Origin of the sequence: Lysinibacillus sp. NPDC056185 (assembly GCF_047737915.1) — a bacterium.
In the GTDB taxonomy this organism is placed as follows: Bacteria; Bacillota; Bacilli; order Bacillales_A; family Planococcaceae; genus Lysinibacillus.
In genome coordinates, this window is sequence record NZ_JBLLLQ010000020.1 from 1 (window position 1) to 50,401 (window position 50,401).

49 protein-coding genes and 1 riboswitch are annotated in these 50,401 nt (G+C 37.9%); of the genes, 39 read left to right on the plus strand and 10 right to left on the minus strand.

The genetic code is table 11. The features are described from left to right. The first annotated feature begins 255 nt into the window (after window positions 1-255). The 8 genes from ACMZ42_RS17880 (at window position 256) to ACMZ42_RS17915 (ending at window position 8,573) form a co-directional block, all read left to right on the plus strand. Complete coding sequence (locus ACMZ42_RS17880) at window positions 256-816, plus strand: thioredoxin family protein (RefSeq protein WP_415732255.1); 561 nt, start codon at window positions 256-258, stop codon at window positions 814-816. Between the two features lie 134 nt (window positions 817-950). Next, on the plus strand, window positions 951-1,865 hold the full coding sequence (locus ACMZ42_RS17885) for a diacylglycerol kinase (RefSeq protein WP_415732256.1): 915 nt from the start codon (window positions 951-953) through the stop codon (window positions 1,863-1,865). A gap of 373 nt (window positions 1,866-2,238) precedes the next feature. Further along, on the plus strand, window positions 2,239-3,585 hold the full coding sequence (locus ACMZ42_RS17890) for a cytochrome ubiquinol oxidase subunit I (protein ID WP_415732257.1): 1,347 nt from the start codon (window positions 2,239-2,241) through the stop codon (window positions 3,583-3,585). Beyond that, window positions 3,582-4,607 (plus strand): cytochrome d ubiquinol oxidase subunit II, encoded by a 1,026-nt coding sequence (locus ACMZ42_RS17895; RefSeq protein ID WP_415732258.1) that lies wholly within the window; start codon window positions 3,582-3,584, stop codon window positions 4,605-4,607. Before ACMZ42_RS17890 ends, ACMZ42_RS17895 begins: the two co-directional genes overlap by 4 nt. A gap of 13 nt (window positions 4,608-4,620) precedes the next feature. Further along, window positions 4,621-4,743: a cytochrome bd oxidase small subunit CydS gene (gene cydS, locus ACMZ42_RS17900; protein WP_255350000.1), complete on the plus strand. Its 123-nt coding sequence runs from the start codon at window positions 4,621-4,623 to the stop codon at window positions 4,741-4,743. A gap of 789 nt (window positions 4,744-5,532) precedes the next feature. Then, window positions 5,533-6,906, plus strand: a complete 1,374-nt coding sequence (rlmD, locus tag ACMZ42_RS17905) for a 23S rRNA (uracil(1939)-C(5))-methyltransferase RlmD (protein ID WP_415732259.1) — start codon at window positions 5,533-5,535, stop codon at window positions 6,904-6,906. Beyond that, window positions 6,906-7,094, plus strand: a complete 189-nt coding sequence (locus tag ACMZ42_RS17910) for a hypothetical protein (RefSeq protein ID WP_415732260.1) — start codon at window positions 6,906-6,908, stop codon at window positions 7,092-7,094. Before rlmD ends, ACMZ42_RS17910 begins: the two co-directional genes overlap by 1 nt. 495 nt (window positions 7,095-7,589) lie before the next feature. Next, the gene (locus ACMZ42_RS17915) at window positions 7,590-8,573 is read left to right on the plus strand and encodes a tRNA dihydrouridine synthase (protein ID WP_415732304.1); all 984 of its coding nucleotides are present in this window, start codon (window positions 7,590-7,592) and stop codon (window positions 8,571-8,573) included. Window positions 8,574-8,959: 386 nt separating this feature from the next. Here the strand turns inward: ACMZ42_RS17915 and ACMZ42_RS17920 are convergent, their stop codons facing one another. Then, on the minus strand, window positions 8,960-9,685 hold the full coding sequence (locus tag ACMZ42_RS17920) for a FadR/GntR family transcriptional regulator (protein WP_415732261.1): 726 nt from the start codon (window positions 9,683-9,685) through the stop codon (window positions 8,960-8,962). 241 nt (window positions 9,686-9,926) lie between these two features. Between ACMZ42_RS17920 and ACMZ42_RS17925 the strand changes: the two genes are divergently transcribed. The 4 genes from ACMZ42_RS17925 to ACMZ42_RS17940 all read left to right on the plus strand — a co-directional run bounded on the left by ACMZ42_RS17925 (window position 9,927) and on the right by ACMZ42_RS17940 (window position 14,311). Further along, window positions 9,927-11,327 (plus strand): FAD-binding oxidoreductase, encoded by a 1,401-nt coding sequence (locus ACMZ42_RS17925; protein WP_415732262.1) that lies wholly within the window; start codon window positions 9,927-9,929, stop codon window positions 11,325-11,327. Beyond that, window positions 11,324-12,307, plus strand: a complete 984-nt coding sequence (locus ACMZ42_RS17930) for a bile acid:sodium symporter family protein (RefSeq protein ID WP_415732263.1) — start codon at window positions 11,324-11,326, stop codon at window positions 12,305-12,307. The genes ACMZ42_RS17925 and ACMZ42_RS17930 overlap by 4 nt, the downstream gene beginning before the upstream one ends. Before the next feature lie 137 nt (window positions 12,308-12,444). After that, a complete protein-coding gene (locus ACMZ42_RS17935; RefSeq protein ID WP_415732264.1) occupies window positions 12,445-12,741 on the plus strand; it encodes a hypothetical protein in 297 nt (98 codons plus the stop codon). 358 nt (window positions 12,742-13,099) lie between these two features. Next, window positions 13,100-14,311, plus strand: a complete 1,212-nt coding sequence (locus ACMZ42_RS17940; RefSeq protein WP_415732265.1) for an MFS transporter — start codon at window positions 13,100-13,102, stop codon at window positions 14,309-14,311. Window positions 14,312-14,374: 63 nt separating this feature from the next. On the opposite strand, the gene ACMZ42_RS17945 is transcribed toward ACMZ42_RS17940, so the two are convergent. Then, a complete protein-coding gene (locus ACMZ42_RS17945; protein ID WP_053483023.1) occupies window positions 14,375-14,572 on the minus strand; it encodes an alpha/beta-type small acid-soluble spore protein in 198 nt (65 codons plus the stop codon). 206 nt (window positions 14,573-14,778) lie between these two features. Between ACMZ42_RS17945 and ACMZ42_RS17950 the strand changes: the two genes are divergently transcribed. The 7 genes from ACMZ42_RS17950 to ACMZ42_RS17980 all read left to right on the plus strand — a co-directional run bounded on the left by ACMZ42_RS17950 (window position 14,779) and on the right by ACMZ42_RS17980 (window position 21,673). Further along, window positions 14,779-15,273 carry a DUF1456 family protein gene (locus ACMZ42_RS17950; protein WP_370079226.1) on the plus strand — a complete coding sequence of 165 codons (495 nt, stop codon included), beginning with the start codon at window positions 14,779-14,781 and terminating at the stop codon, window positions 15,271-15,273. Between the two features lie 264 nt (window positions 15,274-15,537). Further along, on the plus strand, window positions 15,538-15,732 hold the full coding sequence (locus tag ACMZ42_RS17955; RefSeq protein ID WP_142510112.1) for a hypothetical protein: 195 nt from the start codon (window positions 15,538-15,540) through the stop codon (window positions 15,730-15,732). Window positions 15,733-15,962: 230 nt separating this feature from the next. Further along, a riboswitch (cyclic di-GMP riboswitch) is annotated at window positions 15,963-16,048 on the plus strand. 108 nt (window positions 16,049-16,156) lie between these two features. Further along, on the plus strand, window positions 16,157-17,899 hold the full coding sequence (locus ACMZ42_RS17960; RefSeq protein WP_415732266.1) for a methyl-accepting chemotaxis protein: 1,743 nt from the start codon (window positions 16,157-16,159) through the stop codon (window positions 17,897-17,899). Continuing rightward, entirely contained in the window at window positions 17,899-18,651 is a 753-nt protein-coding gene (locus ACMZ42_RS17965; protein WP_415732267.1) for an SDR family NAD(P)-dependent oxidoreductase, read from the plus strand. The genes ACMZ42_RS17960 and ACMZ42_RS17965 overlap by 1 nt, the downstream gene beginning before the upstream one ends. 24 nt (window positions 18,652-18,675) lie before the next feature. Beyond that, entirely contained in the window at window positions 18,676-20,172 is a 1,497-nt protein-coding gene (locus ACMZ42_RS17970) for a sodium:solute symporter family protein (RefSeq protein ID WP_415732268.1), read from the plus strand. Window positions 20,173-20,381: 209 nt separating this feature from the next. Next, a complete protein-coding gene (locus ACMZ42_RS17975) occupies window positions 20,382-20,900 on the plus strand; it encodes a methyl-accepting chemotaxis protein (protein ID WP_415732305.1) in 519 nt (172 codons plus the stop codon). A gap of 86 nt (window positions 20,901-20,986) precedes the next feature. Further along, window positions 20,987-21,673 (plus strand): hypothetical protein, encoded by a 687-nt coding sequence (locus tag ACMZ42_RS17980; RefSeq protein ID WP_402871379.1) that lies wholly within the window; start codon window positions 20,987-20,989, stop codon window positions 21,671-21,673. A gap of 258 nt (window positions 21,674-21,931) precedes the next feature. Here the strand turns inward: ACMZ42_RS17980 and ACMZ42_RS17985 are convergent, their stop codons facing one another. Continuing rightward, window positions 21,932-23,626 carry a methyl-accepting chemotaxis protein gene (locus tag ACMZ42_RS17985; RefSeq protein ID WP_415732269.1) on the minus strand — a complete coding sequence of 565 codons (1,695 nt, stop codon included), beginning with the start codon at window positions 23,624-23,626 and terminating at the stop codon, window positions 21,932-21,934. 316 nt (window positions 23,627-23,942) lie between these two features. On the opposite strand from ACMZ42_RS17985, the gene ACMZ42_RS17990 reads away from it, so the two are divergent. Next, entirely contained in the window at window positions 23,943-24,098 is a 156-nt protein-coding gene (locus tag ACMZ42_RS17990; RefSeq protein WP_415732270.1) for a hypothetical protein, read from the plus strand. Window positions 24,099-24,248: 150 nt separating this feature from the next. Here the strand turns inward: ACMZ42_RS17990 and ACMZ42_RS17995 are convergent, their stop codons facing one another. After that, window positions 24,249-25,253, minus strand: a complete 1,005-nt coding sequence (locus ACMZ42_RS17995; protein ID WP_415732271.1) for a M23 family metallopeptidase — start codon at window positions 25,251-25,253, stop codon at window positions 24,249-24,251. Between the two features lie 555 nt (window positions 25,254-25,808). Between ACMZ42_RS17995 and ACMZ42_RS18000 the strand changes: the two genes are divergently transcribed. The 3 genes from ACMZ42_RS18000 to ACMZ42_RS18010 all read left to right on the plus strand — a co-directional run bounded on the left by ACMZ42_RS18000 (window position 25,809) and on the right by ACMZ42_RS18010 (window position 30,451). Beyond that, complete coding sequence (locus ACMZ42_RS18000; protein WP_415732306.1) at window positions 25,809-27,704, plus strand: PrkA family serine protein kinase; 1,896 nt, start codon at window positions 25,809-25,811, stop codon at window positions 27,702-27,704. Window positions 27,705-27,862: 158 nt separating this feature from the next. Continuing rightward, complete coding sequence (yhbH, locus tag ACMZ42_RS18005) at window positions 27,863-29,020, plus strand: sporulation protein YhbH (RefSeq protein ID WP_415732272.1); 1,158 nt, start codon at window positions 27,863-27,865, stop codon at window positions 29,018-29,020. A 33-nt stretch (window positions 29,021-29,053) separates the two neighbouring features. Then, a complete protein-coding gene (locus ACMZ42_RS18010; RefSeq protein WP_370079371.1) occupies window positions 29,054-30,451 on the plus strand; it encodes a SpoVR family protein in 1,398 nt (465 codons plus the stop codon). A 272-nt stretch (window positions 30,452-30,723) separates the two neighbouring features. On the opposite strand, the gene ACMZ42_RS18015 is transcribed toward ACMZ42_RS18010, so the two are convergent. Then, the gene (locus ACMZ42_RS18015) at window positions 30,724-31,110 is read right to left on the minus strand and encodes a hypothetical protein (protein ID WP_415732273.1); all 387 of its coding nucleotides are present in this window, start codon (window positions 31,108-31,110) and stop codon (window positions 30,724-30,726) included. Window positions 31,111-31,297: 187 nt separating this feature from the next. On the opposite strand from ACMZ42_RS18015, the gene ACMZ42_RS18020 reads away from it, so the two are divergent. Continuing rightward, window positions 31,298-32,173 (plus strand): radical SAM/SPASM domain-containing protein, encoded by an 876-nt coding sequence (locus tag ACMZ42_RS18020; protein WP_415732274.1) that lies wholly within the window; start codon window positions 31,298-31,300, stop codon window positions 32,171-32,173. 148 nt (window positions 32,174-32,321) lie between these two features. Here the strand turns inward: ACMZ42_RS18020 and ACMZ42_RS18025 are convergent, their stop codons facing one another. Then, the gene (locus ACMZ42_RS18025) at window positions 32,322-32,711 is read right to left on the minus strand and encodes a helix-turn-helix domain-containing protein (RefSeq protein ID WP_142510121.1); all 390 of its coding nucleotides are present in this window, start codon (window positions 32,709-32,711) and stop codon (window positions 32,322-32,324) included. Window positions 32,712-32,922: 211 nt separating this feature from the next. Here ACMZ42_RS18025 and ACMZ42_RS18030 point away from each other — a divergent pair, with 211 nt between their 5' ends. Continuing rightward, complete coding sequence (locus ACMZ42_RS18030) at window positions 32,923-33,558, plus strand: restriction endonuclease subunit S (protein ID WP_415732275.1); 636 nt, start codon at window positions 32,923-32,925, stop codon at window positions 33,556-33,558. Window positions 33,559-33,775: 217 nt separating this feature from the next. Here the strand turns inward: ACMZ42_RS18030 and ACMZ42_RS18035 are convergent, their stop codons facing one another. Further along, window positions 33,776-35,449: a ribonuclease J gene (locus ACMZ42_RS18035; protein ID WP_415732276.1), complete on the minus strand. Its 1,674-nt coding sequence runs from the start codon at window positions 35,447-35,449 to the stop codon at window positions 33,776-33,778. 172 nt (window positions 35,450-35,621) lie between these two features. On the opposite strand from ACMZ42_RS18035, the gene ACMZ42_RS18040 reads away from it, so the two are divergent. Then, window positions 35,622-36,386, plus strand: a complete 765-nt coding sequence (locus tag ACMZ42_RS18040) for a DUF2935 domain-containing protein (RefSeq protein WP_370079256.1) — start codon at window positions 35,622-35,624, stop codon at window positions 36,384-36,386. 464 nt (window positions 36,387-36,850) lie between these two features. On the opposite strand, the gene ACMZ42_RS18045 is transcribed toward ACMZ42_RS18040, so the two are convergent. Then, the gene (locus ACMZ42_RS18045; protein WP_370079258.1) at window positions 36,851-37,345 is read right to left on the minus strand and encodes a L,D-transpeptidase family protein; all 495 of its coding nucleotides are present in this window, start codon (window positions 37,343-37,345) and stop codon (window positions 36,851-36,853) included. Between the two features lie 365 nt (window positions 37,346-37,710). On the opposite strand from ACMZ42_RS18045, the gene ACMZ42_RS18050 reads away from it, so the two are divergent. The 5 genes from ACMZ42_RS18050 (at window position 37,711) to ACMZ42_RS18070 (ending at window position 39,400) form a co-directional block, all read left to right on the plus strand. Beyond that, window positions 37,711-37,944, plus strand: a complete 234-nt coding sequence (locus tag ACMZ42_RS18050) for a hypothetical protein (protein WP_370079260.1) — start codon at window positions 37,711-37,713, stop codon at window positions 37,942-37,944. A 44-nt stretch (window positions 37,945-37,988) separates the two neighbouring features. Then, window positions 37,989-38,198: a hypothetical protein gene (locus ACMZ42_RS18055; protein ID WP_370079262.1), complete on the plus strand. Its 210-nt coding sequence runs from the start codon at window positions 37,989-37,991 to the stop codon at window positions 38,196-38,198. A 15-nt stretch (window positions 38,199-38,213) separates the two neighbouring features. Beyond that, window positions 38,214-38,411, plus strand: coding sequence for a gamma-type small acid-soluble spore protein (locus ACMZ42_RS18060; RefSeq protein WP_370079264.1), 198 nt, complete (start codon window positions 38,214-38,216; stop codon window positions 38,409-38,411). A 118-nt stretch (window positions 38,412-38,529) separates the two neighbouring features. Further along, window positions 38,530-38,700, plus strand: coding sequence for a cysteine-rich CWC family protein (locus ACMZ42_RS18065; protein WP_415732277.1), 171 nt, complete (start codon window positions 38,530-38,532; stop codon window positions 38,698-38,700). Between the two features lie 118 nt (window positions 38,701-38,818). Next, window positions 38,819-39,400: a DUF305 domain-containing protein gene (locus ACMZ42_RS18070; protein ID WP_370079268.1), complete on the plus strand. Its 582-nt coding sequence runs from the start codon at window positions 38,819-38,821 to the stop codon at window positions 39,398-39,400. Between the two features lie 110 nt (window positions 39,401-39,510). On the opposite strand, the gene ACMZ42_RS18075 is transcribed toward ACMZ42_RS18070, so the two are convergent. Beyond that, a complete protein-coding gene (locus ACMZ42_RS18075) occupies window positions 39,511-40,107 on the minus strand; it encodes a metallophosphoesterase family protein (RefSeq protein ID WP_415732307.1) in 597 nt (198 codons plus the stop codon). A gap of 669 nt (window positions 40,108-40,776) precedes the next feature. Here ACMZ42_RS18075 and ACMZ42_RS18080 point away from each other — a divergent pair. From ACMZ42_RS18080 to ACMZ42_RS18115, 8 genes are all read left to right on the plus strand, one after another. After that, window positions 40,777-42,279, plus strand: coding sequence for a class I adenylate-forming enzyme family protein (locus tag ACMZ42_RS18080; protein WP_415732278.1), 1,503 nt, complete (start codon window positions 40,777-40,779; stop codon window positions 42,277-42,279). 269 nt (window positions 42,280-42,548) lie between these two features. Next, window positions 42,549-43,535, plus strand: a complete 987-nt coding sequence (locus ACMZ42_RS18085; RefSeq protein ID WP_415732279.1) for a C39 family peptidase — start codon at window positions 42,549-42,551, stop codon at window positions 43,533-43,535. 123 nt (window positions 43,536-43,658) lie between these two features. Beyond that, entirely contained in the window at window positions 43,659-44,888 is a 1,230-nt protein-coding gene (locus ACMZ42_RS18090; protein WP_415732280.1) for an ATP-grasp domain-containing protein, read from the plus strand. Next, window positions 44,888-45,589: an aspartate/glutamate racemase family protein gene (locus ACMZ42_RS18095; protein WP_370079276.1), complete on the plus strand. Its 702-nt coding sequence runs from the start codon at window positions 44,888-44,890 to the stop codon at window positions 45,587-45,589. The genes ACMZ42_RS18090 and ACMZ42_RS18095 overlap by 1 nt, the downstream gene beginning before the upstream one ends. 267 nt (window positions 45,590-45,856) lie before the next feature. After that, window positions 45,857-47,005: a DEAD/DEAH box helicase gene (locus ACMZ42_RS18100; RefSeq protein WP_370079278.1), complete on the plus strand. Its 1,149-nt coding sequence runs from the start codon at window positions 45,857-45,859 to the stop codon at window positions 47,003-47,005. Window position 47,006: 1 nt separating this feature from the next. Beyond that, window positions 47,007-48,236, plus strand: coding sequence for an aminopeptidase (locus tag ACMZ42_RS18105; RefSeq protein WP_370079280.1), 1,230 nt, complete (start codon window positions 47,007-47,009; stop codon window positions 48,234-48,236). Between the two features lie 133 nt (window positions 48,237-48,369). Next, a complete protein-coding gene (locus ACMZ42_RS18110; RefSeq protein WP_415732281.1) occupies window positions 48,370-49,296 on the plus strand; it encodes an SGNH/GDSL hydrolase family protein in 927 nt (308 codons plus the stop codon). Between the two features lie 116 nt (window positions 49,297-49,412). Next, on the plus strand, window positions 49,413-49,979 hold the full coding sequence (locus tag ACMZ42_RS18115; RefSeq protein ID WP_415732282.1) for a hypothetical protein: 567 nt from the start codon (window positions 49,413-49,415) through the stop codon (window positions 49,977-49,979). Here the strand turns inward: ACMZ42_RS18115 and ACMZ42_RS18120 are convergent. Then, window positions 49,936-50,401: hypothetical protein (locus ACMZ42_RS18120; RefSeq protein ID WP_415732283.1), on the minus strand; the 466-nt coding region annotated here is incomplete at its 5' end. The genes ACMZ42_RS18115 and ACMZ42_RS18120 overlap by 44 nt on opposite strands.

Below are 50,401 nucleotides of genomic sequence, written 5' to 3' on the forward strand. Positions count from 1 at the left end.
AAGCGAAGCGACAGCAACAAATGTTTTATCTGTGCGAAAGCGAAGCGACAGCAACAAATGTTTTATCTGTGCGAAAGCGAAGCGACAGCAACAAAGCGCCCAGCTGGAACGGAAATCAACCGTACGTTATGGTGATGATCTAATTTTATCGTAATATGACTAAAAAATACCAAATTAGCACTTAATAGTTGTCTTCAAAGAGTATTCATAGCAAAATATAGAATAGAACATAATAAAAATTTAGGAGGTCAATCAATGAAAACTGAACAACAATATTTCAATGATGCGATTTCAATTCAACAATATATGGATAATATGACGACGTTAAAAGAGGAAAGCTTCCGTATTTATGATGGCTTCGATGCGCCACTAAACGATGGCTTTATCGAACTTCTGAAGGACAAGCAACCAAAAATTTTAACAATTACTGAGGATTGGTGCGGGGACGCAATGTTAAACAATCCAGTTATTCGTCGAGTTGCAGAGGCAGCAGGGTTAGAAATGCGCGCAGTATTACGTGATGCTGATACAGATTTAATTGATCGCCATTTAACAAACGGTGGCCGTGCAATTCCAATTTATATTTTATTAGATGAAGCTGGTCAGGTTGTTGGAAAATGGGGTCCACGTGCACCAGAATTACAGGAACTAGTAGTGAGTAAACGAGCTACTTTACCGGATAAAGAAGATCCTACATTTGAAGATGCACAAAAAGCGCTATATGCTGAAATTCGTGAAGAGAATATTACGAATAAATCATATTGGACATTTGTCTATGAAGATTTTAAAAAGCAAGTAACAGCTGCATTACAATAATTGTAAATCGTAAGGCTGCATGTCAGAGAATGAGGACATGCCTTGCTTTTGTTGACTATTGGAAGCTTAATGCAACATTTAAACGAATAATTCATTGAAAGAAATAGAATCTTATGAAGCAAAGAAGGTATGTTATGAAACGAGCAAGAATCATTTATAATCCTACATCTGGTCGTGAAGTGTTTAAAAAGCATCTACCAGAAGTATTGGCAAAATTAGAGGTAGCAGGCTATGAGACATCTTGTCACGCAACAACGTGTGAAGGCGATGCAACCATTGCAGCAAAAAATGCAGTTGAACGTGGCTTTGATATAATCATTGCAGTTGGTGGAGACGGCACATTAAATGAAGTTGTTTCAGGTGTCAGTCCATTTGAGAACCGACCGAAAGTGGGTCTAATTCCGATGGGCACAACAAATGACTTTGCTCGTGCTGTGCAGATTCCTCGAAATATTGAAGCTGCAGTTGACATTATTATTAAAGGTGAATCGTTGCCGGTCGATGTTGGTTTATTAAATGGGGAACGCTATTTCATCAATATTGCCGCTGGTGGGCGTATTACAGAGTTAACGTATGAAGTGCCAAGTAAAATGAAAACAATGCTAGGACAGCTTGCTTATTACTTAAAAGCAGTAGAAATGATTCCATCGATCAAAGCTTCCCACATGCGTATCGAATATGATGGTGAAGTGTTCGATGGGGATGCCATGATGTTTTTATGCGGCTTAACAAATTCAGTGGGTGGCTTTGAAAAGCTTGCGCCTGACGCGAGTATTAATGATGGCTACTTTACTTTATTAGTATTGAAAAAAGTAAGCCTGCCTGAATTTATTCAGCTTGCTGCAATGGCATTACGAGGCGAGCATTTGAATGATGATCGTGTAATTTATAAAAAGGCAAGTGTCGTAAAAGTATCTACTGAAGATGAAATACATTTAAACTTAGATGGTGAATATGGCGGGGATGCGCCTGCTACATTTGAAAACTTAAAGCGCCATATTGAGATTTTTGTTCCACTAGCAGATATTCGTGAAGAAGACCGTATTTAATGAAATATTAGAACAGGGCGCTCTCAATTTAGAAGGGAGCCTTGTTTTATGGGTGAAATCGGTAAAAAAACCTATATGCAGGGGTAATTTTCTCCTATAATTGGTATTGTGAATGAATTAAGAAAAATGTTTGGCAATTGTGCGTATATTACTTGAACAAAATTTGAAACCTTTATAATAGGCCGAAATTCCGGTCCATTATAAAGGTTTTTTTCGTTGCAATGGTGGAAAATGGGGTAGAGATAAGGGAAAGGAAGTGTTGCCTTTGTATAAGTCACAGGAAAGAAAGCTCATTTGGCTAAGCTTTGGTGTTGCAATTATCATGCTACTTTCCATACTTGGAAGAATATTTGGAGGTTAGGGGGGCAATGAAATGGTGAATGAATCAGCAGTCTTTTGGAGTAGAGCATTAACGGAACTAACTTTATCGTTCCACATTATTTATGCAACGATTGGTGTTGGAGTACCGTTAATGATCATGATCGCACAATGGACTGGGTATAAAAAGAATGATGAGCACTATATTTTAATGGCGAGACGTTGGGCACGAGGTTTTGTTATTACGGTTGCAGTCGGCGTTGTCACAGGGACAGCTATTGGCTTACAGTTATCTTTACTATGGCCGAATTTTATGCAGCTTGCCGGTCAGACAATTGCATTACCACTTTTCATGGAAACGTTCGCATTTTTCTTTGAAGCCATCTTTCTAGGCATCTACCTATATACTTGGGATCGCTTCGATAGTCAGAAGAAGCATATGCTACTGTTAATTCCGGTTGCAGTCGGTGCATCGATGTCAGCTGTGTTTATAACAATTGTCAATGCGTTTATGAATGCGCCACAAGGATTTGATATTGTGGACGGCCAGCTTGTGAATATTCAACCATTTTTAGCAATGTTTAATCCAGCAATGCCGACAAAGGTAGCGCATGTTCTCGTTACAGCCTATATGACATCCGCATTTGTGTTAGCAGCAATTGCAGGATACCGTCTGCTTAGAGGTTCTAAGCATATATATCATAAAAAATCTTTATTACTACTTATGAAGATTGGTCTGATTTTCTCCATTGCTTCAGCAATTATTGGAGACTTTTCAGGGAAGTATTTAGCGGAATATCAGCCAGAAAAACTAGCTGCAGCTGAGTGGCATTTTGAAACGGGAGACAAAGCTTCTCTTATACTATTTGGTGTATTAGATGGGGAAGAAGTAAAATATGCTATTAAAGTACCTTATGCTTTGAGCGTTTTAGCACATAATAATCCAAATGCAGAGGTAATTGGCTTAGATCAATTTGCTGAAGAAGATCGACCACCTCTATATATCCATTACCTTTTTGATCTCATGGTGTTTATCGGTATGTTCATGGCATTGGTTTCATTGGTTTATGTATGCGGGAAAGCACGTGATTGGCAGTTTATTCATTCACGTTGGTTTAGATGGATTGTTGTTGCAGGTGGACCACTTTCTATTATTGCGATTGAAGCAGGATGGTGGCTTGCTGAAGTTGGACGACAGCCTTGGATCTTATATGGATTAATGCGAACACCAGAAGGGGCCACAACGAGTGACCATGTAGATTTAATGATGCTGTTGTTTACAGGTGTGTATGCCGTATTAGCAGTAGGAAGTATGGTGGTTTTAATTCGTATGTTCAAAAAGAATCCAATTGAGCGAGAAATAGAAGATCGCCATGCTGAAAAAGGCGGTGACATCTTATGACATTAGAGATTTTAGGTATTTCAGTTTTATGGATTTTCCTATTTGGCTATGTCATTGTAGCTTCAATCGATTTTGGTGCAGGCTTTTTTAATGCCTATAGCCTACTCATCGGAAAAAATCATATTTTAACGAATATTATTAAGCGGTATTTATCACCTGTTTGGGAAGTAACCAATGTCTTTTTAGTATTCTTCTTTGTTGGGATTGTTGGATTTTTCCCACAAACAGCTTTCTATTATGGAACGATATTACTTGTCCCTGTTAGTATTTCGCTAGTGCTTCTTGCAATACGAGGCTCTTACTATGCATTTGAATCATATGGTGCACGTGGACATATCGGTTACACGCTGACATATGGGATAGCAGGCTTGCTCATTCCAGCCTCACTCTCTGTTGTATTCGCGATTGCTGCTGGTGGCTATGTTGATATTGTTGACGGGCAACCAGTCTTAAATTACTGGACATTGTATACGAGCCCATTTGCTTGGAGTATTGTCGTGTTGAGCATTGCAGCTGTACTTTATATTTCAGCCGTGTTTTTAACTTGGTACGCTCACAAAGCAAAAGATAAAGAAGCCACGGATTTAATGAGAAGATACGCACTTGCTTGGGCGATACCCTTGATGGTGAGTGCACTCGGCATTATGTACGAAATGAAATTCATCAATCCTGAAAGTTACGATCATATGGTTAATTTATGGTGGATGTTCGCCATTTCAGCCGTGTTATTTATTATTACTGTAGTGTTAATTTGGATGCGAAAAAGTTACGGTCTTGCGGTTGGATTATTGATTGCTCAATTTGCAGTGGCATTCTTCGCATATGGTATTGCACAATATCCATATTTACTGTATCCGTATTTAACAATTTACGATAGCTTTACAAGTACACAAATGGCGATTGCACTCGTCATTGCGTTTATTTTAGGACTGTGTCTGCTTATTCCATCACTGTTCTTGCTGTTGAAATTATTCCTCTTCAACAAAAATTATGTGACCGGAAAAGAAGACAATCACGTATAGGAGGGATAAAACTATGGCTAGTTTTTTAATTTTTTATGCGCCATTTATAGTCGTCATCCTCGGAGTAGTTGCTGCTTTCTGGTGGGCACCTCGAGATTACCACACAGTGAGGAAAGAGGGAAAGAGTCGCGAATAGCGGCTCTTTTTTCTACTCGTATAAAGGGGAAGATGTATTTGTTAGGGTACTCGGGTAAGCAGGGCAGATTACTTTTTTTTGATCAGCTTGGGGTGAGAGCGGATTACATTCTCGGCCTACCCTAGCAGTTTGGGAGCAAAGCGGATCACTTTTTGGGCTGACCCGAGCAGTTTGCGGGTAGAGCTGATCACATTTTCGGTCAACCCGAGCAGTTTGGAAGGAGAGCGGATCACTTTTGGGCCTACCCGAGCAGTTTGGGAAGAAAGCGGATCACATTCTCGGCCTACCCGAGCAGTTTGGAAGGAGAGCGGATCACATTCTCGGCCTACCCGAGCAGTTTGGGAGGAGAGCGGATCACATTCTCGGCCTACCCGAGCAGTTTGGGAGGAGAGCGGATCACATTCTCGTCCTACCCGAGCAGTTTGGGAGCAAAGCGGATCACTTTTTGGGCTGACCCGAGCAGTTTGCGGGTAGAACTGATCACATTTTCGGTCAACCCTAGCAGTTTGGGAGCAAAGCGGATCACTTTTTGGGCTGACCCGAGCAGTTTGCGGGTAGAGCTGATCACATTTTCGGTCAACCCGAGCAGTTTGGAAGGAGAGCGGATCACTTTTGGATCAACCCAAGCAGTTTGGGAAGAAAGCGGATCACATTCTTTGCCTACCTGATCAGTTCGAGCTCAGACCCGATCACTTCCTCAAAACACCCGAGCGGTTAATATTTAGCCTTGTTCTTTTTTCATCCGCCACAACATGCTACAATAAAGAGATTGAAATGGAGGATGTACGAATGTCAGCACCCGTGAAAAAGAATGACCGACTAACAGTTTATATAGAAGATTTAACACATGATGGCAATGGCGTCGCAAAGGTCGATGGCTATCCATTATTTATCCAAGGTGCACTTCCTAATGAAACGGCGGAAGTACATGTTTTAAAAACGTTAAAAAATTACGGCTTTGCGAAGGTGGCAGAAATTCTAAAACCATCACCAGACCGAGTAGATGCGCCTTGTGAATATTTCAAGCGATGTGGCGGCTGCCAATTACAGCATCTATCTTATGAAGGGCAGTTAAAATGGAAAGAAAACATGGTGCGTAATGTCATGCAGCGCATTGGTAAAATTGATGCACCTATTTTACCTGTGAAAGGCATGGAAGAGCCTTGGCATTACCGTAATAAAGCACAAATACCTTTCTCCTCAAATGAAGCAGGACAAGCAATTGCTGGCTTCTATAAAACGAAGTCTCATAGCATTGTGGATATGGAGCGTTGCTTAATTCAGACAGGAGAAGCGGACGCTATTCTTGCAGGTTTGAAAAAGGAATTAGCGGCAATCGGTATTCGACCATATAACGAGCAAACACATGAGGGAATGCTACGCCATGTAGTCATTCGTAAAGCACGAGCAACTGGTGAAGTTATGGTTGTTCTTGTAACTAAAAAGAAAAAATTCCCGCAAAAAGAAGCTGCTGTTGCGACAATTCAGAAACTTGTCTCGAATGTAACATCAATTATGCAAAACGTTAACAGCGACAAAACGAACGTTATTTTCGGTGATGAAACAGTAAATCTATGGGGCAAGGACGTTATTATTGATACAATTGGCGATGTTCGCTTTGAAATTTCAGCTCGTTCATTTTATCAAGTAAATCCTCAGCAAACGGAAGTTCTATACAAGCAAGCATTAGACTATGCTAACTTGCAGGGTGATGAACGAGTAATTGATGCTTACTGTGGTATCGGGACAATTTCATTATTCCTTGCACAAAAAGCAAAGGCTGTTATGGGTGTAGAAATTGTACCGCAAGCTATTGAAGATGCGAAGCGCAACGCAGAATTAAATGGTTTCACTAATACGTATTTTGAGGCAGGTCCAGCAGAGGAAGTAATTCCACGCTGGTATAAGGAAGGCAAAGAAGCGGATGTTTTAGTAGTAGACCCACCACGTAAAGGGTGCGATGAAGCGCTACTAAAGACAATTTTAGAGCAGCGTCCTAAGCGCGTTGTTTATGTGTCCTGTAATCCAGCTACACTAGCACGTGACCTTCGAATTTTGGAGGATGGTGGCTATCAAACGCAGGAAATTCAACCTGTAGATATGTTCCCGCATTCGACACATGTGGAGGTTGTTACGGAACTAACTCTAAAGGAGCGATCATAATGAACGCAGCAAAAAAATGGCTCTCTATCCCGAAAGATATCAGAGAAATGCTCGTAAAAAACGTATTTTGTGGCAATTGTGGTGTAACGGAAATTGTGAAGTACACGATACAAGAGGGAGAAAATGCCCCTGTATTGAAGGGGAAATGCAAGACTTGTGGTAGGAATGTTGCTCGGGTGATTGATTAGTAAATGATAGAACTCTGAAAGGATGGAGTGAATATTCCATCCTTTTTTGTGTAAGCATGGAAGGGTTTTTAGTTGAATCTTATGCTTGAATAGAAGAGGTTACTTTTGATCTATATGATGAAAATTATACACCTCATAATATTGGTATCAGAACATTATAATAAGTTCAAGAAGGTGGGTTTGATATCAAAGGGTTTATAATTCGATTGCTTTATGATAAATTAACCGTTATCTTGAATTGCTTTTTTATGTTTTTGGAATAAAGTGTCCACTATTCGGGGTTCAGTTCAAAAATCTATGCCATCTGCTTTTTGTTTATAAACATACCATTTAGAATCTATTTTCGTTAAAATTTTTATAAATGCCAAATGTACTTGTGTTTGATAATAAGTTATTGAACATGATATAAGTGTAAAAGAAGTGGAACATTGGGCTTTATATTTTATGACCAAGAGTTTGAAGTTGTATCCATATTGAGAGGATTTGAGTTTGAAAATGATAGATAATTTTTGGCGTGATTTACCACGACCATTTTTTGTACTTGCACCAATGGAAGATGTGACAGATGTTGTTTTTCGTCGCGTAGTAAGTGAAGCAGGTCGACCGGATGTATTTTTTACAGAGTTTACAAACTCGGATAGCTATTGTCATCCAGAGGGCATGAAAAGTGTGCGTGGCCGTTTGATTTTTACAGAAGATGAACAACCAATGGTGGCACATATTTGGGGAGATAATCCCGAATATTTCCGGCAAATGAGTATTGGCATGGCAGAGCTAGGATTTAAAGGCATTGATATTAATATGGGATGCCCTGTACCGAATGTGGCATCGAGAGGGAAGGGTAGTGGCCTTATTTTGCGTCCAGACGTTGCGGCAGAGCTTATTCAAGCAGCAAAAGCGGGCGGACTGCCTGTCAGCGTGAAAACACGACTTGGCTTTAACGATGTAAATGAGTGGGAAGAATGGCTAACGCATATTTTAAAACAGGATATTGCGAACCTTTCTATTCATTTACGTACAAGAAAGGAAATGAGTCAAGTAGATGCGCATTGGGAGCTAATTCCGGAAATCAAAAAATTACGTGACCGTATCGCACCAAACACACTAATAACAATTAATGGTGATATTCCTGACCGTCAAACTGGGCTACAGCTTGCTGAACAATATGGCATTGATGGCGTTATGATCGGGCGAGGTATTTTTAAAAATCCTTTTGCTTTTGAAAAGGAGCCAAGAGAGCATAGCAGTAAAGAGTACCTTGATCTTTTAAGACTGCAGCTTGATCTTCAAGATCAATATGCGGAAGAACTACCACGTTCCATCACAGGGCTTCATCGTTTTTTCAAAATTTATGTTAAGGGATTCCGTGGAGCTGGTGAATTAAGAAATCAATTGATGAATACGAAATCAACAGACGAAGTGCGTGCATTGCTTGATAACTTTGGAAAAGAATGGGACGGGGACAATGAGATGATGTAACTCACGTTAAAGGAAAAATAAATTACATCACCTCGTGTACTTACCCTTCTGTTACCACATACACTCTGCACATTGTGAAGCGGTGGTGTGGTTGGAGTTAGAATTGTAAAACAATTTTTCTTATTTTTAGTTCTTTATCAATAATATCCCGGATTTGATTTAATACGAATCCGGGTCTTTTTCTAGGTTAATTTAACTTCTCTCAGCAAATGTTTTAGTAGCGAAAGCGAAGCGTCAGCTACAAATGTTTTAGTAGCGAAAGCGAAGCGTCAGTTACAAATGTCTTTTGTAGCGTCAGGTACAGAAGTCTCCCACCTCTATAACAAGAGCAATTCAAAACACCTCATGATGAAATATATAGTAGTCTATTAAGAGCAGGTGTGGTTTTAGTCGTGTTGTTCTCTAATATGACTTAAAAGTGACTCTGACAATTCTCTTCTTATTTGCTTAATATGCTTTTCCATGAGTTGTTTGGCTTGATTCGCATCACCAGCTGCGATGGCCAAGTAAATTTCTTTATGTTCATCAATAGTCTCTTGCGTGCGTTCTGGATCTTTCAAGCGTTGTCTTCGGGTAGCTCGGATTGTATCTTGCATATGTTCGCTAAGGGTTTGAAATAATTGTAAAAATATCGAATTATGTGAAGCGAGAACAATATTGATATGGAAACTTAGATCAGCTTGAATTCCTAATTCTACATCATTTTTAGCTCGGTCCATCATTTCTAAGGCTTTACCAATTCGTTCTAAGTCTTCTGAAGTGGCTCGTTGTGAAGCTAAAAAGGCACATTCTACTTCAAGTATTTGGCGAAGCTCTAACATTTCATATATTAGTTTTTTTTCAGTTTTTATGATTGTAGATGAAAGTTCTTCTCCTAATGAATGGAAATCTGGTGCTTTGATAAAGCTGCCACTGCCTTGTTTAATTTCAATAATCCCTTTTATTTCAAGCTTCCGAAGTGCCTCTCTAACTGATGTTCGACTTACATTAAAACGACTCGCTAATTCTCTTTCCGTCGGGAGTTTTTCTCCAGGCTGTAATTCCCCATTTAAAAAATATTCCCTTATTTGATCAACAATTACTTGATATGCTTTTTTCTTTGGTTGTGGCATTACCTATGTCCCACCCCTCAAATACATAGTACTATAAACGCTTTAATCATACAGAAATACTTAATGATTATCAATTTAAGAAAAATAATAATTATTGATATTTTCAGAATATTTAGTATAATATTAAAAGGTTGGACCAATTTGAAGAATAGGAGAAATTGGTATGACATATATAATTCAAACTAGTAAATAACATTAACAAGTACTTTGGAAGAATGAGAGTAAAAAGGGGGAGCATATAATGATTGCAACAAATGAAGAATTGGTGATTGCTCTACGGAGTATTCTTACTGAAAGCCAAGTAACGATCAATCAAACGATTTTAGAACAACATAGCAGTGATGAATCGTATCATATTGCAAGTCTACCGGATATTGTTGTGTTTCCGACAACGACGGAAGAAGTGAGTTTTATTATAAACATAGCAAACCAATACAAAGTACCGATCGTACCATTTGGAAGAGGAACAAGCTTAGAAGGGCATGTTATTCCTTATGACCACGGGATAACGATAGATTTTTCCCTCATGAACAAAATAATAGAAGTTAGGGAGAAGGACTTTCTCGTAAAAGTTCAACCAGGGGTGACGCGTTCTCAGTTGAATAAAGAGTTGAAAAAATACGGATTGTTTTTCTCTGTGGATCCGGGAGCAGATGCAACACTTGGGGGTATGGCAGCAACAAATGCTAGTGGAACAACATCTGTTAAATATGGGGTTATGCGCGATCAAGTTCGGGATTTAGAGGTTGTTCTCTCTGATGGTACGGTGATTCATACGGGGAATTTAGCAGAAAAATCTTCATCTGGTTATCATTTAAACGGTCTATTTGTTGGGTCTGAGGGAACGCTCGGCTGCTTTACTGAATTGACGCTAAGAGTCTATGGGATTCCTGAATATGTTATGGCTGCTCGAGCATCCTTCAAAAAAGTCAATGATGCTGTCGAAGCAGTCATTAGTATTTTACAAGCGGGAATTCCAATTGCAAGGGTTGAACTGGTAGATGAACCTTCAATGAAACAAGTGAACTTGCATAGTAAAACAGCTTATGAGGAACAACCAACCTTATTTTTAGAGTTTCAGGGCAATGAAGCTGGCTTAAAGCAAGACGTTGAATTTATGAAGGAGATTGTAGCAACGCACGATTGTGAAAATATTGAATTCGAGGCCGATAATGCAGCTCGAAATCAGCTGTGGGAAGCTCGCCATAATTTAGCTTACGCCTATGTCCATGGACACCCAGGAAAAAAACTAATGGTGACTGATGTTTGTTTACCAATTTCCGAGTTAGCAGGTGCTATTGACCATGCGAGAGAAGCACTTAATTTATTAGCGCTTACAGGTGGGATTGTTGGCCACGTAGGTGATGGCAATTTCCATGTTCTTTTAATGATTGATATGAATGATTCTAATGAAATAAAAAAAGCTGATGAATTTAATGAGTTGATTGTGATGTATGCACTTGAACGAGGGGGAACTTGTACAGGAGAGCATGGCGTCGGCATCGGTAAACAGAAATACCAAGAGAAAGAACATGGAAAAGCACTGCTTGTGATGGAAAAGATTAAACAAGCGCTCGATCCTGACGGTCTCTTAAATCCAAATAAAATATTAAAAATAAAGAAAGAGGGAGTGGAAATATGAAAATTTTAGAAGCCATTAGTACGATAGCTGGAAAATACTTTGCCGTATGGGTCATCTGTATAGCAGTTATTGCCTTTATAGCTCCAGATCCATTTTTAATATTTGGGGGATATATCACGATTTTGCTAGGCATTGTTATGTTTGGTATGGGGCTGACGTTAAAAGCGATTGATTTCAAACTGATCATAACGAATCCAATGCCAGTCATCATTGGTGTATGTGCCCAATATATTATCATGCCACTTGCCGCTTTTTTAATTGCTTATATTATGAACTTACCAGCGGAATTAGCTGCAGGGCTAGTCCTTCTTGGCTCCGTTCCAGGGGGTACTGCTTCAAACGTCATGGTGTATCTAGCTAAAGGTAATGTACCATTATCAATCACAATGACATCTTTTTCGACGTTATTAGCTCCAATTGCAACACCATTAATACTACTATTACTTGCAGGTAAATGGATGCCGGTGGATCCAATGGCGATGTTTACTTCAATTATTCAAGTAATCATTTTCCCAATTATCCTAGGTATAGTTGTAAGAAGATTTGCTCCTCAAGTTGTAGAAAAAAGCATGAATGTCATTCCACTTATCTCAGTAGTTGCTATTATGATCATTGTCTCTGCTGTTGTTGCGGGTAATGTTAATAGTATCGCTTCGGCGGGAGCCATTATTTTTGCAGCAGTAGCGCTCCATAATGCATTCGGATTGCTGTTTGGCTATTTAACAGCACGTGTATTAGGGCTTGATGAAAGTAATCGAAGAGCTATTTCTATTGAAGTTGGCATGCAAAACTCTGGTCTAGGTGTAGCATTAGCCACTGCTCATTTTGGTCCATTAGCTGCACTACCTAGTGTTCTTGGCGCTGTTTGGCATAATATTTCCGGTCCGATTCTCGCCACTTATTGGTCTAAAAAACCGGAGAACGTAGAGAAACAACTTAATGAACAGATACAGGAAACCAACGGCAGAACCCAAATTTAAAAAATGAAATTAAGATAAAAATATTTGCTGCCTACGAACAGTGTTGTACTTTTATAAAATAATATTCTTTTAGGGAAAAATGAGTGTGGAAAAAATATATAATAAAAAAAGACTGAGTTTGGTGAAAAGAGGGGACAATGAACCCCTCTTTTTTGTTGCCTAATTCCCTTTATAATATAGGGATTACTGCGACAGAAGTAAAGCGAATGATATCAAGGGAGATGACAATCATATTCTTTATCCCAACACTAGCAGGCATGGGCTTAGCCTTTCTATATGTTATTTCTATGGCAAATGATGTTGGTGGTGTCATAAGGAATCCAGAAATACTATGGCAGTTCTTTAGCGTATCAGGAATTTACCTTATCATTCAAATAGGATTTTATCTATATGCAAGGAGGAAGATGTTTTCTCATTTATCACAGGGAAAATGAAGCATAAAAAAATCATTTCATCGTTACTTTCTAAGGGATAAGGTAATTTTTTCTACTATAAAACATTGCTTTTTCGATAATAATCTTATAGAATGTAGAACGATATAAATGAACGAAATAAATTTCCTTTAATACGGTCCAGAGAGGCTGAAAAGGGCTACATGATATTTTTAAGCTAACAATATCTTTGTTTTCGCATGCCTTTTTGTCCTCTGTGACAGAAGGGCTTTTTATTTTGCCAATTATACCTCTTTTAAAGGGAGTCCCGTGAGGCTTCAAAAGAGAATGGACAAGAATTGTGTAATCCATTCCCTCAAATAGGCTAAAAGAGATTTTAAAAAACTGGAGGATTGTAAGAATGGATTATCGTAAGAAAACAGTGGTAGCGTCAGTAGCTGGTTTAACGTTGGAAGGGATGGACATTATGTTTATTTCCTTTGCGATGACAATGATTATTTCGGAATTTAACATTGATTTTGCAACGGGTGGACTGATTTCTTCCGTAACGAATATTGGCATGCTGTTAGGCGGCATTATTTTTGGAGTTTTAGCTGATAAGTATGGGCGAGTAAAAGTATTTACTTATACCGTCTTGTTGTTTGCGCTTGGTACAGCTTTAACTGGATTAGCAACAAATATTGAACAAATTTATATGTATAGATTTATCGCTGGTCTTGGTGCAGGGGGTGAATACGGCATTGGTATGGCGCTTGTTGCCGAGGCTTGGCCGAAGAATAAGCAAGGAAGAGCTTCTTCATATGTTAGTGTAGGTGCTCAATACGGTGTTATTTTAGCAGCGTTACTAAGTGCCGTTATTCTACCGACTTTAGGATGGAGAGCTTTATTCTTTGTTGGTGTGTTACCTGTCATCTTCGCATTCATTGTGCGAAAAAATCTTGAGGAATCACCAGAGTGGGTGGCTTCTCAGAAAAATAAAAAAATCAACAAGCAACATGAAAAAGGGAAGTTGGTGCAGCTATTTGAAACGCCTCGAACTTCGATGACGACAATTTCATTAATCGTTATGGCAACTGTTCAAATTGCTGGCTACAATGGCTTAATGATTTGGTTGCCATCTATGTTGCAAAAATCTCAAGGTTTATCCGTTTCAAGCTCGGCACTTTGGACAATCAGTACAGCAGTTGGCATGATTATCGGGATGCTAACATTCGGACGATTTATGGACCGATTTGGAGCAAAGCGTGCTTTTGGTTTCTTTTTACTTGCTTCAGCATGTGCTGTGTTTTTATACTCCTATGCCACAGGAAGTGTCGCAATTTTAATCGGTGGTGCAATTGTTGGCTTTTTCTCAAACGGCATGTTCGCAGGGTATGGAGCTTTAATTAGTAGCTTCTATCCGGTGCAAATTCGAAGTACAGCAACAAACACGATTTTTAACTTCGGTAGAGCAATTGGAGGATTTTCACCGATCTTTGTCGGCTATATTCTTCAAAGTTATGATATGACGGTCGTAATGATCTATTTAGCAGCCTTATATTGCATTTCCTTTATCGTGATGTTAACTCTAAAAAAAGGGGCGAGCGAGGCTTTACAACCGGTTGAAATTTAATAATTAAAATTGAAAGAACGAATTCCAATTTTAAAAAAGGGATTCGTTCTTTTTGAATTATTATTATAATAAACCTTTTGAACGTTTTTCAGCCATTTCTACGAGGCGTTTTGTTATTTCTCCTCCGACTGAACCGTTTGCACGAGAAGAGGCTTCTGGCCCTAATTGTACATTAAATTCTTGTGCGATTTCATATTTCAATTGATTAACGGCTTCATGTACACCGGGAACTAGTAGCTTATTTGAACTACGATTAGCCATTTATCTCACCTCCTTGTGATTAGAATGGTCGAGAGTTAGCTAATCATACATGTTAAAAAATAAAATGCACATTCTAAATACTATAGTAAAGTAACTTTTGGAAAGCTAACTAAAATTGTGAATGTCTCTGCTATAATAAAGTAATGCTTCAATTTGGATAGGACTATTAGAAGCGCTTTTACAGTTAAAATGGAGGTTTTTTAAAAATGACGAACAATGATATTTTAATCCGTTTAAGATATGCATTAGATATCAAAAATACAGATATGGTTAAAATTTTTCAGCTAGGTGGCATGGACTATACGAAGGAAGAAGTATTGAACATGCTTATTAAAGTTTATGATGAGGAAGAAGCACCAGAAGAATACATTAAATGTAATAATAAAATGGTAGAGGCTTTTTTAAATGGATTTATTACATTTAAACGAGGTCCGCAAAAGTCTAAGTCTGGTCAACCAGAAGGCCCACTACCTGTTTCAGGAAAAGAAAGCCCTAATAATATGCTATTAAAGAAAGTGAAGATTGCGTTAGCCTTAACGAGTGAGGAGATGCTCGATATTTTATATGATGGGGGCGTTAGCGTTTCAAAAGGCGAATTAGGTGCCATTTTAAGAAATCCAAGTCATCGTAACTATAAAGAATGTGGCGATCGCTTTGTGAGAAATTTCTTAAGAGGGCTTACAGATAAATATAGAGATTAAAAACGTCTCTTGTGAATTGTCAAGTGTAAAATTTGATAAAGAATCAATGAATTAATGATTAAAAAAGCAACCGCAATTTTGCAGTTGCTTTTTTTGTGAAAGGTTTTACATAAAATCTCTATTACGATAAAAAAATTCTGCAAAAAGCACATTTTTCTTAGTTGAATGTAGTTGACAGTTTGTGACGAAATTGTGTACACTGAAATTGACATAAAGTTGTCACAAAGAGGAAAAATAAATGTTCACGAACAGAGGGGTGCTTTTATGTTTGGTTTAAACATTTTATTAGTTGCTTTCGCATGTGTTACGATCCCACTTGTTGTTGCTTCAGTGATGTTAGACATTTTTTATGCAGAAAAGAAACAAGTTCGTTTTTCATTACGCCGTACATCTATGTGGTATTCCTGTATGTTTGCTTTATCATTTATACCGTCAGTCTTATACATGACACTAAAATAGATATATCTTTAATTTGAATAATCATTTAGGGGTAATTGATTATTTAAAATTATAGTAGCAGCTACAATATTGCGTTGTAGCTGTTTTTAATTTCTCTGAAGAGAATTGCGGATGAGCCGAGAAAATTATGTAATATTGTTCATTTTATTGTAATAGTAAAATGGTAAATATTATGTGGTTTTTCAACTGGTAACATTGACTACTTTTACCCATTGTGTTAATTTGAGGAGGAAAAAGATGGGCAAATCTACTGAAAGGTAGAGACGCAAAGCTACAGATCTAAGGTAATAAATACTATGATGGCTGAGCTGCAAAGGAGTACTAGTTAAGTACATATATTGCTAGTCATATTCTTTGATGCCTGTTTCTTTTGAAATAGGTTCTTTTTTTTGCCAAAAATACGATAAAGGAGGAAGTAATAATCATGAAGTTGTTTAAAAATGTTTCATTAAAAAACAAACTTTTACTAACGGTTTCTATTATTGTTTTGCTTCTAATTGCTATTATTACTACGCAAAGTATTAGAGAATTAAACAATCGAATGTCTGTTGATTTAGAACAAGAGTTGAAAAGTGTTGGTTTATTGACAGCTATGAATCTTGATAGTAATGAGGTTAAAGATTTATTGACTGAAAAGGGAGAGACTAATGCTGAATTTAAGAAAATTCAAAAGCAACTCGATAAGATCCAAGAAGAACAAGGTATTATGAGTTGGAGCTATATTTGGGATGTGAAGGACGCAGGTGGCGTTAACCCGATTGGCTATACATCTAATTTGAATGATGTCTATGAAGCGGGTGAAATCTTTACTGATTTAGCAGATGAACATGTAAAAACAGCTAAATTGGCAATTAAAAATAATAGCACTGCTGTAACTGATATTTTCGAAGATCCTTATGGTTCATGGCGAACTGTGTTTACCCCTATTAAAGATGACAATGGCAAGCTAATTGCGTTATTAGGCATTGATTATTCTGCGGACTACATAAATACCATCATTAAAACAAGTGTCATAAAACAAATTGTTATAGCTGTTATTGGAATTTTACTTCTATTAGTTTTACTCTACATAATTATTGATCGTCTATTAAAACCACTTAAGAAAGTAGTGAACGCTGCAAATCAAGTAGCGAATGGGGAATTAGTAAATGTAGATTTAGAAATAACGAAGGACGAAATCGGAAATTTATCTAAATCTATTAATACGATGGTTTCGAATTTACAACATATCATTTTAAATATTAGAAATACATCTGACAACGTTTCTTCTGCTGCTAATCAGCTAACTGTTAATGCAGCAGAAACATATAACAGCTCAACAACTATTGCTCAAGACATGGGACAAATCACGCAAAACGCTGAGGCTTCAATGGTAATGACTGAGGAAACAGCTGCTGCTATGGAAGAAACAGCGACAGGAATCCAGCAAATTGCTGACTCTGCTAATACGGCCGCTGAATCATCTATTTCTGCTTCGCAAGCTTCAGAACGTGGAAATCATGTTGTTCAGCAAGTCATTGCACAAATGGAGTTGATTAATTATTCTGTTGAACAAATCGGTACAACAATAAACGGATTACATATCAATACGAAAAAAATTAGCGATATCGTAAATCTTATTACAGCCATAGCAGATCAAACAAATCTACTAGCATTGAATGCGGCAATCGAAGCTGCTAGAGCTGGAGAGCATGGGAAAGGCTTCGCGGTTGTCGCTGATGAGGTTAGACGATTAGCGGAACAATCATCTCAATCTGCAACGGAAATATACAATTTAATTAGTACTATTCAAGCTGATTCTAACGCCTCTATCACGGTTATGGAAAAAGGGAAAGAAGATGTAAAGGCTGGTATGGAGTTTACAAACGAAGTAGGAGAAATCTTTAAAGAAATTCTCACTTCATCAGAAGAAGTTGCAAGTCAGATACGTGAAATTTCAGCTGCATCTCAACAAATTTCAGCTTCTTCGGAGGAAGTAGCAGCATCTGTTAATAATATTAAGCAATCTGCGGGGCAGTCATCTGAATTCTCAGCGAATGTGTCAAATGCAACGCAAGAGCAATTGACGACCATGCAAGAGGTGAAAGAGGCATCTTCTTCATTAGGAAAAACAGCAGAAGAATTACAGGTACTTGTAGCAAAATTCAAATTGGAGAACGGTCAATAATGGAAATTAATTTTAAAGGAAAAAATGTACTAATTACGGGTTCAAGTAAAGGAATCGGCAAAGCCATTGCTTTAGGCTTTGCCGAGCAAGGAGCCAATGTATGTATCAATTATATTGGTGATGATAACGAGGCAGAAGAGGCTCGTGCACAAGCAGAAAAGTTTGGTGTACAGGCTATAAAATTTAATGCAGATGTATCGAATTCACAGCAAGTTCAAGCTATGTATCAATATTTGGACAAACAGTTAGGCGCTATCGATATTCTTGTCAATAACGCTGGTTTCGCACAGGCTTCAAGTATTACGGATTTAACAGATGAGCAGTGGGATAAAATGATTAAAGTTCATCTATATGGTTGCTTCTACAATTGTCGAGAAGCAGCAAAAAGAATGAAAGAACGAAACAACGGAAAAATTATTAATATTTCTTCTGATATTGGTAGTTTAGGTTGTGAGGAATTTACGCATTATTCTGCTGCAAAGGGTGGCATTAATGCATTTACGAAGGCTTTGGCACGAGAGTTAGCACCTTCGATACTAGTCAATGCAGTAGCTCCTAGTGGTACATTTACAGACATCCTAAAGGAATTCGGAGAGAATTATGTAGAGGAAGAGTCTGCTAAATATCCGTTAAAACGATTAGCTCAACCAGAGGAAATCGCAAAGACTGTGTTATTTTTAGCTTCAGAAAATGCGAATTTCTATACAGGTCAAGTGTTAACGCCTAATGGCGGAGTCGTTATGAACGGTTAATGTGAAAAACTAAGGAGCAATACAATGTTAAATATAATCATCTTTAGCTTATACTTAATTTTTATTTATTACATTGGATATAAAGGATACAAACGAGTTAATACTGCAGAGGATTTAATTGTTGCTGGGTGGAGCATGCCTTTATCTGTTGTCACAGGAAGTCTAGTGGCGGCCTTATTAGCAGCCCCATTCTTCTTTGCAGCAGTAGGCTCTGGCTACACAAGTGGCGGCTTTGAAGGTTCAGCGACAATGGGCGGTTTAGGGACTTGTATGATTCTTGGAGCACTCATTTGGACGAAGCCTTTACGTAGATTAAAAGGCTGGACATTAGCAGACTACTATGGATTAAGATATGGCAGTAAAAAGCTAGGTGCTTATACAGGCGTCGTCATGGCAATTGCCTTTGGTGTCTTTAATGCCGCTGCGTTAACAGTTGGTGGCACGTATATTATTCAGCAGCTGTTGCAAATTGATTTCATTCCAGCAGCATTACTTTTTGTATCATTAACTGCCTTATATTCTGTAATTGGGGGCCTATGGGCTGTAGCCTATACGGAAATTGTTCAGGGGGCACTGGCAGTAGCAGGTATAGTAGGGATCACAATTTTTATCTTATTCTATTACCCTGATGTAACATTTAACCCGGAGTGGTGGAATATTAGTGAACTCTTCAATAAGGCTGGAGCAGAGTTTTGGACGCTATATCTTGTGTTAGCACTTGGTGATATTCCGGCAGTGGACTTAGGACAAAGGGTAGCCGCGGCGAAAAGTCCAAAAGTAGCACAGCGCAGTATGATTATAGCTGGAACTATTATTATCGCGATCAGCTGGATTCCGGGTATGTTAGGAGAAGCGTTCAAAACGATTTATCCTAATAGTACAAACCCAGAGACGTTAATGCTTGCCTTTGCTCAAGGATATTTCCCTCCATTATTAGCAGCCATCTTTTTAACAGCAATGGCAGCGATGGGGATGTCTACTGTAGCCGCGTGTTATGTTGCGACTTCAGGAATTATCACAAAAAACATTTATTTAGACTTTATTAATCGTAACCCAGATCCTAAAAAACTATTAAGATTTTCAAGACTTATTATTATTTTAAGCGCTTTGCTAGGCTTAGTTTTAGCGGTCAGCTTCCAGAAAGTAATTGATTTAGCATATTTGGCATGGGATATTGTCTTCGTGACGATTTTCTGGCCAATCGTTTTAGGACCGTTTTGGAAGCGGGTAAGTACACCTGCAGTTTGGGCTAGTATAACTGTCGGGTTAGTTTATTACACTATTACATCTTTAACACATGTGCCTAGTCTTACAATCCAATCAAAAGGATTTTTAGGTTTGTTAAATGAGCTGTGGCAAGCACCTGTTTTCTCAGGCGTTGTGATCACAGGTATTACAATTGTTATTGTAAGTTTGCTTATTCCACCTTCGCAACATGTTCTTGAGATGCATAAGATTGAAAAAGATAAGACTTTAGATGATGTTGGTGGTAAAGAGGAATTAATGGATCATTCAAATTGATGATTATTTATAAATGAAAATTCGGGAACATGAGGGCATTGATTTTTAATGCCCTTGTGTTTTTTTATGCATAAAAAAACACTTGAAAATGGCAATTTTAGCTTGTTTTAGCAAAAAAATAAAGTACTTTGGAAATAGAGACATTTTACCAGGATAATGTTGTAAAATTTATTATTACCAAAATTTAAAAGTAAGTATTCGCATAGAAAATAAAGGAGTTCGACGATGAATCTGGAAAGGGCTTTGCCGTAGTAGCTGAAGAAGTTAGAAAGCTCGCGGAGCAATCAGAAAAATCGGCGAATAGTATATCAAATTTGATTTCCAAAATAAATGAGGATACGAGCTTAACGGTGCAAACGATGAATGTTGTAACAGGAAATGTAGAAGATGGTTTACAAGCTGTTGAAGAAGCTGGAAAATCATTTGAAAGTATTCTCCAATCTATTCAGGGCGTAGTATCTCATACCAAACAAGTTTCTGTAACCTCAGAAGAAATGTCTGCATTTTCTGAGGAGATTACAGCAGGCGTTATGGAAACAACGATGCTAGCTAATAAGGCTGCAAAGGCAACAGAAAGTGTTGTAGAGCGTACGATGGAGCAAGAAAGCTACAATCAAGATATCCTCCATTCTATTTTAAAACTGAACAAAATGGCAGAAGAACTGGAAAAATCCGTTTCAAAGTTTGATGTAGACGCTAAAAACACAGATATTTCCCACAGAAATTAAGAATGAAAAGATAATCGTTAGAATAAAATTTCTATTAACATGGATGAAATAAACCTATCGATTATCTTTTTGAGGGTGGGATATGGATGAAAACCTTTTTTCTTGTATTTCTAGGAATGATCTATTTATTACTAGCAAAGTTAGTCGAAACGGCTATCTTTAGCAACGTCTATTTTTTAATTGGTTTAGGAGTATTAATAGCAGGAATTATTCGATATGTTAAAGAACGATATATCTATAACAATAGATTAAATGAAATGAAAGAGGCAAGTGAGGAGGAGCTTATGGCTATCCCTCATACGCATTGCATTATCTCAAATGATTGTTTAAACGCTTTATTACTAAACGAACCTACAAATACACTTTTTCTCGTAAGTAGAGAAGATTTAGAAGAAGATTTGATTAAAAAAGAAATCTCATTCAATAAAATATATGAAGTTGCTATAGTAGAGGACGAAATGTATATTGCTAGGACTAGCAATAGTTTAATAAGTGGTTCATTACTTGGTGAAGATCTGGATATAGAAGAAGAGGAATCCGATGAAGAGGACCCTGAGGATAACACTGTGACTCAATTGACGTTGAAGATTGTAGCTGATAACTTATCTGATCCTATTCTAGAATATGTTTTTCTAGATAACGGTGAGCCTATTTCAAGAGAAGAGGATGAGTATCAAGAAGCGTTAGAGTTATGTGAGGAATGGTTTCAGAAGATCAGTGTTATTATCAAACGCTATGAGCTTGAAAGGGTACCAATTAGACAGTGGCAATAAACATAGTAAAGAAAGCTATCTCGAACGTAATGTCGAGATAGCTTTTTAGCTTTTAGGATAATCTAGAATGATGATCAGGTATCATCTTAAAGTGATTGGGTGAGCGAGAGAAGTGATCAGGTATCGTCTCAAAGTGCTCGGGTGAGCGAAAGAATTGATCAGGTATCACTCCAAAGTGCTCGGGGTACCAAAGAAATCTCCGTTAGAGACCCAAAACGTTCACGTTCTCCAAATTAAAGGGTATTATGAATCCGTACTTTAAATTTTAAATTGCTGTAATTGAATATTTAGCTCTTCAGCCATACTAGCGAGATGATTTGCACCCCTTGAAATTTCTTCCATAGTAGCAGCTGTTTCCTCTACAGTTGCTGTTGTTTGTTCTACACCAGCTGCAGACTCTTGAGAAATAGAAGCCATTTCATCGATGGAGACATTGATGGATTCGGAATTTTGAGCAACTTTATTTAAATTGCCTGAAATGGTATTTATGTTAAGAATCATGTCCTCAACGGCTTCCGAAATTTGTTCAAATGTTTCATTTGTTTGATCTAGTTGTATAGTTCCTCTTTTTACTTCCTCATAGCCAGATTGTAGAGCGGTTGTTACATTACCAGTTTCACCTTGTATACGGTTGACGATTGTAGAAATATCAGTGACAGAGAACTGTACTTGTTCTGCAAGCTTTCGAACTTCATCGGCTACAACTGCAAAACCTTTACCGTGCTCACCTGCCCGAGCTGCTTCGATGGCTGCGTTTAAGGCCAGTAAATTTGTTTGATTTGAAATATCGTCTATGACTGAAACAAGTTTGGAAATTTCAGCAGACTGTGCATTTAAGCCTTCCACTTTTTTCACTGAATCTAAAACAATTTCATTAATGGTTGCCATTTGTTGTGTTGATTGTGCCATTAAGCCTTTACCTGTAGTCGTTAGTTCTTGTACAAGATTTGAATGCGCTGTTAATTCAATGCCTTCCTGTGTTGTTTCGTGAATACTTCGTTGGAAAGAAGTCATTGTTTCGGCTAAATCACCTGCTGTAGATGCTTGTGTTTCAGTGCCAGAGGCTAGCTCCTGCATAGTTACGGTAATTTGTTCTGTACCTGATTGTACTTCATTAGAAGATTGGGCCAGCTCTTCGCTACTAGCTGCTACTGTTTCGGAAACAGCATGAATTGAGCTTATCATTTGCTTTAATTTTTCACTCATATTATTTGCGGAAAGCTTTAATTGACCAACCTCATCACGGTGAATTATTGGAAGTGGTTCATGTTGCAAGTTACCATCCGCTAATTCGCTCATACGCTTTGAGACAATCGTAATAGGTTTTGAAATTTTGTTAGACGTGACTATAGCAATAATAATTCCTGCAATTGCTAATCCAATACTAAAAATAAGTCCAAGCGTTTTATTGTGTTGGCTTGTAGATACTACTGTATCTCCTATTTTAATAATTTCATCTGCGCGTTTATTTGCTAAATTTTCATAACCAGTACGAACTTCCGTTACCACATTATTCATAGCCATTAAATTTTTTAATGCTAATTCTTTATCGCCTTTTTTATAGACATCGAATACCTCGGTATTGACACGATTGCTCCACTCGGTTCCCTTTGCTGCTAGCTTTTCACGCTTAGGATTTTTTTCGTGTTTATTCAAGAGGTCAATGCTTTCCTCAGCAATTTGACGATATTTATTAAATGTTTCTATGTATTTTTCATTTCCTGTCGTTACATAGATTAAAGCTGCATTGAGACGAACACTCATAGACATTGCTAATTTTTCACTTGCATTTAAGTCAACTAAATCTAAATTCACTAAACTTTCAGCTTGTTTTTCCATCTTATTATTGGAAATGTAAGTATAGGCATTAAAACAAGCAACTAGTACTAATAAAAGAAGAAATGCACTTAATATTCGGGCTTTAAGTGTTTTAAATTGAAAAATTCCGTTCATCTTTTTCCATCCTTTGCTAATTTGATTACTATAAATTGCTATAGTGCAATTATTATTCAATACCTTAATTTAAATATAAATAAACCTCTTTTAGTGAAAAAATAATAATATTTTTTAGTACAATAACAAATGGTTATTATATTATAGGTAGTTAAATGTATATGTCTAAATAGAAATTCTAATTTTTAAAAAAGACTTTATGTATTTATACCTAACTTAATGAAAGAGTACTTGTTGTAAAATTAATTCCCATAAAGTTTGTGTTACATAAAAACTTTTCTGTCATTAAACGGCATAAGGGTAATGTAAGGGTAATGTGGCTGAACGAGAATGGGAAGCGAAACCAATCTTTAGAAGCTATGTTTATTTCTTGGACGAGTTTAAAGGTGGCTTATTCACTTATGGTATTGTAGACGCTCAAGGCAAAGATACAGAGCTGGGAAAATCAGTACGGAAGATTGCAACAATCTAGTCAAAAAGATTGAAGGGGAGAAACGTACGGATCAGAGGTAGAAAGTTTCTGGTAGATTAGCGACGACAATATTTTTGAAATTACCGATATATAGAAAAAGAAGGATGGATAAAGTCAATTTTATCTATCCTTCTTTTTTGTGTGTAACATTTAATTACTGTTTTGCTTTGCTTTTTTAGCTAGTCGTTCCCATTGTAGTAGTGATGGATATGGATCAAATGCCCATTCTGTACGTCCATTGAACTTATAAATGCCATAGTGAAGATGGGGCGGGAATTTTCCGGACGTTCCTTCTTTACCGTAGCCAGAACTACCAACATAACCGAGAACAGTTCCAGGCTCGACAAAGTCGCCTACTTTAATCTTCTTATTATAACTACCGAGATGGGCATAATAATGATATGAGTTATGATTATCACGAATTCCTATGCGCCAACCACCAAATTGGTTCCATCCTTTTATTTCCACTACCCCATAAGAGGTAGAAAGTACGGGAGTACCATAGCTAGCGAAAATATCTGTTCCTTCATGAATACGGCGTCCACCCCAGCCCCTATTGTCTCCCCATGTACTCCGATAACTGTAATCGTAATTAGTGGGGATTGGGAATGTGTGGGCATCGAGCTCAGTTGTTTTGAAATGACTATACATTTTGGAAATGGCGAAGATTTGATTTACGGCTTGTTCACTTCCGTAATATTCCCATAAAGCTAATTTAAAGTCCTCATCAGTTGTTCCAAATTTACTTAAAAATGTAGCCATGGAGAAAATTATATCGGTATCATCCTTTGGGCTGGCAACTCCGTCACTATTGCCATCTAGGCCCATCCCTCCAAAGAAACTAATTGTTTCTGGGCGAGTATCATCTCGTACAGGATTTAAAGCACCTGACCAATATTCATCAGAAAATTGAATGGCAATGATACCATCCCGTTTCGGAATATCTTTGCGAACGGATTGTAAATTTCGTTCATATTGGTCAATGGCTGCTAAGAAATGCCATGGGATAAGTAATTCATCAAATTGTACGTAATAGGCCATACGTTGTTGCACAATTTCTTCTTGGGAGGGTTCTTCTTTTGCTAAAGCAACAGAGGGGAGAGTAAAACTCCATAATAACATCCATGATAAAAGGGATATAAAATGGCGATTCAATAGTGGACCTCCTTTCTAACGTTAGAATAACCGAATTTTTTATCTTCATTCAGCACTTTTTGTGGGAAAATGAAGCGGTAGAAATGAGCAATTTTTTGTGATAAAAACGGGCACATAGCGTAGGTTGATTTCCGTTCCGACTGGGCGCTTTCCTGGGGGCGTCCGATGAGCCGCTTCACTCGCGTTGCTCGCTCCAGGGTCTCGGGCCAACAGGATGTTGGTCACGAAGGCGTTATCACAGGACGTGATGGTTTTAGCCTTCGTTCCTCTAATCGCTAATCCCCAAGGAGTCGCCCAGTCTCCACTTCAATCAACTTAATCTCAAGTAGTATCTTTTAACAAATGTCACCCTAACTTTGGTGATGAAACAATAAAACGTCAGGTGAAACGAGTAAGTTTAAAACATTCTTTTTGTTTGACTTTGAATTCCTTTATTCTGTAGGAAAAAAATTATAGGCAATAAGAAGAAACTTCAACAAAGAAAAAGTATTGGGTATCATAATGCCATTTCCTTCATACTATGTTATAAATCAAGCCCTGAATGGAGGGAAGGCTATCAACATTTTAGATAAAGTGAAAAGCTATCGCGAAGAAGAAAATCGGCTAAAGTGGGAAGGTACATTTGCAGATTACTTAAACATCATCAAGGAAAGACCTGAAGTTGCTCAAACAGCCCATTCACGCGTCTACAATATGGTAAAAAATGCTGGTGTAGAGGAACGCGATGGGCAAAAAATGTATGAATTTTTTGGGCAAGAAATTTTTGGGCTTGAAACAGCAATTGAAAGACTGGTGGAGGAATATTTCCATCCAGCAGCGCGAAGATTGGATGTTAGAAAACGTATTTTGTTATTAATGGGACCAGTAAGTGGTGGTAAATCAACGATAGTGACCTTGTTGAAACGTGGACTCGAACAATTTTCGAGAACAGATGAGGGTGCAGTTTTCGCAATTAAGGGATGTCCAATGCATGAGGATCCTCTACATTTAATTCCACATCATTTGCGTAATGAATTTTTTGAGGAGTATGGTATACGAATTGAAGGAAGCTTATCGCCTTTAAATACGATGCGTCTTGAAAAGGAGTACGATGGACGTATTGAAAATGTAATGATTGAACGTATTACTTTTTCTGAAGACAAACGTGTGGGCATAGGAACATTTACGCCATCAGATCCAAAATCACAGGATATTGCAGATTTAACAGGTAGTATTGATTTCTCAACAATCGGAGAATTTGGTTCAGAATCTGACCCCCGTGCTTATCGCTTTGACGGGGAGTTAAATAAGGCAAACAGAGGTATGATGGAGTTCCAAGAAATGTTAAAGCTCGATGAAAAATTCTTGTGGAATTTATTATCTTTAACACAGGAAGGTAATTTTAAAGCAGGTCGATTTGCATTAATTAGTGCAGATGAATTAATTGTTGCGCATACAAACGAAACGGAGTATCGTTCATTTATTTCAAATAAAAAGAATGAGGCGTTACATTCACGTATTATTGTCATGCCGATTCCGTATAACTTAAAAGTTAGTCAGGAAGAATTGATTTACGAAAAAATGATTAAAGAAAGCGATATGTCACATGTTCATATTGCGCCGCATGCATTGAAGGCCGCAGCAATCTTTTCGGTTCTAACAAGACTAGAAGTACCGAAAAAACAAGGTGTGGATCTCATAAAAAAAATGCGACTGTACGACGGAGAAAATGTGGAGGGATTTAATTCCGTTGACTTAGAGGAGCTTAAAAAAGAGTTTCCGAACGAAGGCATGAACGGTATAGATCCACGGTATATTATTAATCGTATTTCTTCTGCAATTATTCGAAAAGAGGTACCATCTATTAATGCGTTAGATGTTCTGCGTGCACTTAAGGATGGGCTTGACCAGCATGCTTCCATTTCTCAGGAAGATCGAGAAAAATATATGAACTATATTGCAGTTGCTCGAAGAGAGTATGATGAAATTGCCAAAAATGAAGTGCAAAAAGCATTTGTTTATTCGTATGAAGAGTCTGCAAAAACATTGATGAATAATTACCTCGATAATGTAGAGGCGTTTTGTAATAAAAATAAAATTTTCGATCCATTGACTGGTGAGGAAATGAATCCTGATGAAAAATTAATGCGCTCTATTGAAGAACAAATAGGTATTTCGGAAAATGCGAAAAAGGCATTCCGTGAGGAGATATTAATTCGTATTTCTGCTTATGCTCGAAAAGGTAAGCGTTTTGACTATAATTCTCATGAAAGATTACGAGAAGCAATACAGAAGAAACTATTTGCGGATCTTAAGGATGTCGTGAAAATTACAACATCTTCAAAAATGCCGGATGAATCACAGCTGAAGAAGATTAATGAGGTTGTAGCAAGACTTGTTGATGAGCATGGCTATAATACAACGTCTGCTAATGAATTATTGCAGTATGTAGGTAGTCTGTTAAATCGTTAGTGGCTTTAACCTATTCAGTGGAAACTATAAGACTATTGATAGGAATGAATAGGAGTGTCCCATTTTAGGGCACTCCTTTTATCTTCATATAAGTTCAAGAAAGCGAATGACTAGCATAGTATAGAAAAAGCGAATTTGATAGATGGGTGAGGATAAAAATGACTGAAAACGAAAATAAACGTTTTGCCATTTCTCAGGAAAATTGGTCCCTCCATCGTAAAGGGCACCAGGACCAGCAACGGCATATGGAAAAAGTAAAAGATGCGATTAAGAATAATTTACCGGATTTAGTTAGTGAAGAAAGCATTGTCATGTCCAATGGTCGCGAGGTAATTAAAATACCTATACGTTCACTTGATGAATATAAAATTCGATATAACTATGATAACTCCAAACATGTTGGGCAAGGTCAAGGAGACAGTAATGTAGGTGATGTGGTTGCGCGTGATCCCAGCAGAGGCAATCAGGCTAATGGTAAAGGAAAAGAAGCTGGTGACAAGCCAGGTCAGGATTATTATGAAGCTGAAGTAAGCATTGAAGAGGTTCAAAATGTGTTATTTAACGAGCTTGAGCTACCAAACCTACAGCAGAAAGAAAAAGCGGATATTAAGACGGAAAAAATTGAGTTTAACGATATTCGGAAAAAAGGTTTAATGGGAAATGTCGATAAAAAGCGCACAATCCTTAATGCGCTAAAGCGTAATGCTATGCAAGGAAAAGCAGAAATTACGCCGATTCATAATGATGATCTGCGTTTTAAAACGTGGGACGAAGTGGAAAAACCTGAATCGAAGGCAGTGGTCCTTGCTATGATGGATACAAGTGGCTCGATGGGCTCCTTCGAAAAATATTGCGCAAGAAGTTTCTTCTTTTGGATGACAAAATTTTTGCGCTCCAAGTATGAGACAGTGGAAATTGAATTTATTGCGCATCATACCGAGGCAAAAGTAGTGACAGAAGAGGAGTTTTTTACGAAGGGAGAAAGCGGTGGAACGATTTGTTCATCTGCCTATATAAAAGCATTGGAACTAATTCGGGAAAAGTATAATCCTGCTCGCTATAATATTTATCCAGTACATTTTTCAGATGGTGAAAATATATCGATGGATAATGAAAAGTGCTTGAAGCTAGTGGGAGAGTTAATGGATGTATCGAGCATGTTTGGATATGGTGAAGTCAATCAGCATAACCGCTTCTCTACACTTATGTACACTTACAAAAAAATAGATGACCCTAAATTTAGATATCATATTTTGAGAAAAAAAGGCGATGTGTACGATGCCTTAAAGAGCTTTTTCAAAAAAAATGAATCTTAAATCATGTTCAAAGGAGGGGGCAGAAAAGTGGAGATGAACGAACTTGAACGAGCAATTGATGAAATTACAGAAATTGCCTCAAGCTTTGGCTTAGATTTCTTTCCAATGCGCTATGAAATTTGTCCGGCAGATATTATTTATACATTTGGCGCATATGGTATGCCTACTCGATTTTCACATTGGAGCTTCGGTAAACAATTCCACAAAATGAAGCTTCAATATGATTTAGGGCTAAGTCAAATCTATGAGCTAGTGATTAACTCAAACCCATGTTATGCATTTTTACTAGATAACAATACGTTAACACAAAATAAATTGATTATTGCGCATGTATTGGCACACTGCGATTTCTTTAAAAATAATGTACGCTTCTCCAATACTAGAAGAGATATGGTGGAGAGTATGACTGCAACAGCTGAACGGATAGCTGGCTATGAAAGAGAATATGGAAAGGAAGAGGTCGAACAGTTTTTAGATGCGGTTTTAGCGATTCAGGAGCATATCGATCCTTCCCTTTTACGACCAAAATTGTCTTGGAATACGGAGGATGAACTTGAGGAGGAAATTCATCAAGCAAAATCACCGTATGATGATCTCTGGCGTTTAGACGATAAGGAAAAAGAGTATAGATCGGTAAGGCGAAAAATAAAGCACTTCCCACCAAAGCCAGAAAAAGATTTATTGCTATTTTTAGAGGAGCATAGTCGGGAGCTCGAGGACTGGCAGCGAGATATATTAACGATGATGCGTGAGGAAATGCTTTATTTTTGGCCACAATTAGAGACAAAAATAATGAATGAGGGCTGGGCTTCCTTTTGGCATCAACGCATCATGCGTGAGCTTAAGTTAACAACAGCGGAAACGATTGAATATGCGAAATTAAATGCAGGTGTTGTGCAGCCTTCAAAAACATCCATTAATCCTTATTACCTTGGTGTGAAAATTTTCGAGGATATTGAGAACCGCTATAATCATCCAACGGAAGAGATGAGAAAGCTAGATGTTCAGCCAAACTCAGGTCGAGAGAAAATGTTTGAGGTTAGAGAGATAGAGTCGGATATATCCTTTATCCGTAACTATTTGACGAAGGATTTAGCAAGACGTGAAGATCTTTATTTGTTCCAGAAAAAGGGCAGTGAATACCGTATTACAGATAAGGAGCATGAAATGGTTCGAGATCAGCTCGTATCGATGCGTGTAAACGGGGGATTCCCATATATCGTCGTTAAAAACGGAGATTACCTTCGTAACGGAGAGCTCTATTTAGTACATGGCTACGAGGGAATGGAGCTCGATCCACACTACTTAGAAAACGTTTTGCCATATATTTATCAGCTATGGGGTCGTCCTGTACATCTAGAAACAAATGTGGATGGAAAGCCAATGCTTTATTCATATGATGGTACAAAAAATTATAAACGCAATGTGTGAGACATGGTTCCTTGGTGGATAATCAAAACAAAAACTTCTATCTGTTGGTATGAAATACCCCTACAGATAGAAGTTTTTGCAGTTCAGAAAATAAAGGTTCATCGCCATGATTTCCGTTCCGACTGGGCGCTTTGTTGCTGCCGCTTCGCTTTCGCACAGATAAAACAATTGTAGCTGACGCTTCGCTTTCGCTACAGAAAACATTTGTTGCTGCCGCTTCGCTTTCGCACAGAGCAAAGCTTCATGGGGATGTTCGATGATCCCAATAAACTTTATTCGTTGTTATTTTCCTCTAACAATGGAGAGGACTCATTTTCATCTTCACTACTTTCACTATGATTCGAAGATGAATGGATATCGCTGTCGATAACTCTACTGTCTCTTACTTTTATGCCTTGTTGTCCGCCAGCTTCATCATTATCGTCACCAGCAATACCGCTTCTACCGTTTCCATCAGCGAATTGGGAGTTTATATTTCTAGTACTGCCGTTTATGGCATTTTGACCGCCTTGGTTGGCATTAGTACCTACATCCTTATTGATTTGTCCTCCACCTTCAGCCCTTTGTTCAAAATGGATTTCTTTATTGCCAATATTAATAGTAAGATGGATGGTAATATGTTTTTTTGATGGATCCTTTGAATGTTCATTATCAGGCATAATTTTCACCTCCTTCATTTTAGCATTACTATTAAGTTATTAATTTTTCTCTAGCTTACTTGTTCGTGTAGCCCTAATATGTATAAATAATGTGAGGGGATGGAGACTGAAAAACTGTTCCTTATCGTAAAATTTGATAAAATGAATAGGATTTGAATATAAGAAGAACTGGAACGGTGAATCAACGTTGAGAACATTTAAAAAGGTTTATATAGAAATAACGAGTGTCTGTAATTTAGCATGTAGCTTTTGTCCGCCAACTGCTCGTGCAAAGGGACTTATTAAAGTAGAACAATTTAATAAAATATTGGATGAAATACGTCCTCATACGAAATATATTTATTTGCATGTAAAAGGAGAGCCGCTTTTACACCCACGTATTGATCAGCTACTTGATGCAGCACATGAGAAAGGTTTTAAAGTTAACATTACAACGAACGGTACGCTAATTAAAAAGAATCACGAAAAGATACTAGGGAAACCAGCCTTACGCCAAATCAATTTTTCTTTGCATAGTTTCGACGGCCATGAGGGATCGGAAAATCGTGAGAAATATTTAGGGGATATATTAGATTTTGTGCGTGCTTCGAGAGACTATAATACGATTATTTCATATCGTTTATGGAATTTACAAAAGGATAGTGTAACGGATCTTGCGGCACGAAGAAATCGTGAAACGCTTGAAATTCTAGAAAATGAATATAATCTTGATTATCGCATCGAAGAAAAAGTGCAGCCCGGTAAAGGTGTAAAAATTGCTAATAATATTTATTTAAATCAAGATCATGAATTCAAGTGGCCAAGCTTACTGGAACCGGAGGATGAAGGCAAAGGCTTTTGCCATGCCCTACGAAGCCAAGCCGCTATTTTAGTGGATGGTACAGTAGTGCCTTGCTGTCTTGATGGTGAGGGCGTTATTAATTTGGGGAATGTGAATGAGAAATCCTTTACAGACATTGTTGAAGGAGAACGTGCAAATAATATTATCGACGGATTTTCACGTAGAGAAGCAGTAGAAGAGCTATGCAGAAAATGTGGCTATCGTCAAAAGTTTGGAATGTAATAGAAAGATCCATTTGGTTGTAGACTAAATGGATTTTTTATATGGTTAAAACAATGGCATGCCACCAGGATAGAACAGGTTCATCATCAAAAATTTTGGATGACATTTGATAAAATAATTTGTAGTTAGCCGTCAAACAGCTCCAACGTCATTGACTATTGGAGCTGTTTTTCTTTGATTGTGAATCAATAGTATCTAAAAAATCCTTCGTAATACGTACTACGTATTTCACTTCGTCTAAATTGCGCTCCCTTAATACTGAACGATGTATATCAAGCACAAGGTTCTTTTCTTCAATATCAGTAACACCAGATAATTTTTGAAAATTAAAAAGCTCCTCAGGTGCAATATCTAATGCTTTCATCAGTGTTTCTAAAGTGCTTAATGTAATATTAGATTGCCCGTGTTCAATGTTTGAGATTCGTCCTTTACTAAAACCTAGTTTCCCCGTTTTTTCTGCTACTTCTTCCTGACTAAGCCCCTTGGAAACCCTAATAATACGGAGTTGTTCGCCTACTAGCTTTAAAAAGTCTGACATATGATTCACCTCTATGTAAAAAGCTAGTGAAAAACATTAAAAATGCCTATACCATTATAGTGGTATAATAGAGTTAATGTTACATTAAAATGGTACAATGATTGGTAGTAAGTTTTTATTGAGAAAAAAGACTTATGAAAAATAGTGTTGATGATTCCAGTAGCTTGTTTTAGGGTATAACTAATTAAGTTGAGGATTGGAGGATTCAGGCATGGTAAAGCGTTATCGATTAGATGAAGTTGCTAAAATAGAAGAGGGGAAAATAGTACCGAAGAAAAAGTATTTTACAAACGTCGGAGTACCCCTAATTACAGCAGAAAATTTAAAAAAGTTAATGCTAAATGGTGATATTGAACAATTACCAAAAGTTAATAATACATTTAAAAAACATTTTAAGTGTGCACCAGTACCAGCTAAAACCATCATTCTTACTAAAGCTAATTTGAAGGAAACAAATAAATATATTTATCAATGCGAAACTGAAACATATATTGCAAATGATATCGTCGCTATTATTCCAAATGAAACAATTATTTTAAGTGATTATTTATTACACTTTCTTAGATGGTATCAAATTAATAAAGAATGGCATCATTTGTACCATATATCAATTGATATTCCGATGATAGATAACCAACACAGAAAGGTGCAAATTTTAAATAAGATTCATCTTTTATTAAAAAATAAAGAGTCTTTGATGATAGCAGTAGAGGGGCTACCACAGCATTTTAACAATTTTTCAATGCAAATAGAAAATCACTCACAAAATTTACAACATGGGTTTAATCGGGCTCAGCATATTTACAATATAATGCTACATAAAATTTTTAAGGGTGAGCTTAAATAAAGTAAAAAGGTTCTTCATCCGCACTGGAATCGGATAAAATGAATTTAGTCGGTGTAAAGGCAAAAACCCCTTACACCGACTTTTATCAATTATGCCTCGGCATAATTGCGTCCGGAATCGGCTTTGTGCTTGCACAAAGAACTCCTTTCCGATTCCGTGACATCCGCCGGAGGCTTTAACTTCTTTCAGCGGATGTTGGGACATCTGCTGAAAGAAGTTAAATTTCGATAATTATAGGTAAAATCATTGGTTTTCTTTTTGTTTGTGTAAATAGATATTGACCGACAGCTCTTTTGATTTCTCTTTTTAAGACATGGATTGGCTGCTTACTTTCTTCCTGAAGCTCATTTACCGTTTCTTTGACGAGAATATTTACTTTCGTTAAAAGCTCCTCAAAGTCTTTGGCATAAACAAAGCCCCGCGAAATTGTATCCGGTTCTGAAATAAAGGCACCATCTATTTTATTAAGTGTTATAACGATAACGAGCATACCGTCTTCTGATAGCTGTTTGCGATCTCGTAAAACAATTCCTTCGACTTCACCGATACCGATACCGTCGACATACGTATCACCTGAAGGAATTTTACGTGTTTGCCTAGCCATAGCATTTTCAATATCAACAACATCCCCGTTTTTCATAATAAACGTATGCCCTCTTTTGACACCAACGGACTCAGCTAACAAACGGTGCTGATGTAACATACGGAATTCACCATGAATCGGAATGAAAAATTTGGGCTTCATTAGCGTCAGCATTAGTTTTAAATCTTCCTGGTAGCCATGACCTGAAACGTGCATACCGGTATGACTGGCCGAGCCATAAATAACCTTCGCACCTAGCTGGAACAAATTATCAACGATCCGTGATACACCCTTTTCATTCCCTGGAATAGGGGATGAAGCTAAAATAACTGTGTCATCAGGTAAAATTTTGACTTCACGATGATTTCCATTTGCTAAGCGAGAGAGTGCAGCTAATGGCTCACCCTGACTACCCGTACATAATACAACAACCTCTTCGGGAGGAAGATATTTCACCTCACGTGCATCTATTAACATATCCTCTGGAATGTTTAAATAGCCTCGCTCAAGCGCAACATCTACAACATTCACCATACTCCGCCCAAGTAATGCAAGTTTTCTATTTGTAGTAATCGTTGCATCTACAATTTGCTGTATGCGATTAACATTAGAAGCGAAAGTAGAGATAACGATTTTACGCTCGGCATGTAAAAATGCATCTTCTATATGACTACCGACAAGCTTTTCTGAAGGAGTTAAACCAGGTCGTTCGGCATTCGTACTTTCAGAGATAAGTACTAATACGCCTTCTGATCCTATCTCAGACATTTTATGAATATCTGCAAACTGATTATTGACAGGCGTTAAATCAAATTTAAAATCTCCAGTGTGTACTACATTGCCTTCAGGTGTATTCATAACGATTCCTAAGCAATCAGGTATACTATGGTTTGTTCTAAAGAAACCAACATCAACTTGTCCGAAATTTAATGATGAATCAGAACGAATTTCAATTAACTCAGTCTCTCTTAAAAGCTTATGTTCTTTCAACTTTAGCTCGATTAAACCAAGAGTAAAGCGTGTTGCATAAATAGGGACATTTATTTTTTTTAACAGATAAGGGATACCGCCGATATGATCCTCATGTCCATGTGTTACAATTAATGCTTTGATTTTTTCTTTATTTTCCAGTAGGTACGTAATATCAGGAATTATTAAATCGATACCTAGTAGGCTTTCGTCTGGAAATTTAGCGCCACAGTCGATAATTAAAATATCATTCCCATACTGTACTACATACATATTTTTTCCAATCTCATTAATGCCACCTAAGGCGAAAATCGATAACATATTGTCTTTTGTGGACAAGCCTATTCCCTCCTAATTTTTCAGTATGTTCCTTTAATGAAAATTCAGCATTAGTAGTATAGCTTTAAGCGTTTCATCCTATACGAAAAGACAATTTTAGGTTAAGCATTAATATTAGATTTTCATGAAGAATAGAATAGAGGAACGTATAGAATAAAGGAGATGTGACTGGTTGTCGAATTACTTACAGCATGCGATGTTTGAACATAGGTTTTGGCTAAGAATACTGAAAGACCATTCTCAATTTATTCATGATTCCTTGTATCCATCGGAAACAGAGGATATTAAAAGAGCGAGCGCATTTATTCTTCAATTTTCTCAGCTTCTTGCCTATGTAAATTCGATAGAGGCCAATAATGCGGTTTCCTTCTCACTTACAGTCGATGAAGCTGTAGAACAACTAAAGCAATTTAAATTTTATTTGCTTAGAAAGCAATTAACGGGAAATATTAATACCCATCTACCACCTACCTTTTTTAATCATATGGTGAATGAATTAGAGGAGTATCAAAATGTACTTAGCTATTTGAAGAAGGGGGAAGTCCCGCCAATCTTTCATGAGCTACATCATCACTTACTCTGGCTGTTAGATGCATCAGGACATGCAGGTATCATTCATGACGATTTGGATGGTGTAGAAAGAAGATTGAGACAAAAAAGTACTACCTTCGCTCAACATTTTGAAGAGTTTTATTTAAAAGCAGTAGAGCTTACAGGATACTTGCGTTCAAATATAGACTCATTTCCCGCATTAACTCGTTTTAATCATGATGTGGATATAGAAATGGGATTATTCAAAACTTTTTTACGGGAGTTAGAGGAGATGGAGTTAAGTGCAGAAGTATTAGGTACATTTACAGCTCTAATGGCGGATCATATGCTAAGAGAGGAGCAATACTATTTATCGAAGCTTGCACAATCTAGAGGCGAAGGTTAATTTCACTAAAGAGGTCTCTTTAGCAAAGTGAGAGGTTGATTTCCGTTCCGACTGGGCGCTTTGTTGCTGACGCTTCGCTTTCGCACAGAGCAGAGCTTCCTGGGGGCGTCCGATGAGCCGCTTCGCTGCAGGCTCTCATCTGTGACGCTGATCCCCAAGGAGTCGCCCAGCCTTCACTCCAATCAACCACTTCACATAGCGTGTGTCTTCTGGCACGTCACCCTGGATGTTGGCATAAAAAGTGAAGGCAACCTGAGATTTTCAGGTTGCCTTTTTTATTCCGATAAATCAGCATAATGTTCCGATAAAATTGGAAAACATTCCGATAAATCCACATAATGTTCCGATAAAACTAAAAAACATTCCGATAAAATCTTAGGAATGTTTTTAGTCTGAATTATGATGATTGTAAGCGCCTAACTTAAAGAGTGGAGGCTACTCGGCTTCACTCACGTTGTTGAATTTTAAGGGTGAATAAAAACGCCAGTACCGATTGGGACAATGCTTGCAAGCTCTTCGACATCCTTATTATGCATACGAATACACCCCCGTGAAACGGCATGACCGATAGAGCTAGGATTATTAGTTCCATGAATACCATAATGCTCTTTCGATAAACTCATCCACATTGTCCCAAACGGACCACCGGGATTTGGAGCTTTATTAATGATTATAAAATTTCCAGTAGGTGTATCATGTAACATCCTACCAACCGCAATTGGATATTGCTTTTGAAGAATATTATCCTTATATAACCGTAGCCATCGATTTTCCGTAGAAATATCTATTCTATAAGGAATAGTATTTGGATTAGGAAATCCAGGTATAACAATTTGTTGTCCTAAATAAATTACATTCGGATCTAACCCAGGATTAGCAGCCATTATGGATGATAACGGTGTACGATAATTTCTAGCTATTTGAGCCAAAGTTTCTCCTGCTTTAACTGTATGAATCAAATTTATCACCTCCAATAGATTAAGGCTCATCTCCAAAAGTTGGGGATGATATTTGTTAAAACGAATGTCGTTTCGAAAGCGCCAAGTCGGAACGGAAATCAACCCACGCTATGGTGATGTGCCTAAAATAATTTCATTTATACAGGTTATGCCGTGGATATAGAAAATACCTTTAACTTCTTTCAGCAAACACCTGTACCTGTAGATACGCTTTCGTGCAAAAAACATCTGCAGGCCTAAACCATAAAGCCAATTCCAGACGTAATTATGCCGAAGCATAATTGATTTTTCATAAGGATAGCTATTGTAGTTAGTTGGATATGATAAGCAGTAACAAACTATATCCAGTAATCGAGGAGTTATTTATGAAAGAATTTAAAATTACTTATTTTTTTGATGAAATGCATTATGTACGGAGATTTATCCATATCGAATCACAGGAAAAAGCAGAGGCATTAGTTCGCAGCGAACGAGATCAATATATATCCTTTACAGATAGTAGAGGGATGTATCATGAGCTGCATACAAGAAATGTTCGGGTCATTCAAATATCTGAATATCATCGTATCGATAAAAGTGCGAAAACGAAAGGTACATGATTTGTCCAATATTGCACATGCTACAGGTAAAGGAGTGAGCAAAGATGGACATAGAAAACATACCACATGAGAAAAAAATATTTATGAATTTAGCAAGCAAGAACAAGCCAGACATGGTCGAATCAGATACAATAAGTCTTTTCGATTTACACGAAGATATGCAAACGGTTGATGCTATACCGATTAAGGAACTCAATAAAAAAGTAGAACGAGAAGGCGATGAATTGATCGAATTGCAGCCTGATGAATTATAGAAGGTAGGGATTTATATGACTGACCATAATGAAGCTCAGTTTACTTCTGCTGGAACAGATATTAATGAAGTAAAAAGAGAAAATGCAGAAGGTGGTTTATCATACAACGAAGTGAAAAAGCTACTAGCCCAGAGAGGTGGGCATGGTACGGAAATATATAGTGATACAGATGTCGAAGAAGTAAAGCAACAGATTCATGGGAAAAAGCAATAAGCTAATTGGGGAGGAGTATGAAATTAAGTACTCCTCTATTTTCTATTTAGATGAAAAAATCACTGATTAAAATACTGCTTTATTTTACAATGAAAAGTAAATGTAAGGAGGTGTGCGAATGGAGGAAAAACGTTGTCCGTTATGTGGACAAGAAAATCATTGTGGGGTAGTAAATGGGCAAAAGGATTGCTGGTGTATGACAAAGAGTTTCCCTAAAGAAATCCTTGAAGCAGTACCTAAAGAGCAATGTATTTGTCAAAAATGCTTGGATACATATAAAAAAGATTAAACGATTTCGGCATTAAAAATACTTCAATGCTGTTACGAAACAATAGAGATCAGTTGGTACAATTGTCTACCGCACAACAACCTATCGGACATATATTACTCTGAAAGGAGTGTGTCTAATGACTAAACCAGTTGTACTCAGTAATGTAACAAAGGTTTATTTAGAGGAAAACCAAAGGATCCTCGATAAAATGATGCAGGGCATGACCTATGTGACCATAACATGTAGTATTTCAGAAAATTTTATTAAGCAAATATTACCGCATCAAGTAGCTGCTATTAAATTGTCGGAAAACGTTTTGCGATACACCACGAATATACTTGTACAAAATCTCGCGTTAGAAATAATAGCAACAAGTACGGAAACTGTTGAATGCCTCGAAGCGATACAAAATAGATGCTGTATCGTACAAAATTCGGAATGTGAATTGTACGAATATATGTGTGCTTATAAAGAAATTACTGGGGCTATGTTCCAAGCAATGAGTTTACCGCCAGTTTCCAATAATATTAATATAAACTTTCTGCGAACAATGATTGTTCACCATCAGGCAGGCGTTCGACTAGCGCAAAACGTTTTAAGGTTCTGTATTTGCCAAGAATTAATACCAATCCTTCGAAATATGATTCAAACTATGTGCGATCGTATTTGCGAAATGGAAAAATTACTAGATGCTTTAAAGGATTGCGAGAATTGCTAGTTTGAACTTAACATTTATAAAGTGAAAAAACGCTAGAGTCGAAGTCGATTTTAGCGTTTTTTTGTGACTACGATGTGTATCAGCGAAACTCAACTCTTGATGAAAAATAATCAAACATTCTCAACAGAAGGAGCGCACATAAATGTTACTGTTCGTTTATTACTATCGTAAAGACACCATTCTCGATGATCAACAACCGATCCAACATTGATACCGTATTGCTTTTCTTGTAATGTGATTGGTTGGCCATAGCGAATACGAATAGGTAACTTTTTATTACGATGATAAAGACCTGATTCATGACTATGTCCGAAGAAAAGAAGCGATTTATTAAATGGCGGAAATGTAGGCTGCCACGTCACACTCCATTTAAATTGATGTCCATGCATAAGTGTTGCACCATCAATCTCCATTGTCTCAGGTAGTTCTGTAAAACGTTCAATACCAGTTACACGTGTAATACGCTCTTCCTGATTGCCACGAATAGAGGGGAATGTTAGTAAATTTTCAAAATCATTTTCGACTATCGCAGCTTTTTGTAGCGGTATACCCGACATTGTTTGAGCCTTTTTCTTACTTACAGTACATTCGTATAAATCACCTAATCCCAATACCTTTGCATCTTTCGCAGATTGCTGAATATGGGCTAGAACTGCCTTAGTATCTTCTATATTAGAATGTAAATCTCCTAAAAGTGCGTACAACATTTTAATCAGGCCTTTCATCAATTATGCCTCGGCATAATTCCGTGACATCCGCCGGAGGCTTTAACTTCTTTCAGCGGGTGTCCAAACATCTGTAGCTGACGCTTTGCTTTCGCTACCAAAACATTTGCCACTGACGCTTCGCTTTCGTGCAGATAAACATTGTACCTGTCGCTATGCTTTCGGTTCAAAAGACATTTGCTGAAAGAAGTTATTCATTATACAAATATCATACACCTAACAGAAATTGATAGAAAAGTAAAATGTATAAATATATTTAGTTACATATGGATTATATTTCGGTTCATCACCATAACGTCGAGTTGATTTCCGTTCCGACTGTGTGCTTGCCTAGAGGCGTCCTATGAGCCGCTTGGGCCAATAAATGTTGGTCGAAGTCGTTATCCTAAGACGTAATGTATATAGCCTTCGTTCCATTATTGCTAATCCCAAAGAATCAGCAGTCTCCCTCCAATCAATTTTCCCGCATGACAAATACTTTAATAAAATGTCATCTCTAACTTTCGGTAATAAGTCTTATATTTTTTATGTGTAGAAAAATTGCCAACGTTTTCATAGATTGATAAAATATAATTGGAATTTTCTGATTTTTCCAGAACGATTCTACAGGGTATGAGGGAAATGAATTTTAAAAAATTTGGGGGGCTTATGATGACGATGTTAATGACAGATATTCTACAAAACTATGCTATGCAGCAACCAAATGGGATTGCAACGGTTTACGATGGGACAAAGCTATCCTATAGTGAATTTTATAAAGGTGCAGAAACATTCGCAGCATACTTACAAGAGCAAGGCTTTGAAAAAGATGATGTAATTGCATTATATACGCTCAATTCAGATATATTTTTAATCGCTTATATCGGTGTTCAGTTAGCAGGCTATGTTGTCATGCCTATTAATACAAAACTAGCAGCTCCAGAGGTCGAATTTATTTTTAATCATTCAGAAGCTAAAGGGCTTATTTATGATGAAAGGTTAGAGGATATACTCGCAACTATTGCCTATCCATTTCAACATACTGTAGGGCTCAAAGAGATGAAAGACGTTATTAAAAACTATCCAGGTCAAAGAAAAGCTGTCAAATTGGAGCCTCATGATACTGGTGTTGTTATGTATACTTCTGGGACGACGGGTAAACCAAAAGGGGTAATGCTAACTCATCAAAATATTGTATCAACTGCGGATATATGGTCGTCCTCAATGGATATGACCAATGAGGATAGAATGTTTATTTGTACGCCTTTATTTCATTGTGCAGGCCTTCATGTATTTGCGATGCCGATGTTTTATAAAGGCGGTACGATGGTTATAGAAGAGGCTTTTTCTGCGACAAACACTTTAGAACAGTTTGTTGCTACAGATTCAACAATTTTCTTTGGTGTTCCGTCAATGTATACAATTATTTTAAATACACCTAACTTTAAGGAACATACATTTAAAAATTTACGTTTATTATGTTACGGAGCGGCACCGATGCCTTATGAGCTTGTTAAGCAAGTGAAGGAGGCTTTCCCTAATGTGAAAGTACAAAACCTGTATGGACAAACTGAAAATTCTCCTGCAACCACTTCTCTTTTAGATGCCGATGCATTGACAAAGATTGGATCAGTAGGAAAACCATTAGCTCAAACGGACGTCCGTGTTGTTGATAGCTTTGGTGAAACGGTGCCAGCGGGTGAGGTAGGAGAAATTTGTGTCAAAGGACCACAAGTCATGAAAGGTTATTTACGTAACCCTGAAGAAACAGCTAGAGCAATTAAAGATGGCTGGCTCTATTCAGGAGATTTAGGGCGTTTTGATGAAGAAGGTTATCTCTATATTGTTGATCGTAAAAAAGATATGATCATTCGAGGTGGCGAAAATATTTATCCTATCGAGATCGAAGAGGTTTTATATCAACTGCCAGAAATTTTAGAGGCTGCCGTTGTAGGTTTACCACATGAGGTATATGGCGAAGTCCCGAAAGCATTTGTCGTATTGAAGGAAGGGAAGTCTTCCGATGAAGAGGCGATAATGGCTTATTGTCGGACTCAGCTTGCAAAGTATAAAGTGCCACATGAAATTGAATTTTTAACTGAATTGCCACGTAATGCTTCTGGTAAAGTTTTAAAGCATGTATTACGACCAAGAGTAAGCACGCATAACGTGTAAAACGGTTTGATGAAACTCGAAAATAGCAAACATAGTAATACCTTATCGGGCGTACACTGAATTTAGAGATGCTATTGTGTAGAGGATTTATATTAGGCCTCTGCGCAATTGCGTTCGAGGCTTTTACTTCTGGATGTTTGGACAACCGCTGAAAGAAGTTAAAATAGGAACGTCTATGAAATTAGCGTATAATAGAGTCTGCGACAAATTGAAATAATATAATAGAATTGAAGTTATTGTCTTCAAACAAGATAGGAGCGGAATTTGTCTTGTGGACGAGGTATAAACGCCTTTTACTAATAGGTATTATGATAATCATGCTACTTTCAAGTTGCAATCCGTTTTCGCAGCATGAAACGCAAAACAAAGGATTAACTGTGTTAACGGTAGAGTTTAATAGTGGTGCACCCATACCTAACCTTTATATAACTGCTACAGATGTAGAGTCAGGTGAGGTAGTAGAGGATGCGGTTGGCTCTGAAGAGGGTGAAGCGATATTTTCGAAGCTTATAGCGGGACGGAAATATGCTATGGCAGCAACTACGCTTGAAAATAGTACAACAAACGATGGTTATACGACAATCGAAAATTTTACATATGATGCGACAAAGCCGTATTATCGATTGGAAACACATTTTTCAAGGGACGAGCAAGAGCTGGATGTACCAGTTGTTATGCAAAAACCTGAACTACCACATGGCTGTGAAATAACATCATTAACGGCTGTATTAAATTATTATGGGCTAGACGTTACGAAGCTGGAAATGGCTGATAATTATTTACCGAAGCAAACAATAAGTATTGTAGACGGACAACGATTTGGTCCAAATCCAGCACAGGCTTTTGCAGGAAATCCTCGTGATAAAGCACACGGTATGTATGTCTTTGCAGCTCCAATTGTCAAAGCAGCAGAGGCAGTAATAGCAGATAAACAGGCAAACTTACAGGTGACAAATAAGAGTGGTGCCACGCAGGACGAAATTTTACAGCTTGTTCGAGAGGGAGTCCCTGTTGTGACATGGGTTACATTAGATTTATCAGAGCCAAAAAGAGATCTAGATAAGGGCTGGATCTATGAAGGTGAAAAAGTGCCGCATGAAGCGTATATGAACTTACATGCTGTTGTTTTAACCGGGCATTTAGGAGATAAAGTAGTTGTTATGGACCCGTTAAAAGGCTTTGTCACTTATAATGTGGATCAGTTTTTTAAAAGCTATAGAGAGTTAGGTGAACAAGCTGTAGCCGTTCATAAATGATTCGAAAGAAGAGTTATAAGTCGTACAAGGAAAGTATGTTACACTTGTAAAAAAAGGCTTGTCACTGGGGATGACCCCCACGTTATGTGAGAGCCTAATAAAAGCAAAAGTGAGTTGAGTAGAATGGCTATTGAGCACGCTTTTTTACCGATTTTATTAGGAGATGAAATGAATGCTTACGGCATGGCAAGAGCATTTTACGAGTCCTATGGCGTTAAACCACTTGCATTAAATCATACGAATATGGAGAAAATACAGCAGAGTGATTTATTAATATTTCGTGAAGTTCCAAGACTCCATATTGAAGATCGTTTTGTCGTGGCGTTAAAGGCAATTGCAGAGGAATTTGCAGGAAAAAAATTGCTGTTGTTAGCCTGCGATGAATTTTACGTAAAAAAAATTGTGCAACATAAAGAGGAGCTAGCAGAGTATTTTGTAATTCCTTATGTGGATGCAAACCTTGCTAATGAGCTATTAACGCGTGAGAGCATGTATGAACTTTGTGCGAAGTTCGGCTTTCACTATCCGGCAATGCATGTTTGCACCGTCAATGATTACGAGGAATTTGACATTCCTTTTGAATACCCCGTTGTCATTAAACCTTTGAATATGACAAAGTATGCTACATGTATTTTTCGAGGCAAGAAAAAAGTGTATATTGCAAAAGATAACGACGAAAAGGATGCTATTTTCCACGCCATTTATAAGGAATCGGCATACCGAGATGACTTAATGGTACAGCAATATATTCCTGGCGAAGATGCTCATATGTGTGTCGTAAATGCTTATGTTGGGAAAGATAATAAGGTAAAACTGCTATCTGTAGGTAACCCAATTTTAGAAGAGCATTCTCCAGAGGGGATTGGTCGCTATGTAGCCATCATGACAGCATACGATAAAGACTTAATGGACCGCGTGAAATTGTTTTTAGAAGAAATTCGATTCCAAGGCTTTGCCACGTTTGATATGAAGTATGATGAACGTGACGGTCAATATAAGTTATTAAGTATTGAATTACATAATGAACTTTCAAATTATTATGTGACTGCAAGTGGCTATAATTTAATGCAATATGTTGCAGATGATTTTATCCGAGGAAGCAAGCAACAGCTAACATATGTTCAGAACAAGCATCTTTGGACAATTGTCCCTAATGGTGTCCTTTTTAAATATGTTCAAAATGAACAGCTTGTGATAGAAGCGAAAAGCCTTATTCGCCAAGGAATGGCTACGGATTCCATCTTTAATTATAAAGATATGAATGCGAAGCGTTGGTTGAATATAACGCTTGATAATTTAAACTTTTATCGCCAATATAAGAAATATTTTAACAACAAAGGTCTGTCAAACTAATGAAAAAACAAACTTTAGGTATAATTGGTGGCGTTGGTCCACTTGCAACGATGTTTATCGGTGAAATGATTGTAAGACGTACGAAGGCAGCGAAGGATCAGGAACATTTACATACAATCATTGATAATGATACGAATATCCCTGATCGTACTGCCTTTATTTTAGATAGTACAAAAGAAAACCCTGTACCAGTGATAGTCGCAGATGCAAAAAAGCTTGCTTCTGTTGGGGCAGATGTGATTGCTATTCCATGTAATACGGCACATACCTTTTATGATGAGATTGTTGAAGGTTCTCCGGTTCCGGTATTACATATGATAAGGGAAACGGCAAAGCGCGCCTCTGATTTAGGGGCAGAGCGTGTAGGTATTTTAGCGACAACGGGTACATTAACCTCACGTATGTATCAAGATGCGTTAGAGGAATTTGGTATCATACCAGTAGTTCCAGACGATGTGATGAAAGAAAAAGTCATGTCTATTATTTATGATTATGTAAAGGCTGGAAAAGATGTCTCTCAGGAGGATTGGCAGCCGATAGAAGAAGCAATGCTTGCACTTAATTGTGATCGTATCGTATTAGGATGTACTGAATTATCAATCGTCAATCGAGATTTAAAATTAAGTGACAAATATATCGACTCATTAATCGTGTTAGCAGAACGTGCTATATTAGCATGTGGCTATGAAATTGTAGATTAACAATCGTATGAACCAAATAAAATCTGCACGCTTTTCACAGGTAAGTTGTAAACCTTCAAAGAATCTCAAGTATCTAAAAGGGCTTGAAGGCTGACAAATCCCGTGATGAGTCGTGCAGATTTTTTTATCTGTATACTCAAAATTCATTTGGGGAGATTAAGAAAGCCCCGTTTTTGAAACGATTATACAAAGGTTTACGTACATATGAAGTAGGAAAATGATTAGTGTGTTAAACTAGTGTCAAGTAGATAGAAGGTGGGAAATTACATGTCAGTAATAAATGTATTAAATGAAGATTTACAAGCAAAATGGAAATTTGAAGAGCCGATGAAAATTCAAGAAGAAATGATTCCAGCAATGCTTGAGGGCAAAGATATTGTAGCCGAATCACCGACAGGGTCGGGGAAGACTTTAGCGTATGTACTTCCTTTACTAAATAAAGTAAACGGTTCAAAAAAACAAACACAAGGACTTATTGTAGCCCCGTCACAGGAACTAGCAATGCAAATTGTAGAGGTTATCCGTGAATGGACAGCAGGTTCTGATATTACGGTTCAACAACTAATTGGTGGGGCAAACTCTGCACGTCAAATCGAAAAGTTAAAGAAAAAACCGACAATAGTTGTAGGAACACCTGGCCGATTAAATGAATTAGCACGTGCTGGGAAATTAAAGCTAAAAGAAATTGAAACAGTTATTTTAGATGAGTGCGATCAGTTACTAAGTCGTGAATATCGTGTTGTCGTAAAATCCTTTATCGAAAGTGCAGCATTTGGGCGACAAGTAGTTGTTGTTTCAGCAACAATTACGGAGGAAATTGAATTAGTGGCTAGTCGCATGATGTTCGAGCCGATACGTTTCAAAATTAAACCAGAGGATATGTTAAAGGTTGGTAAAGTTGTACACTCTTTCGTGAAAGTGGAGGAGCGTGATAAAACTGATTTCTTACGCCGACTATCACATATAGAAGGATTACGTGGGTTGGCTTTCGTCAACAATATCGATCAATTGCTAATGAAGGAAACGAAATTACAATATCGTACGGCACCGATTGTGACATTACATTCTGACATGAAGAAGGAAGAACGTAAAAAGGCGTTAGATGCTTTTCGTAAAGGTGATGCGCGTATTTTAATTGCTACAGATATTGCAGCACGTGGTTTAGATATTGAAGGTTTAACACATGTTATTCATGTCGATGTACCAAGAACAATTGAGCAGTATCTGCATCGTTCTGGTCGTACAGGCCGTGCTGGAGCAGATGGTGAAGTATTAACGTTATTATCTTATCGTGATGAAAAAACGTATAAAAAATGGACAAGAGAAATTTCTGCGAAACCTGTACAGAAAGTATGGCATGAAGGCAAGTTAGTGGAGGGTAATTCAAAAACAATTGGACAAAAGCGAGGTAAATAATATGACGTTTGAAGAAAAATTACAAGCATATGCAGAACTTGCGGTAAAAGTCGGTGTTAATATTCAACCTGGGCAATACTTATTAGTTAATACTTCAGTGGAAGCATTAGATTTCGCCCGTTTAGTTGTGAAAGAGGCTTATAAAGCTGGTGCAGGACGTGTTCATGTTAATTTTTCAGATGATGAAATGGATCGTGCTTACTTTGAGCATGCTTCAGATGAAGAATTTAATCGTTTCCCAGAATGGGTAGTTAAAATGCGTGATGAAGTGATCGATCGTAAAGGAGCACTATTATGGATTGATGCTGCAGACCCTGATAAATTAGCAGGTATTTCAGCAGATCGCCTAGCTACTCATCAAAAGGTATCTGGAGCTGCTCTGAAAAACTATCGTAACGCCGTAATGAAGGATTTAATAGCTTGGTCGATCGTTGCTGTCCCTTCTCCAAAGTGGGCATCGAAAGTATTCCCGAACTTAGCGGCTGAGGAACAAGTACCAGCATTGTGGGAAGCTATTTTTAAAACTGTTCGTATCGGTGAAGGCAATGCTGTTGAAAACTGGCGTGAACACGTAGTAAATTTAGAATCTCGTGCGGACCTGCTAAACAATAAAAAATATGCAAAGCTGCACTATACAGCACCAGGTACTGATTTAACAATTGCCTTAGCACCACAGCATAAATGGCTTACTGGAGGTAGTAAAACGCCAGATGATACTATCTTTATTGCTAATATGCCGACTGAAGAAGTTTATACGTTACCGATGAAACAAGGTGTAAATGGCTATGTAAGCAATACAAAACCATTAGTTTATCAAGGAAATATTATCGATGGCTTTAAACTGACATTCGAAGAAGGAAAAATTGTTAAGGCTGAAGCACAGGTAGGCCATGATTTATTACAGGAGCTTATTAATGTAGATGAAGGCTCTTGCTATTTAGGTGAGGTAGCACTTGTACCGCATGAATCACCAATCTCAGCATCGGAGATTTTATATTTTAATACATTGTTTGACGAAAATGCATCGAACCATTTAGCGATTGGCGAAGCTTATCCAACTTGCTTAGAAGGTGGAAGAGATTTAGAAAACGGACAGCTTGAAGCGTTAGGTGCAAATATTTCAGTGACACATGAGGACTTTATGATTGGTAGCGGTGAGATGGACATTGACGGTATTTTACCAGATGGAACGGTAGAGCCAATTTTCCGCAAAGGTAGCTGGGCATTTTAAGCTCTTGATAAAACATCTTTCAGCAAATGTCTTTTGTACCGAAAGCGTAGCGACAGGTACAGGTGTCCAAACACCCGCTGAAAGATGTTAAAGCCTCCGGCAGATGTCACGGAATCGGAAAGGAGTTGGGCAGATGAAACGATTACTAAGCTTAATTGGTACAGCTATATTCATGATGGTATTTTGTGCTTCATCTGCTTTTGCTCATACTGAAAACTACCTATCAATTGGAGATTCCTTGGCGGCTGGTCAAACACCTTATCAACAGATTGATACAGGCTATAGTGATTTAATTGCTATGAGATTAAGAATGACTGGGCAATTAAGTTTCTATACAAAGGAGCTCGCTTTCCCAGGCTATACAACAGCTGATGTCTTGAAACGAGTACAATCAGAGGAAGCGAGTGACTTACTAGCTAATGCAAAACTTATTACTATTTCGGCAGGTGCCAACGATTTACTGCGTCTAGTGCAGGTCAATCCAACTGCAGGTACATTAGCCTTTACGCAGCTGCAAACAGATTATGCATTAAACATTGCCAGAAAAAATATGGCGGAGATTTTGGATGAGTTGAAAGTGCGAGCACCTAAAGCTAAGTTCTATGTAATGGGCTATTATTTTGCCTATCCAAATGTTCACTCTACGCAAAAAGAAGGCACAAATGCACAGCTTGTAAAGTTAAATACGATTTTACAGCAACAGGCAGAGCAAGCCGGAGCAATTTATGTAAACGTCTATGATGCTTTTGGGTTAAACGCAACAAACTTTTTACCCAATATTTCTGACGTACATCCAAATTTTGAAGGCTATCGCCAAATGGCAAATGCATTTTTACATAAATATAGTGGAAGTAAAGCTTTAGCCATTTCTTCAAACGAACTGCCAAAGCCTAACCCTATTTCATTTGAGCAGATTTTAGAACAACTAGCGAAGGCAGAGCAGAAACAAGAAGAAAAAGAAACGCCAAGCCCTACTGCGCGTGCCATTCAAGGTTTTACAGGATACGTTGCTTTTATGGAGAAGGTAAGAGCAAAACGTTTTAATCATAACTATTTGTAACAGGGCATCGACAAAGATGCTCTTTTTTATGTTGAATATCTATCAAAATATAAGCGACGGATGAAATCAGCGGGTCGAAGGGTAGAATCCTCTGAGCGACGGATGAAATCGGGGCGATGGAAAGAATCGTCAGAGCGACGGATAAAACCGGGGTGACGGAAAGAACCCCTGAAGCGACGGAAAAAATCTTTGAAGCGACGGATAAAACAGTGGAAGCGACGGAAAGAATCGTCAGAGCGACGGATAAAACCAGGGCGACGGAAAGAACCCTCGGAGCGACGGAAAAAATCTTTGAAGCGACGGATAAAACAGTGGAAGCGACGGAAAGAATCGTCAGAGCGACGGATAAAACCAGGGCGATGGAAAGAACCCTCGAAGCGACGGAAAGAATTGCCGAAGCGACGGATAAAACAGTGGAAGCGACGGAAAGAATCGTCAGAGCGACGGATAAAACCAGGGCGCCGGAAAGAACCCTCGGAGCGACGGAAAAAATCTGTGAAGCGACGGATAAAACAGTGGAAGCGACGGAAAGAATCGTCAGAGTGACGGATAAAACTGGGGCGACGGAAAGAACCCTCGAAGCGACGGAAAGAATTGCCGAAGCGACGGATAAAACAGTGGAAGCGACGGAAAGAATCGTCAGAGCGACGGATAAAACCGGGGCGACAGAAAAGACCCCCTAGAGCGACGGAAAAAATCTTTGAAGCGACGGATAAAACAGTGGAAGCGACGGAAAGAATCGTCAGAGCGACGGATAAAACCGGGGCGACAGAAAAGACCCCCTAGAGCGACGGAAAAAATCTTTGAAGCGACGGATAAAACAGTGGAAGCGACGGAAAGAATCGTCAGAGCGACGGATAAAACCGGGGCGACGGAAAGAACCCCTGGAGCGACGGAAAAAATCTTTGAAGCGATGGATAAAACAGTGGAAGCGACGGAAAGAATCGTCAGAGCGACGGATAAAACCAGGGCGACGGAAAGAACCCTCGAAGCGACGGAAAGAATTGCCGAAGCGACGGATAAAACAGTGGAAGCGACGGAAAGAATCGTCAGAGCGACGGATAAAACCGGGGCGACGGAAAGAACCCCTGGAGCGACGGAAAAA

Excerpts from the sequence above, each read along its gene's own strand:
- ACMZ42_RS17880 (WP_415732255.1), top strand. The coding sequence starts at position 256 with ATGAAAACTGAACAACAATATTTCAATGATGCGATTTCAATTCAACAA.
- ACMZ42_RS17885 (WP_415732256.1), top strand. The coding sequence starts at position 951 with ATGAAACGAGCAAGAATCATTTATAATCCTACATCTGGTCGTGAAGTG.
- ACMZ42_RS17890 (WP_415732257.1), top strand. The coding sequence starts at position 2,239 with ATGGTGAATGAATCAGCAGTCTTTTGGAGTAGAGCATTAACGGAACTA.
- ACMZ42_RS17895 (WP_415732258.1), top strand. The coding sequence starts at position 3,582 with ATGACATTAGAGATTTTAGGTATTTCAGTTTTATGGATTTTCCTATTT.
- cydS (WP_255350000.1), top strand. The coding sequence starts at position 4,621 with ATGGCTAGTTTTTTAATTTTTTATGCGCCATTTATAGTCGTCATCCTC.
- rlmD (WP_415732259.1), top strand. The coding sequence starts at position 5,533 with ATGTCAGCACCCGTGAAAAAGAATGACCGACTAACAGTTTATATAGAA.
- ACMZ42_RS17910 (WP_415732260.1), top strand. The coding sequence starts at position 6,906 with ATGAACGCAGCAAAAAAATGGCTCTCTATCCCGAAAGATATCAGAGAA.
- ACMZ42_RS17915 (WP_415732304.1), top strand. The coding sequence starts at position 7,590 with ATGATAGATAATTTTTGGCGTGATTTACCACGACCATTTTTTGTACTT.
- ACMZ42_RS17920 (WP_415732261.1), bottom strand. The coding sequence starts at position 9,685 with ATGCCACAACCAAAGAAAAAAGCATATCAAGTAATTGTTGATCAAATA.
- ACMZ42_RS17925 (WP_415732262.1), top strand. The coding sequence starts at position 9,927 with ATGATTGCAACAAATGAAGAATTGGTGATTGCTCTACGGAGTATTCTT.
- ACMZ42_RS17930 (WP_415732263.1), top strand. The coding sequence starts at position 11,324 with ATGAAAATTTTAGAAGCCATTAGTACGATAGCTGGAAAATACTTTGCC.
- ACMZ42_RS17935 (WP_415732264.1), top strand. The coding sequence starts at position 12,445 with ATGAACCCCTCTTTTTTGTTGCCTAATTCCCTTTATAATATAGGGATT.
- ACMZ42_RS17940 (WP_415732265.1), top strand. The coding sequence starts at position 13,100 with ATGGATTATCGTAAGAAAACAGTGGTAGCGTCAGTAGCTGGTTTAACG.
- ACMZ42_RS17945 (WP_053483023.1), bottom strand. The coding sequence starts at position 14,572 with ATGGCTAATCGTAGTTCAAATAAGCTACTAGTTCCCGGTGTACATGAA.
- ACMZ42_RS17950 (WP_370079226.1), top strand. The coding sequence starts at position 14,779 with ATGACGAACAATGATATTTTAATCCGTTTAAGATATGCATTAGATATC.
- ACMZ42_RS17955 (WP_142510112.1), top strand. The coding sequence starts at position 15,538 with ATGTTTGGTTTAAACATTTTATTAGTTGCTTTCGCATGTGTTACGATC.
- ACMZ42_RS17960 (WP_415732266.1), top strand. The coding sequence starts at position 16,157 with ATGAAGTTGTTTAAAAATGTTTCATTAAAAAACAAACTTTTACTAACG.
- ACMZ42_RS17965 (WP_415732267.1), top strand. The coding sequence starts at position 17,899 with ATGGAAATTAATTTTAAAGGAAAAAATGTACTAATTACGGGTTCAAGT.
- ACMZ42_RS17970 (WP_415732268.1), top strand. The coding sequence starts at position 18,676 with ATGTTAAATATAATCATCTTTAGCTTATACTTAATTTTTATTTATTAC.
- ACMZ42_RS17980 (WP_402871379.1), top strand. The coding sequence starts at position 20,987 with ATGAAAACCTTTTTTCTTGTATTTCTAGGAATGATCTATTTATTACTA.
- ACMZ42_RS17985 (WP_415732269.1), bottom strand. The coding sequence starts at position 23,626 with ATGAACGGAATTTTTCAATTTAAAACACTTAAAGCCCGAATATTAAGT.
- yhbH (WP_415732272.1), top strand. The coding sequence starts at position 27,863 with ATGACTGAAAACGAAAATAAACGTTTTGCCATTTCTCAGGAAAATTGG.
- ACMZ42_RS18010 (WP_370079371.1), top strand. The coding sequence starts at position 29,054 with ATGAACGAACTTGAACGAGCAATTGATGAAATTACAGAAATTGCCTCA.
- ACMZ42_RS18015 (WP_415732273.1), bottom strand. The coding sequence starts at position 31,110 with ATGCCTGATAATGAACATTCAAAGGATCCATCAAAAAAACATATTACC.
- ACMZ42_RS18025 (WP_142510121.1), bottom strand. The coding sequence starts at position 32,711 with ATGTCAGACTTTTTAAAGCTAGTAGGCGAACAACTCCGTATTATTAGG.
- ACMZ42_RS18030 (WP_415732275.1), top strand. The coding sequence starts at position 32,923 with ATGGTAAAGCGTTATCGATTAGATGAAGTTGCTAAAATAGAAGAGGGG.
- ACMZ42_RS18050 (WP_370079260.1), top strand. The coding sequence starts at position 37,711 with ATGAAAGAATTTAAAATTACTTATTTTTTTGATGAAATGCATTATGTA.
- ACMZ42_RS18055 (WP_370079262.1), top strand. The coding sequence starts at position 37,989 with ATGGACATAGAAAACATACCACATGAGAAAAAAATATTTATGAATTTA.
- ACMZ42_RS18060 (WP_370079264.1), top strand. The coding sequence starts at position 38,214 with ATGACTGACCATAATGAAGCTCAGTTTACTTCTGCTGGAACAGATATT.
- ACMZ42_RS18065 (WP_415732277.1), top strand. The coding sequence starts at position 38,530 with ATGGAGGAAAAACGTTGTCCGTTATGTGGACAAGAAAATCATTGTGGG.
- ACMZ42_RS18070 (WP_370079268.1), top strand. The coding sequence starts at position 38,819 with ATGACTAAACCAGTTGTACTCAGTAATGTAACAAAGGTTTATTTAGAG.
- ACMZ42_RS18075 (WP_415732307.1), bottom strand. The coding sequence starts at position 40,107 with ATGTTGTACGCACTTTTAGGAGATTTACATTCTAATATAGAAGATACT.
- ACMZ42_RS18080 (WP_415732278.1), top strand. The coding sequence starts at position 40,777 with ATGACGATGTTAATGACAGATATTCTACAAAACTATGCTATGCAGCAA.
- ACMZ42_RS18090 (WP_415732280.1), top strand. The coding sequence starts at position 43,659 with ATGGCTATTGAGCACGCTTTTTTACCGATTTTATTAGGAGATGAAATG.
- ACMZ42_RS18095 (WP_370079276.1), top strand. The coding sequence starts at position 44,888 with ATGAAAAAACAAACTTTAGGTATAATTGGTGGCGTTGGTCCACTTGCA.
- ACMZ42_RS18100 (WP_370079278.1), top strand. The coding sequence starts at position 45,857 with ATGTCAGTAATAAATGTATTAAATGAAGATTTACAAGCAAAATGGAAA.
- ACMZ42_RS18105 (WP_370079280.1), top strand. The coding sequence starts at position 47,007 with ATGACGTTTGAAGAAAAATTACAAGCATATGCAGAACTTGCGGTAAAA.
- ACMZ42_RS18110 (WP_415732281.1), top strand. The coding sequence starts at position 48,370 with ATGAAACGATTACTAAGCTTAATTGGTACAGCTATATTCATGATGGTA.
- ACMZ42_RS18115 (WP_415732282.1), top strand. The coding sequence starts at position 49,413 with ATGGAAAGAATCGTCAGAGCGACGGATAAAACCGGGGTGACGGAAAGA.